Source organism: Oceanicaulis sp. LC35 (genome assembly GCF_052055585.1).
GTDB lineage: Bacteria > Pseudomonadota > Alphaproteobacteria > Caulobacterales > Maricaulaceae > Oceanicaulis.
In genome coordinates, this window is the sequence record NZ_CP170485.1 from 1802327 (window position 1) to 1859539 (window position 57213).

Here is a 57213-nt window from a genome sequence, read left to right on the forward strand (position 1 = left end):
GCGCCAGGTCGGAGATCACCAGATCCGCCGGCCCGCCCAGTGCTTGCTTGAGCTTCTCGTCCGCGCCCTCTTCAGTGAAGTCGAGCTGCATCAGGATGGCGCCCGCGATCGGCTCGATCTCAAGAAGGTCGACGCCCGCCACATGGTCCGCGCCGCGCTTGAGTGCAACCTGGGTCCAGCCTCCGGGCGCCGCGCCCAGATCGGCCACGCGCATGCCCGGCTTGATCAGGCCGAACTTGTCATCAAGCTCAGTCAGCTTGTAGGCGGCGCGAGAGCGATAGCCCTCCTGCTTGGCGCGCGCCACATAGGGGTCATTGAGCTGGCGCTCGAGCCAGAGCTTGGAGGAGTATTTTCGGCCGCGCGCCGTCTTCACCCGCGTGCGGAACTGCTTGGCGGACCGGGCGTCGCCCCCCGCCGTGACCGGACCGGAGCGTCGGCGGCGGCGTTCGGGTTCGCCCTCACCGTTATCGTCATCCTTGCTCATGGTCGTCTCTCTTCCCGGATTCAGGTGTTGCAGCATCAGAGCGTTTGCCCGTCCCGCGCCGTCCGCGTCGACGTTTGGGCCGCATCAAGTTCAAAAGCATGCCTTCGCGCAGGCCCCTGTCACCAACCCGGACGCGCTCTGTCGGCCAAGCTTCCATGACCGCTTCATAGATGGCGCAACCCGCCAGCACCAGATCAGCGCGATCATGGCCGATACAGCCTTCCCGCGAACGGCCGGCGCGATCCTGGCTCGCCAGACGCTGACAGGCGATATGCGCCTCCTCCGAGGTCATCCACATGCCATCGACCTTGTCACGCATATAGCGCGTCAGGTTCAGGTGCACACCGGCCACAGAGGTAACGGTCCCGGACGTGCCCACCATGTGTGCGCGGCCCGCCTCGAAGACCGGACGCAAGCGTCGCGCCCCCTTGGGCGGTTTGAGATGCTTGCGCGCGAACGCCTTCATCTTGCCGTACCATTCGGCGCGCGCCTCGTCCCCGCCGCCTTTGGGTTCAGGAAAGCGCTCGGACAGGGTCACCACGCCCAGGGGCATGGAGGACCAGCCCCGCAGAGGCGGGCGCCCGCCGCTGTCATAGCCGCCGCGATTACGCCATTCGGCGAGGTCCACCCAGCACAGCTCGGTCGAGCCGCCGCCGATATCAACCACCACCGCCGCGTCCATGCTTTCATCAAGCAGGTCGAGGCTGCCTTGCACTGCCAGGCGCGCCTCCTCTTCGGGACCGATGATCTCCATGTCGAGACCGGTTTCGGCTTTGACCCGTTCAAGGAAGTGCTCGCCATTCTTGGCCTGACGACAGGCTTCGGTCGCGATGGCGCGCATCTTGGTGACATTGCGCCGCTTGATGCGCTCCGCACACACGCCCAGCGCCTCGACCGCGCGATCCATCGCGGCGTCTGACAGCTCGCCGGACGCCGTGATCCCCTCGCCCAGACGGACTATGCGGGAATAGGCGTCGACCACACGGAATCCACCCCGTGTGCGCCGCGCCAACAGCATGCGGCAGTTATTGGTGCCCAGATCGATAGCCCCATAGATCGGGTCCTGGCGGGCGGATTTCCGGCCTCGATTCGGGCGCTGGCGCGCTGGCTCCGAGCCGGCCGCGTCCTTCGCCATGATTTTTGTCCTCACAGCGCCCGCGGAAACATGCAGCGCGCCGCTTCTGCGGCGCCGGCCGACATGCCGGTGGCGGGCGATCCTTCAGTTTGACGTTAAGGATAGCTCGCCTTTCACGCTTGTGAAAGCGTTGAACCCGGTTCCAACAGTGTCAGGCACTGGAATTGCATGCCCTGACGACTACATATGACGGTCCCGAAATCAGGAGGTCCGCCTTGCGTGAGGCCAAGTTCACAATCGGCGATGTCGTCCGCCACCGGCTCTTTCCGTTCCGGGGCGTGATTTTTGACGTGGACCCGGTGTTCGCCAATACCGAGGAATGGTGGCTGTCCATTCCGGAATCCCTGCGCCCGGAAAAGGACCAGCCCTTCTATCATCTGCTCGCAGAGAATGATGACGGGCATTACGAAGCCTATGTCTCTGAAGGCAACCTTCTGCCGGACGCCGAGAACGGCGCGGTGGGCCACCCTGATACCGTCGAGATCTTTGAAGGGTTTGATGGCAAGCGCTACACGCTGAAGACTGGCGGCTTCTCGACGAATTGATCCCGTCTGCCGGTACAGTCCGCCCCCAGAAGAAAGGGCGCCTGATCTCTCAGGCGCCCCTCTTTATTCCGGTCTCGGCAGACTCTTACTGCCCGACTTCATCCGGCGCCTCTGGCGCAGTAAGCGGGACGGACGGCGCAGTCTGGGACGCCATCATCTGCTCGGTCTCGGCGATCGCGCGTTCAAGCTGGTTGTCGCGTCCGGCATTTGTCGCCACCGGGTCGAGATAAACCTCGATATCCGGCGCCACGCCTTCGTTTTCCACGCGCCACTCCCCGTCCGCCGTGTAGAAGCGGAAGAAGGGCACGACCAGTGAGCCGCCATCCATCAGATCCGGATTGGCCGAAATGCCGATGAGGCCGCCCCAGGTGCGCGTGCCGATCAGCGGCCCGATCTCCCGACGACGGAAGGAATAGGGCAGGAAATCCCCGCCTGAACCTGCGTCCTGGTCAATCATCATCACCTTGGGCCCGTAATGGGCTGCAAAAGGCGTATTGTAGGGCAGCTGGTCGCCCCGGCTGATCCAGCCCGACAGGTGGAAGGGCGAGAGCACATCTGTAATGTAATCCGCCGCCTGCCCGCCGCCATTGGAGCGTTCGTCAAAGATCAGCGCCTGCTTGTTGGCCTGGGCGTAATACATGCGGTTGAAGAAATCATAGCCCGCGCCTGCCGTATTGGGCAGGTAGATATAGCCCACACGGCCATCCGTGGCCTGATCGACCGCGGCGCGGTTCGCCTCGATCCAGCCCCACAGACGCAGCTGGCTTTCACTGCTGATGGGCTCGACCACGATGTCGCGCGGATTGGCGCCTCGCGCCGTGTCCGCAATGGTCAGCGTGGTCTGGGCGTCCACCGTGCCCTGCAAGAGCGCGTGGATATTGTCGGATGCGGTCAGCGGCTGACCATTGATGGCGAGAATGAAATCGCCTTCTGACACATCCAGACCGGGCGCGGCCAGCGGACCGTTCAGGAACGGGTTCCAGGCCTCCCCCGAATAGATGCGGGCGATGCGATAGCGACCGCCCTCAAGCGCAAAGTCCGCGCCCAGAAGACCGCCGGAAACACCCTGCTCGTGATGGACATCGCCGCCGCCAGTGCGGTTATGGCCCACCTGGAACTCGCCGATCATGTCGACCATCAGCGCATTGAGATCTTCGCGCCGGCCCACATGGGCGAGCAGAGGTTCATAGCGATCGCGCACGCCCTGCCAGTCCAGGCCATGCAGGTCAGGATCATAGAAATACGACGCTTCCATGCGCCAGACTTCATCAAAGATATGCGCCCACTCCGCGCGTGGATCGACGCGCAGGCGCATGCCCGACGTATCTAGCGCTTCCAGCTCAAGGCTCTCGCCCGTTTCCGAATGCGCCCAGCCGCCTTCATTGCGTTGCACCAGGATGGTTCCGCCATCTGCGCTCAGCAGGAACTGGTCCACACCGACTGACAGCTCGGAGACGTCCTTTTCTTCAAAATCAAAGCGCATCAGGCGGTTCTGCGCACTCGGGCTCTCGCCCGGCGGCGTGTACTCCGCGCCCGGCTGTGCGTAATCCACGAACAGGAGGCCGCCCTGCTTATCGACGGCGAGATTGCCGTAATTGCGTTCGGAGACCGGCAAGGCGACGATGCGGTCAGACAGACCGGCCGCATCGACACGGGTGACCACGACGGCGTCGGACTCGCCGTCTTCGGGCTCTTCATCAGCGCCGGCCGCGTTCTCATCGCCCGTTCCGGGCAGAAGCGGCGATACGCCATCCGCAGCCAGCACCGCGGCGTAGAGGCCGTAGCGTGACGGCCGCTCACGGGTCTGCATGTTCAGGCCGACCTGTTGCGGGCCCACATTGGTGGAGGCGGTGAAGTACAGATAGGCGCCATCGCGGGAGAAGGCAGGCGCACCCACATCGGCCATGCCGTCGCTAACCGTGATCTGCGTGCCATCCAGCAGATTGTGCAAAACAAGGTCACGCAGGAAATTCGCCTGCTCCAGCGTATAGGCCAGCCACCGGCCATCCGGGCTGACCGCCACCTCATAGCCGGACCGGCGCACTTCGGTTGCGAGACGCACGGAACGACCAGTCTGCACATTCAGGGCGTACAGATTGAGCAGGTTGTCGGAATAGATGATCCGATTGGTTTCAGGCGCCCAGGCTTCCAGCGCATAGAACGCATCCGCCGCGCCGCCCAGCGCCAGCGTCCGCGGCGCCTCAAAGCCGCGCTGATCAACGAGCGTCAACTGTTGCGCGCCACCGGCATCCGTGATGTAGGCGACCTGATCGCCGTCCGGCGACCACAGCGCCGTGTATTCACGCACGCCGGAGGTGTTGGAGACGTTGCGGGTGGAGCCTTCATCAAGCGGCGCCGAGAACACCTCGCCGCGCGCCGTGATCAGCGCGCGCTGGCCGGTCGGGGACAGGGCCGCGTGCGTGATAGTCCGGGCGGCGTTGACCCAGCGCGGCGCCAGCTGCGGCAGGTCTGCGTTCAGCGAGATCCGGATTTCGCTGACCTGACCGGTCGCGACATCATAGCGCTTCAGACGCCCGCCAGCTTCAAAGACCAGAGTCTGACCGTCTGAATCCATCCAACGGATATCCCAGGGCGCTTCGTCATGCAGACGGGTGCGCGCGCCCGTCTCGGGATCATAGCGATAGAGCGCCAGCTGCTCGCCATCCTCATCAGACAGATAATAGACCTGATCGCCGACCCAGATCGGGAAGAACTCGTTGATCCGGTCGCTCTCCAGCAATGCCGAGTCCTGACGGTCCGCAGACAGAATGCTGATCGTGCCTGTGGAACCGCCACGATGGATACGCCAGCCCGAACCGCCATCCGTGAAAAAGGAATGCGCTGTGCGCGTTGGATTGTAGACGATCCGTCCATCGGCGTTCATGTCGCCGACCACGAAACGGGCCTCCATTTCCGTGCGCGGATAGCCCTCGCCCGGCGCGATGGACCAGAGCTGGTCAGAACGGCCATGATTGACTTCGCGATGGGAGGTGAACAGCACGCGCCCGTCCGGCGACCAGCCCGTCACCCGGTCATTGCCCGGATGCCAGGTCAGACGCTGGGGCTGGCCACCCGCGACCGGCATCACATACACATCCTGATTGTCTTCATAGTCCGCCGTGAACGCGACCCAGCGCCCGTCCGGAGAAATGTGCGGCGCGCGCTCGTCAGCGGCGTGCGAGGTGAGCCGCACCGGATTGCGTCCATCAAGCTCCGAACGCCACAGATCCCCGGCATAGACAAAAACCAGCGTGTCGCCATGAACCGCCGGCGTGCGCAGCAGCAAAGTCTGATCGTCCTGAGCCGATGCCGTGGAGGCGAACAGGCCCAGAGCTGCGGCGCAGACGCCGCCCAGAAGGTGTTTCATGATGAGTTCCCCTTGCGCTTCCGTGGAGTGACGCGCGATGTCCATCGCTGAAATGCGATCGTTATACTATTACCTAAGCCTGCACGGGTCGGAGACGCAAGCATCCGACAATGACCATTCAGATAGGTTTCAGGCCGCCGGTCTATCACATTGCAGACTGCAGGCTCTTCAAACAATCGAGAGGCCGTCCGGATGGTCCGTCATGCGCCAGATGCATGCCAATGCAATCTCGCAGTTGACAATCATTCTTAATTACAATTATTCCGCTTCTGATAATCATATTCAGTTGGGCGGACGCATTCATGTCTTTCAAAACGATCCTGGCTGCCGGCACGATTTTGGCCGGCCTTCTGGCGAACGCGCCGGTCCTGGCGCAAGAGACGCCCGTCGCCAGCACCTCTGACACCATGGCGAACGAGCCCGAAGACCGGATCATCATCACCGGACGCGCCCGAACGCTGTATCGCACCCAGATCCTTGAAAGCGGCAAGATGCCGGTCGAGCCGCTGCTTTCCACCCAGACCATCCAGGTCATCAACGAGCAATTGATCGAGGATCAGGGCGCGCGCGACGCCGCCGACCTCTACCGCAACATCTCCGGCGTCAGCCTGTACAGTTATGCGGGCGTGACGGCGCGCGGCTTCCGTCAGGAAGAGAACTTCTTTGATGGCCTGCGCGGCGACCCTTATGCCGGCTTCTCCGTGCCTCAGCTCTTCAACGTGCAGCGCATGGAATACCTCAAGGGGCCGGCCGGCATGCTCTATGGCCCGGGTGCACCGGGCGGGTTGTTCAACTACATCACCAAAACACCCTCACCCGATCAGGATATCGAGACCCGTTTCGTGGTGGGCACGGAAGGCCGGATTGGCGGAGCCATAGAGGCTACGGGCGCCCTGACGGACCGGATTTCGGCGCGTGGCGGCGTCTTCTATGAAGATCGCAACCTGCCGCGTCGCAATGCGGACACCCGCACCCAGATTTATGATTTCGGCTTGAGCTATCAGCTCGAGAGGGGTGAGGTGATCCTGCAGGCGACCCAGTATGATCAGGACCTTGGCGGCAATCGCCTGCGCGGCGTTCCAACGGACGATCTGGGCAATTTCCTGACGGACCGGCGCTGGAACCACAATGAGGCCAGCGACTTCCTTGATCTGCGCTCCACGGTGTTGCAAGCGCGATTTAATTATCAGCTCACCCCGTCCCTGCATGTGGATGCGGGGCTCCGCTGGAATGACGCCGAGGAAACCCAACAATACCACGAGCCGCGCGGCCTGTTTGATTCTGATGGCGATGGCGTGGTGGATACCTCGATCCGCGAATTCCGCGATCAGGTCCGCTCGGGCGAGTCCTGGTCCTTCGGCGCCAACGCGATCTGGGAGCGCCGTTTTGGTCAGATGGATAACCGACTGCTGGTTGGGACCGACTGGTATACCCGCGACGCCAATTTCACCGGCTTCAGCCTGCGTGGCGGACGCACCAACACTCCAGACCTGCCAACGCCTTTGAGCCTGTTTGACCCGCAATACGGCATCACCGACCCATCCACCTACAACCTGCCTGACCGCGCCGATTATCCGGTCACCCTGACCAGGACAGATCGCACGGGCGCCTATGTGCTGGATGAGGTGACGGTCGGGAACCTCATCCTGGTTGGCGGCGCCCGCTTTGACCGCTTCGAGGACGAGGATCCGGGCACGGGCGACAGCTTCAGTGATGAGCGCCTGACCTGGCGCGCGGGAGGCGTCTATCGCGTGCGGAACGACGTCTCGGTGTTCCTGAACTGGGCGGAGAGTTTCGAGCCGCAGGATATCGGCTCGCAGACCGTGCTGGCGGGCGGACCGTTTGATCCCACCGAGGGCGAGATCATTGAGGGCGGCGTCAGGACCGAGCTGTTTGGCGGCCGCTTGCAATCGTCCGCCTCGGTCTACCAGATCGTGCGCACCAATGTGCTGCAGCCTGATCCGGCGGGCGATCCGGGCAATGACGGCGTGGATGACTTCATCGCCTTTGGCGAAGTCACTTCCGAAGGCTTTGAGCTGGATGTCACCGCAGACATCACGCCCAACTGGGTGGCGACCGCCTCCTATGCCTATAACGACACACGGATCACGGCGGACGCCGGCACCTCGACGCTGAACGGCGCCGTGGGCGATCGCTTCTCCAACGCACCCGAGAACACGTTCGGATTCTGGACCCGCTATCAGGTCCCGGCCTGGAATACCGCATTTGCGGTCGGCGGCGACTATGTCGATGTGCGTCTGTCGCGCAGCGGCCAGAAAGTCCGCGACTATCTCGTTTTTGACGCCTCACTGATCTACGAGCTGGATCAATGGCGCGCCATGCTTCGGGTCGACAACCTGTTTGACGAGACCTACGCCGCCAGCGGCTTCATTGACCGCACCGGACACTTCCCCGGCGCGCCGCGCAGCGTCTTTGTCGAACTGACGCGCCATTGGTGATGCGCCGTTTCGGCCTGTCAGCGCTGAAACCCAAGACCGCGCCGGGCAAACCGGCGCGGTCGATCTGGTGGCGGCTGCACCATTGGGCGGGGCTTCAGGTTTCGCTGTTTCTCGCCTTTGTCTGTCTGACCGGCACGCTGGCTGTCTTCTCCTACGAGCTGGACTGGGCGACCCGTCCGGCCATGTGGACCGCACCTGTCCACGCGCAGGACCGGGCAAGCTGGGGCGAGGTTCTGGAAGCGGCGCGAGAGGCTGCGCCCGAGGGTTCGGCCTTCAACATCTACCGACCGCTCCATCCGCTTTCGACCTATGACGCCGTCGGGCGCGCGGGGGGCGAGAACACCCACTACTATATCCACCCCGGCACGGCGGAGCTGACGGGCACGGGCGGCTGGTTCGGGTTTCAGCGCTTCCTGCGCAACACGCACCGGCATCTGATGCTGCCGGTTCCGATCGGAGTCAGCATTGTCAGCCTCGCCGCGATCTTGCTGGGCGTGACGCTAGTGACCTCCTTCTGGGTCTACAAGCGCTGGTGGCGCGGCTTTCTGCGCTGGCCCAAGGGGCGCACACTGCGCGCCCTGATCGGCGACATCCATAGGCTGGCGGGATTGTGGTCGCTCTGGTTCGTGGCCCTGATCTGCCTGACCGGCTACTGGTATCTCGCCGAGCAATGGGGGCTCGACGCCCCGTCCGCCAATACGCGCCCCGCGCTGATCGAGGCGACGCCAGTACCGGCACAAACCCTGCCCTCTCCCGCTCATGCGCTCGATGCCGGCCTCAAGCGCCTTGAACAGGCCCAGCCCGGCTATCAGGTCAGTCTTGTGCGCTGGACGCCAGGCCAGCCGGACCGGCTTGAAGTACATGGGCAAAACGGGCGCGCCCTGCTGGTACGCCCCCGCGCCAACGCCATCTGGATCGATGCGAGCACCGGCGCGCTTGTGGGGGAAGCCGATGCACGCGCGCTCAGCGCCCATCAGCGTATCGCGGAAATGGCGGACCCGCTGCATTTCGGCACGTTCGGCGGCTATTGGACGAAGACGCTCTGGTTCCTTTTTGGCGCGATCCTGACCGGGCTCTCCGCCACCGGCGCAATGATCTACGTGCTGCGCATCGCCAAGACCGAACGCGAGGAGCCGGGCTGGATCAGCGGGCTCGCAAGGCTCTGGAACAAGATGGGCCGCGCGCGATGGCTCGCGGCGGCCCTGATCGTGTTGCCGTTCGGGCTTGCGCCCTTCGTGCTCTAGCCCTCGTAGCGGACGGCTTTCTGCTCAATGGCGCCGAGTGTCTACTTAATTAACTTCAGACACCTGATCAGGCCAAATGGGCACCTGGCTTCCGTTCAGGCGAAACGGCACTTGCCCAGAAGACAGGTTAAAAGGGTCACCTTGTCGGGCCTCAATTAAGCTTACGCCGCCCAGTATAATCTCAGGCTGGATGCACTCCCTGGGATTGTATTGAGCCGTCACCGGATTGCGGGCTCCACTATAGGCATAGCAAACGACATAGGGAGACAGTCTAGCAAGGTCACTACTCAACCTTCTTACGCTCCAAACGCCACGAACGACTGATCCATTATGTGGATACCACATGAACACTTGGCCATCAGCGCTAAGGTACTCAACATAAACGCCGTGCCCACGCTGATTCATAATGGTTGTTCTATCAGTAACTTCGGCAATTAAAGCGTCGCGAACTTCCCCACCAGACAAACCATACAGGATTGCCACGCCTACCCCTTCGCGGCGTTGGTTCTCAGTCGAATAAGAACTGCCGATTTCTGTCCATGTCGAATTGCTGGAGACATCCAGCGAAGGCCCACTGCTGGCTACACATCCCGTCAACCAGCACGCGGCAGCAAAAACCAAACACAATCGCATTTTCCCCTCCCCGATTGCCGAGGAGGGGGAGATACCAACATCTCAAAAGCAAGTCACCAAAGCCGAGGTTGGAACAACAAGCAGCAACAACCCTGAGCTGCAATCCCCTAACCCTCGTAGCGGACAACTTTCTGCTCGATAGCGCCGAAAATGGACTTGCCGTCCTTGTCCAGCATCTCGATGCGCACGGTGTCGCCCGGCGTCATGAACGGGGTCTTCGCGGCGCCGTCATAGATGGTCTCTATCATGCGGATCTCGGCGATGCACGAATAGCCCTTGCCGCCTTCCGCGACCGGCTTGCCGGGGCCATCATCGAGCTTGTTGGAGATGGTGCCGGACCCCACGATGGAGCCTGCTGACAGCGGACGGGTTTTCGCAGCGTGGGCGACCAGCTGGGCGAAATCGAACGTCATGTCGACGGCGCATTCAGGCTCACCGAACTTGTTCCCGTTCAGCCAGGACTGTAGCGGCAGATGCACCTTACGGCCATCCCAGGCGTCCCCGAGCTCGTCCGGCGTCACAGCGACCGGGGAGAACGCGGTCGGCGGCTTGGACTGGAAGAAGCCAAAGCCCTTGGCCAGCTCGCCCGGAATGAGACCGCGCAGAGAGACGTCATTGACCAGCATGATCAGGCGGATTTCCTTGGCGGCGTCATCCGCGCTGAGGCCCGCCGGGCCGTCACCGGTGATCACGGCGACTTCCGCTTCAAAGTCACAGCCCCAGCTGTCATCGCCCAGCGGAATGTCCTGACGCGGCGCCAGGAACTTGTCCGAACCGCCCTGATACATCAGCGGATCTGTCCAGAAGCTGTCCGGCAGCTCGGCGCCGCGCGCCTTGCGCACCAGTTCGACGTGATTGACGTAGGCCGAGCCGTCCGCCCACTGGAAGGCGCGGGGCAGCGGGGACAGGGCTTCGCGCTCATGGAAGCGCTCGCGCGGGATGGATTCGCGTTCCAGCTCTTCGGCCAGCGAGCGCAGCGCCGGCTCCTTGGTCTCCCACTCATCAAGTGCAGCCTGCAGGGTCGGCGCGATATGGCTGGCGTCCGTGCACCAGGCGAGATCCTTGGAGACGACCACCAGGCGGCCGTCGCGTTTTCCATTGTTCAGCGTGGCGAGTTTCATGAGGGGAGCACTCCGCTAGTGTTGCCGGCGGCGCCACAGCGCCACCGGGTGCAGTCATTCAGGTCAGGCCAAAGCGCGAAGCTTACTTCGCCTTCGGCTTCCAGCTGTTCACATAATCCAGATTCTCGACGCGGGAGGCGCCCTCGCCCACATCGAGCGGGTCGCGGGTGTCGATCATCACGGCGTATTCGTCGGTCGCCGGTTTCTTCTGTTCGAGCATGTTGGCCAGCGCCTTGGGGTGCGGACCGTGGGTGAAGCCCGCCGGGTGGAAGGTCATCATGCCCGCATCGATATTGTCGCGACTGAAGAAGTCGCCGGCATGGTAGAACAGCACTTCATCATAATCGTCATTATTGTGGAAGAACGGCACTTTCAGCGCGCCCGGATCGGTCTCGAAGGGACGCGGCGCAAAGGTGCAGATCACGAAACGATCCGACAGGAAGGTGGTGTGCGCACTCGGCGGCAAATGATAGCGATGGCTCATCAGCGGCCGGATATGACGCACGTTCAGGCGCACCGGATGCAGCTCGCCATGCCAGCCCACCGCATCCAGCGGGTTGAAGGGATAGGTGATGGTGGAGACCTGACCGCGCTTCTTGATCAGCACTTTCCACTCATGATCCTCGTCCGCCTGCTGCGCCTTGAAGGCCTCATCCATGGCGGGCACGTCGAACATGGCCGGGTCGAACACGGCGTGCGGGCCAACAAGGCCCTTGTCCGGCAGGGTGTAGTGGGTGTTCGTGGCTTCCACCATCAGCACCAGCGTCGGCGCAGACGGGGACAAGCGCCAGATCGTGCCGCGCGGCAGGACGATATAGTCGCCCGCCTCATACTCAAGATGGCCAAAGTCGCAGAACAGCGAACCGGCGCCGCGATGGATGAACAGGAGCTGATCGCCATCGGCGTTGCGCACCAGAGCCGTCATCGGTTCAGACAGTGACCAGAACCGGATGTCGGTGGCGTTGTTGAACAGGACGGAGTCAGATTGCCAGGGCGAATTCTGGGCCGCGCCCAGCTTGTTCAGATCAAAGGCGCGCGGCTGAAGCGGGCCTTCAAAATCGACCCAGCCCGTAGGCGGGCGCTTGTGGTGCAGGAAGGCGGCGGGGCCGAAGAACCCCTCCTTGCTCATCTCCCGCTCATAGGTGCCTTCGGGCATGTCCGCGTGAGCCTGGCGCGAGGCGTTGCCTTCCACACGGGATGCGTAAATCCATTTGCGAGCCATGAGGCGCTCCCTGACTGGCGAAAACTCTTATCCCGACAAGTTAGTTACATTTGAAACTAAATGGAAGGCGTTCGACGGCGCTGAATCCATGGAAACAGTGCAAAACCGATCTGACCGAACAGTCCCAGAGCGCCTGCTGGCGTTCCCCAGCGCAGAACCTGCTCCAGCAGTCCGCGCTCGAACGCCAGGGCGCCCAGCGTAAACTCGGCCAGCATGAGGCAGGTGAAGGCGACGCCGCCCATGACGATCGCCGCGCGCGCCGGATTGTGCGCGGCAAGCCGCGCCGTCAGCGCGCCAGAGACCAGCCAGCACGCCCCCAGCATGACCGGCAATTCCAGCAGCACCGCGCCCAGCTCGCCCAGACAGGGCGAGACCAGCAGAACGCGAATGCTGCCCAGAACAAACCCGATAGCGAAAACAATCGCGAAATAGACGAGCCCCGCAAACGCAGCCCGTCCCATCGCGTCTAGTCCTCATCCCCGTAAATCGAGACCACGGGCTCGCCGCCCGGCGTCCAGCTGGCGCGATACATGCCCGCCGTGTTGAAGGCCCAGTGCGGGCCGTCCGCCGCCAGAATCACAACGCCGCCATCCCCACCCATGGCGGTCAGGTCACGGCTGATCACGGCTTCCAGCGCATCGTCAGGGGTCTGACCGGCCTCGATATAGGTACAGATGCGCGCCGCCACATTCAGGCGGATGAAATACTCGCCCGTCCCCGTCGCGGAAACGCCGCACTCGGAGGTGGCGTAGGTGCCGGCGCCAATGATCGGGCTGTCCCCGACCCGGCCCCAGCGCTTGGCGGTGGTGCCGCCGGTGGACGTGCCTGCAACGATCTCACCCGACCGGTCACGCGCGACAACGCCGACCGTGCCGAATGCGTGCTCGCGTTCCATCAGGTCAAGCGCGCCCTCGCGAATGGGTTCGGGCTCGGGCGCGCCTTCCGGGCGCGGCGGTATCGGAAGGCCCAGCTCACGCACCTTGCGCACCATCGACGCCCAGCGCCGTTCGGTGAAGAAATAGGAATTGTCCACGAGCTCAAGCTCCAGGCTCGCTGCAAACTCTTCGGCGCCCTCGCTCTGCAGCATCACGTGCGGGCTGCGTTCCATGACCGCGCGCGCCAGCGAGATCGGGTGGCGCACAGTGGTGACCCCTGCGACTGCGCCCGCCTGCATGTCAGAGCCGCGCATGATCGAGGAATCCAGCTCGTTGCGACCGCCGGAGGTGAAGACCGCGCCGCGACCGGCGTTGAATTTGGGATCATCCTCAAGATAGCGGATGACGGCTTCCACCGCGTCTATGGCCGCAACGCCATCATCCAGCAATTCGCCCCCCATCCGGATTGCAACGTCCAGCGCCTCGCGATAGGCGGCCTCGGTGTCCGCATCCATGTCGCCGCGCTCGATCACGCCGGCGCCGCCATGCAGGACAATCGCCCAGCCCTCAGTCTCGTCCTGCGCCATCGCCGCTCCGCTCGCCAGAACCCCTGCACATACGCTCATCAAAAGACGCCGCATTTCTCTCTCCCCGAATGCTGTTGAGAGGAGAGGATCAGCTTGGCGATCTGATGGCAAGCGCCCAGCGCGGAGTCCCGACCCGAAAAAAGAAAGGCGAGGTCCCCCGACCTCGCCTTTCAACGCACGAAGAGCTGTCTGCAGGTCAGCTCAGCCGTGGCTGGGTCAGCATATTGATGCGGCCGAGCGCATACTGGGATTTCTCCCCAAAGAGCGCGCTGCGGGAAACGAGACGATTGAGCTTGCCCGCCGTGTCCATGCACAGGGCGCGCGCATGATCGGCGGACCATTCGCCCACTTCGGCAGAGCCCACCGCTTCCTCGATCAGATTGAGCGGGTGCATGCGCTCTTCCGCATCATAGAGCGTCGCGGTCAGTGAAGTCGGGGCGGAAAAGCCCATCAGATAGGCCGGCGCGCCCATGGCGCCTTCCAGAATGCCGGACAGATCCGGGTGCGCGTAAGCTGAGACGCCGGCGCGACGCAGCAGGATTTCACCCGGGCGGGGTTCGCAGCCCGGCGCGGGCTGATGCAGGCCGTTATCCGCCATGATCGGTCCGCCGGGATGAAGCTGGACGTGAACAATCGACCAGTTCGCCGCGCGGGCTTCCGAGAGAATGGAGGCGCTCACCTGTGCAATGCGTTGGCCCTGCGGGTCCGTCCAGGGACGGCCTTCAGCGACGAACTCCATTTGCAGATCCAGGCAGACCAGTACGGGAACACCCAGGCTCATTTTGCTTTCTCCGTCTCCTTGAGCGCAGCCGCGGCTTTTGCTCCGCGTCCTGGCTCCCTCCCCTGAAGCGGCGACGCGCCGCGTTTCACCGATTTGTCGAGCGGTCCCGGTCGGTCCCACTCACCTTCCGGCCGATCCAGAATAAGCGGATCGGTATCTATGTGCAGCGCATGGGGGTGAGGCGCAGGACGCCCCTCCATTTCCGCATACGCCCTATCTGAGAATACGAAGACCCCGCGGTGTTCGCGGTGAATGAAGCCATACCGCTTCCAGTACGGGATCAGATGTTCCTGAACGTGCCCGACGAATTTGCGGTAGCCCTTGCGACGGATCAGCTCCATCGCATCGGTCATCATCTGGCGCGCAACGCGTCCTGAACGATGGCCCTTGCGCACACAGACGCGTTCGATCTTGGCGAAGTCGGCGAACCAGCGGATGCGCAGGCAACCCAGCGGCTCGCCACCCGCTTCGCCCAGCAAATGGGTGGCGCCGGCGAGATCATTGCCGTCGAACTCCTCGTCATACGGGCAGTCCTGCTCGGCCATGTAGACCAGCGCGCGCACCACGGCGATGCGCTGCATGTCTTCCAGATTGCGCGCCACGCGAATGATCACGGGCGGTTCGAATTCCTCAACACGCGTTCCGTCCATAGCCCCCTCCGACCCTAAGACTTGTTGCTGTCAGCAGCCTGGGGCACCCACCCCAGCCAGGCTGCGCCCGCCGACGGCGCATCCAGCGCCGCGGTCATCATGCGTCCCTCGCGGCTCATGGGCCGGGCGAACAACGCCACATGCGGAAAGGCCCGACGACGCGCTTCGGTCACCGCACGCACCACGGCGCGCTTGTCCGCTTCGCTGACGCCCGCAAGGCACCACACGTAAATCGCCGACGCCCGCTCATCGTGGGCGGTCAGCTGGTCGAGATCAGGATTGTCAGGCGACAGGCGCCCGTACATCAGCGCCTCAAAGCCCAGCGGGTTGAGGAACAACAGGGCGATGAAGCCGCTAGCTTCGCCCGATTCATTGCGGCGGATAAAGAAGCAACGTCCCGTACGCGCCTGGCACGCCAGCACGATTTCGGCAGAGGCCAGCTCTCCGCCCAGCGCAGTCACCGCAACTGTGGAGGCGTCTGCAACATCTGAAGGCTCTTCAGAAGATGTAAAGCCATGACGGGCGAAGATGCGCATAAGTTCAGCGGTCGCTGGCGCATCTGGCCCTTCAAGCCGGTGTTGCTTATCCTGATCGCGCATGAAGCCCCTCATCCAATGCCTGGAATGTTACCGGTTCCCCTCCTCCCTGCGCTTCAGCGAAGACGACATGCCCCCTATTCATCCGCAAAGCGGTTCCGTTCATGAGCACTAAGCCGCAACTGTTTGACTGGGACGATCTGCGGATTTTCCATGCGCTGGTGTCCTCGGGCTCCATGAGCAGCGCTGCGCGCAAGCTCGGCATCGGACAGCCAACCGTGAGTCGGCGTCTGGAGCAGCTTGAAACCCGGATCGGCGCCCGCCTGGTGACGCGGGGCGCGGAAGGCGTGGAGCTGACCGATATCGGCGAGCGCATCTGGGCCCAGGTCCAGATCATGCAATCCACCGCTGGCGATATTGAGCGGATCGCCCATCAGGCCGACCGCGCCGACGCCGGCACGGTGCACCTTGCTGCGCCCGAAGGCGTTGCGGGCTACTGGATCGCGCGCCAGCTGCCGAGCTTTGTGGAAGCCAACCCGCTGATCAATCTGGAGATCAATACGCGGGTGGATGGCGAGCAGGCGCTCGACCAGAGCGATATCTGCCTGCAGATGACCGAATCCAAACGTATGAGCCATGTGGCGACCGAGCTGGGCACATTGCACTATGTGCCGTTCGCAGCCCGGGCCTATCTGGACACTTATGGCGCGCCCAAGAGCGTGGCGGATGTGCTCAACCACCGCATCGCGGACCTTGTCAGCTACAGCGCCCAGCAGACCCACTGGCCCAAGGAGGCCAGCGCCATCAAGCAGATGATGAATCCGTCCCTGACGACGGACAATTCACTGGCGCTGGTGGAGGCGGTGCGCGCGGGTACGGCGATCTCGATGATCCCGACCTATGCCGCCAAGGTGCAGCCCGAGCTGGTGCATGTGGATCTCGGGCTCGAGGTGCCGATCACGCTGTGGATGGTCTACCATCCCGATCAGCGCCGTGTGACCCGCGTGCGCAAGGTGCTCGACTGGCTGCGCGAGATCTTCGACGGCACGCGCTATCCCTGGTTCCGCAAGGACTATTTGCCGCCCAGCACCTTCTCGGATGTGGATGTGGTGCATGTGCGCGGTGAGCGCCCTCGTCCCAAACCGCTCGATTAGGCCCGCTTGCCCGAATAGGCGAGGCCCAATCGGATGAGCGCCCAGACCGCGCTTGAAATGACGCAGGCGTAGAGCAGCACCACCATGTCAGGCTGGTAGAGCCCCAGACTGCCCAGCGTCGTGCCGAACAGGCGCGGCACAAGGCCCAGAAGGACGACCGCCAGGACGACGGACATCACCAGCGGCAGCCACAGGCTGATCGCCCCGGCGACACCCGATTTCGCCCGCAAGCCATCGCGCAGGATGAACGCGGCGAGGCTGGCCGCGCCATACACAAACGGCATGATCAGCACCAGCAGATAGAGCGACTTTGGCCCCCAGTCCCCGCCCGCCGCAAACGGCTCGCCCAACGCCAGATTGGTGACGCCATAGAGCAGCGGATACACCTCGCTGAACCCCATGCCGCCTGACGCATTGACCATCACCACCGCGCCGCGCTGTTTCGCCGGTTCCAGAACCGCGATCGCCTCAAAGCCCGGGGTCAATCCGGTGTGCAGCGCATAGCCGCCTTCAGGATCCAGCGCCCAGCCCAGACCGTAATAGGGCGAAGTCTCGCTCGCCGGGCGCAGCATCTGCGCCTTGCCGGCCGCCGAGATCACATCATCCCGGCCGTTGATCATCACTGACAGGTAGCGCGTCATGTCGGCGGCGCTTGAAATCATCCCGCCCGAAGGCGCTGTCACCTCAGCCCCCCAGCCCGTCCCGACGGGACGGCGCCCGAAGAACCAGGGCTGATGCCCCGTCGCCAGGCCGTCGACAGAAGCGCCTGTCAGCACATGACTGTGATCCATGCCGAGCGGCGTCAGGATGTTCGCTTGTATATAGTCCGGGTAGGCTTCACCGCTCACCGCTTCGATCACCGCGCCGAGGATCTGGTAATTGGCGTTCGAATAGGCCCAGCCGCTCCCGGGCGCCTGCGCCGGGCCGTCAGCGGCCAGCTGGGCGGCGCGCTCCGCCAGCGTCAGGCCGGAGGCCGCCATATTGCCCTGAACGGTGGAATAGCCGCTGGTATGGCTCAACAGCTGTCGCAGCGTGATCGGCGCCGGGGCCTCAAACGCGGGCAGATGCTGTGACACCGCATCCTCAAGGCCCAGAGCACCGCGCTCTTCAAGCTGCACGATGGCAAGGGCGGTAAAGCTTTTGGAGATCGAGCCGATACGAAACAGGGTTTCGGAGGTGACGGGAACGTCAGTTCTGACATCCGCAATCCCTACGCCTTCAGCCGTGACGCCATCGCCTGAGACCACCGCATAGGCGAGCCCCGGCGCATTCGAGCGCTCCAGCTGTTGCGCAATGAAGCTGTCCAGCGTCTCGACCGTTTGTGCGTGCGCTGTCATCGCCAGCGCCATGACCGCCAGAAACGCCGTCAGAATGTGATGCATATCGTCCCCCTGTGAGGGGGCATACTGCACCGCGCCGTCTCGATGGCCAACACGCAGGCGCCGGACATGAAAAAGCTCCCGGACGTCATCACGCCCGGGAGCTCGATCATGTCACCACCATAAGAGACTTACGGCGTCAGGACGACCTTGCCCTTCACCCGACGCTCGAGAAGGTCCTCGAACGCCTTGGCGTAGTCTTCAAGCTTATAGCTGGCGGAGACTTGCGGCTTGATCTTGCCAGCCTCATAGAAATCAAAGATTTCCTTGAGGTTCTGCGCATTGGCGCGCGGGTTCTGCCCCGCCCAGGCGCCCCAGAAGACGCCCTGGATGTTGCGGCTGTTCAACAGCGCCAGGTTCAGCGGGATTTTCGGGATCGGACCGGAGGCGAAACCGATCACCAGATAGCGGCCATCCCAGCCCGTCGCGCGCAGCGCGGGTTCGGCGAAATCACCGCCCACCGGGTCATAGACCACGTCCACACCCTTGCCGCCAGTCAGTTCCTTGACCTTCGCCTTGAGGTCTTCGGTCGTGTAGTTGATCGTCTCGTCCGCGCCATTGTCGCGGCAGAATTGCAGCTTCTCTTCCGAGCTGGCCGCCGCGATCACCTTGGCGCCCATGGCCTTGGCCAGTTGCACCGTGGCGATGCCCACGCCGCCCGCAGCGCCCAGAACCAGAACCGTCTCGCCTTCCTTCAGGCGGGCGCGGTCTTTGAGCGCGTGATAGCTGGTGCCGTAAATGGTGGTCAGCGCCGCGCCTTCCTCAAAGCTCATGCTTTCAGGCATGGGCACGACCTGGCTGAAATGCACCGGCACCTTCTCGGCGAATGCGCCCAGCATGGTCGCGGCGATCACGCGATCACCCTCGCTGACGCCCTGCACCTTGTCGCCCAGACCGGAGATCACGCCAGCCGCTTCCATGCCCGGCACGAAAGGCGTCGGCGGCTTCATCTGGTACTTGCCCTCAACAAGCAGAATGTCGGGGAAGTTCACCCCCGCCGCCTTCACGTCGAGCATCACCATGCCCTCGCCCAGAGGCGGCTCCGGCGCCTCCTCGACCGTGAGGTTCTGATACGGTGCGAAATCCTTGCAGATCAAAGCGCGCATGAAGTGGGCCTCCCTGACTCGTCCTTATGTTTGTGGGCACGATAGAGCAGCAAACGCGAGGCGCAAGCAACTCCTTAACCGCTAAAGCGCCTGCGCTTTGCGAATCTCTACGTATGGCGCAGTCTGGCGTTGAGAGGCAGCATTCCCACCTGACGCCACACCAGAAAGACCGCCCCATGAGCCCCAGAGACATCCAGGCGCCCGACATCTTCGCTCCGTCGGTCCAGCTCAATCTCAACATTCGGGGGCTGGGCCTGTCTGCGACGCTGGCGATCAATGAGCGTTCAGCAGCGCTAATGAAACAGGGCCGCAAGGTCTCAAAGCTGGGGCTGGGACAATCGCCCTTCCCCGTGCCGGATATCATGCAGAAAGCGCTGCGCGACAACGCCTTCCAGAAGGACTATCTGCCGGTTCAGGGGCTTTATGGCCTGCGTGAAAAGATCTGCGGCTATCTACAACGCACACAAGGGCTCGATTTTGATCCTGAAGACATCCTGATCGGTCCGGGGTCCAAGGAACTGATGTTCCTGTTGCAGCTGGTATATTACGGCGATCTTCTGATCCCCACCCCGTCCTGGGTCAGCTATGCGCCCCAGGCCCAGATCATCGGGCGCCCCATTCGCTGGCTGCCCACGGCGCCCGAAAACGGGCTGGGGGTAACGCCGCAAGTGCTGCATGACGCCTGTCAGAACGATCCGGACCGTCCCCGCCTTCTGATCCTGAACTCTCCCGGCAATCCCACCGGCACGGCGTATACGCCGGACCAGATGCTGGCCATCGCCGAAGCCGCGCGCGAGCATCGCCTTCTGCTGCTCTCTGACGAGATTTATGGCGGGGTGCAGTTTGATGGCCGACACCAGTCCGCCGCCCGCTACTACCGGGGCGGCACGATCATATCAGACGGCATTTCCAAATGGGCGGGCGCCGGGGGCTGGCGTCTGGGCTTCTTTGCCTTCCCCAAATCCCTGAGCTGGCTCAAGGACGCGATGGCCGCAGCCGCCAGCGAGACCTACACCTCTGTCTCTGCGCCCATCCAGCATGCCGCCAAGGTCGCATTCGAGGGCGGTCCTGAGATGGAGCTGTACCTGCACCGCTCCCGTCAGGTCCTCGAAGCGCTGGCGAGTTTCGTTACCGATCAGCTGACCGATGCGGGCGCACGCGTCAATCCGATCCGGGGCGGCTTCTACGCCTTCCCCAATTTCGATCCGGTCAGCGAAAAACTCCACGCGCGCGGCATCGTCACCTCTGAACAGCTCTGCGAGCGGCTTCTGGAAGAGACCGGCGTCGCCACCCTGCCCGGCTCCGCCTTCGGCCGCCCGGACACCGAACTCTCCCTGCGGCTCGCCTTTGTCGACTTTGACGGCGAGCTGGCCCTGCGCGCCCTGTCGAACGGTGAAACGCTCGACGAAGCCTTCCTGAACCGGCATTGTCCGCGGGTGATGGAGGGGATCAGGGCCATGGCGCAATGGGCGCGCGGCTGACCTTCAGGCTGGGCGCGCAATGGATCTAGACTGGAATGCGGTGATGGCCGCCGAAGGGTTTTCCACCTGGATCCGCATCATGATCTGGGTCGGGGTGGCGTGTTTCTTCTGGGTTTTCGCCATGCTGTTGCGTGGCGGCTTTGATGACATGCTCGACGTGATCCGCTCACCCTACGCCACAGTGGGGGAGCGCTCGCGCATGATGATGCGTCTGCCGACGCGCTTTCTCCTCCTGCTGATCGCAGCCCTGTTCGGCGCCGCCAGCTTCGCCATTCCGCTCTTCCTGCAAGGCGCGGTCGTCTTGTTCCTCTGGCGTCAGGCGACGGGCGGATAGACAAAACCCCGCCTCATCGAGACGGGGTTTGATCAGCCTGATTGAACCCAACGCCTAGGCGGCGCCGGCATTTCGCTTGGGCAGCACCCAGTCGGGACGCGGGAAATGACAGGTGTAGCCATTGGGATAACGCTCGAGATAATCCTGATGGAACTCCTCGGCGCTCCAGAACGCACCCGCCGGCGTCACCTCGGTGACCACCTTGCCCGGCCACAGGCCCGACGCATCCACATCCTTGATGGTGTCTTCAGCGACCGCTTTCTGGCTCTCATCCAGATAGAAGATCGCCGAGCGGTATTGCGTGCCGATATCATTGCCCTGACGGTCCACGGTCGTGGGATCGTGAATCTGGAAGAACAGCTCCAGCATCTCGCGATAGCTGGTCACGGACGGATCAAACTCGATCTCGATGGATTCCGCATGTCCGGTCTCGCCGGTCTTGACCTGCTCATAGGTCGGGTTCTCGAGCGCGCCGCCGCTATAGCCGACACGCGTGGAGAGGACGCCGGGGCGGCGCCGGATCAGGTCCTGCATGCCCCAGAAACAGCCGCCCGCCAGTAGGGCGCGTTCAGTCGTCTCGCTCATTGGGAGGCCTCCTTGCGGCCCGCTTTCACAAAATCGATGTAGTCGCCATAGCCTTCCGCCTGCATCTCTTCCAGCGGAATGAACCGTAGCGCGGCGGAGTTGATGCAGTAGCGCAGACCGCCCGCCTCTTGTGGCCCGTCGGGAAAGACATGACCGAGATGGCTGTCGGCATGGGACGAGCGCACCTCGGTGCGGATCATGCCATGGCTGTCATCACGCACTTCTTCCAGCGCCTCTTTCGTGATGGGGCGGGTGAAGCTGGGCCAGCCGCAGCCGGATTCATACTTGTCCGCGGACGCAAACAACGGCTCGCCCGAGACCACATCCACGAAAATGCCGTCGCGCTTTTCATCCAGCAGCGCGCCGGTGAAGGGCCGTTCGGTGCCGCTCTCTTGAGTGACATAGCGCTCTTCCGGGCTGAGCCGGGCCAGCGCTTCGGGCGTGCGCGCCCATTTGGGATCAGAGCTCATCTCGCTCTCCTTGCCTGTCACATTCATATGGAGCAGCGCGCGTGGCGCGCCAGTCCGCTCTCTTCAATGTGAGGCGGTCAACGTGTGAGACAAGGGGCAAGCCGGATCAGAGCGCGCCAATGGCTTCCCAGGGAAACTCCACCCATTCACCGGCAGGCGTTTGACGACCGGCAATGACGCCTGAGGCGCCATCCGTCTTGTCGATCAGCGCGGCGACAATGGCGTCGGGATAGCGCGCGCGCACTTCTTCCAGCGTGCGCCCGGAATCGATGATGTCATCAATGACGATCGCAGCAGCGTCCGGCGCAGCGCCATAGGCCTGCATCCGCCCCTGCGCGCCCTCCACCCCGTCGGCATAGGACATCAGCCCCAGCGAGGTCATCTTCCGAAGGCCCAACCGGTGCGCCACCAGCGCCGCCGGGATCAACCCGCCTCGCGCCACGCCCACCAGAACAGTGTCCGGATCAATCGGCCCATGCTGCGCCGCGATCTGGTCCGCAATCGAGGCGGACAGGGTTTCGATATCCGTCCAGCTGAGCTTGAGCATGAAGGCCTCCGTTCTGAGCGCATCCAGTCTAGTTCAAGCGTTCCAGTCCTGCACGGGCATTGGCGCACCAATGGCAGGTGTCGTGTGACCGCCCCAGATCCAGGGCGCGCTGATAGTGCTGGCGGGCCAATTCGGGATGGCCGGTGATCTCGTATCCGGACGCCAGACTGTCTTGCAGATTGCCATCTTCCGGATAGAGCGCCGCATTCAGGGTCAGGAGCGCCAGCCCCCAGTCTGATTGACCGGCTTCAAGCTGATACAGGCCCACCCGGTTCAGCACCCAGGGCGCGGGCAGCTCACCCAGATGCGCTTCGAGATAGGCTGGCAGCGCGTCCGCTTCTTCAACCGAGCGCCCGGTCATGAAACGGGAGACCAGGGGCACAGCTCCGCCATGCGCCGGGCGCGGGGCATAGGTCGGATCATCCATCATCCGCGCCACTTCATAGCCCATGCCGCCGACGCGCCCTCGCGCAGCGTTCGTCATGTGTACGATCAACGTATCGGAACGCGGGCCATACTGAACGCTGGTGAAAAAGAGGCCGTTGCTGCCGGCATGGCTGATCCATGCCTCGCCCGACGGACGCGCGCCCACGCCCCAGCCATAGCTGTAATGGGTGAAGGTTGGCGGATACGGATCATCGAGCGGCATGAGCGGCTGATACAGGCGGGCCAGCATGTCAGGCCCCAGCACTTCCCCCCCGCTCAACGCCTCCATCCAGCGCACCATGTCCTGCGGGGTGGAATAGAGCCCGCCATTGCCCAGAAGCCGATAGGACACCGGCTCATCCCGCCAGCGCTCAAGATAGAACAGGCCCTGATCGGCGCGATCGGGCGCGATCTGCCGGTCGTCGTAGCCATGCGCCGCCTGCGCATAGGACCAGTCCATCAGGCGATAGCCCGTAGACTGAAGCCCCGCTGGCATGAGCACCAGACGACGCAACGCAGCCTCGAACGGTTCTCCGCTCACCCGCTCGACAATGATGGCGAGCACCGAATAGCCCGCATTGGAATACTCATACCCGCTGCCCGGCTGACGGTTGAGCGGGCTGGCCCACAAGGGCGCCAGAAAGGCGTCTTCGGAGAGGTAGGGATCCGCATCACGCCCCTCAAAGCCGCCAGTCTCATCGGAAAGGCCGGAGCTGTGGGTCAACAGCTGCTCGACTGTGATGTCCATCTTGTCTTCAGGAATGTCCGGGAAGAAGCGCACAAGCCGGTCATCCAGTCTCAGCGCGCCCTCCTCCACCAGACGCAGAACGGTCGCGGCGGTGAATTGTTTTGTCACCGAGCCCAGATCAAACAGGGTCTGTGCATCTAACGGGCGCCCAGAACTTCGGTCCGCCGCCCCCCAATACCCTTCATACACAAGGACCCCGCTCTGAAGGACGATCAGGGCGCCGGGCGTGGCGCCGACATCCCGGGAGGCCTGGGCATAGGTCTCAATCCGTGCGGGCAAAGGCGGTGGGGCATAGCTGACAGACTGGGCGGCGGGCGCAAACACGAGCGCGCACGCCATCACGAGCCATTTCCACAGGAACATGGCGATCTCCATGAATTTGCAATGTCAGAGAATCTGTGAGGCTACTTCCAGCGGAAGCTGATGAAGAAGCAGCCCAGACCGCCCAGCAGGAACATCACCGCCGGAGCGAGGAACCAGCGCAAGGGAGAACGCACCCTCACCCGCTCTGCATCCACAGGCTCGAAATACCGTCGTCCGCCGTCGGCCTCTTCAAGGAAGCCGGTCGCGTGCATGTCCCGCGTGACCCGGGTCTGAGGGTCGGCGCGCTCCATCATTGCAACCTGAAGCGCTCGCGCCGCCGCCTCATCTGGGCGGTCATCGCCCAGATCCGGGCGCAGGCTGCGCTGCAGGATGTCATAGGCATTCAGGTCCTCCCCGGGCGCCAGGACGCCGGGCGAGCTATAGTGATAGACCTCGTAGTCCTCATCCTCGGCCAGTGCGAACAGGCCCAGTGAAGCCCCGCCCAGAAACACGCACCCAAGACCGGCCACCAGCCAGCTGCGCGTCAGTCGAGTGGATTGCGCCTGAAGACTCAACACGGCCGTCCGCACCTGCCCGATCTCGCGCAGGGCGTTCAGATCCTCGCCGCTGACAGAGCGAGCGACCGCTTCCGCGTCAAAATCATAGGCCTGCGCCAGCCGCTTGAAGACCTCTTCAGAGGGAAAGGACTTCCCGGTTTCGAGCTTGGACAGATAGGACTGTTCGATCCGGGCCTTCGCCGCCGCCTCGGGCTGGGTCCAGCCCAGCGCTTCGCGCCGGGCTTTCAGGAAAACGCCAAAACTCATCTGCTCTCTCCGCCTTCACCGCACGCCAATGTGCGATCCGGCGCCCAGTCTTTGAAAGTCGGGCGGCGACTGACAGATGAATATCAAGGACTGGGTCAGGAATAACAGCCCAACAGCGCATGATGTGTCTCATCTGGCTTGCCGCCCCCATCTCCCAGACCGGGGCGGCGCCCTCTCACAGGCGCGACCAAGCCTTGCACGCACTCAGCACAAGCCGGCGCACAGATGGCCTCCAGGGAATTCCACAAACTTCCCAGCGTTCGCTTAATTGAAGCCAATAACCCGCACGATCACTTCATTGTCGAAGGTAAAATCGGTCAACCCTCCCGCCAAGGTCACGGCGAAGCGGCGCATCAGCATGGTTTGGCTCATGGTTCCGGCAGCCGCCTCAAGCCTGAAATGCAGGTCAGCCCTCCCGAAAGCTCCACACTCAGACAGGTCTGCAGGCAAGATCAGATACTCTCCTCCAATGGAGCGCTCTGGCTTTACCGTCAGCTCGCAATCGCTGAAGGCGTCACTGTAAGGCTGGGTGCTGGAGGCCTCGTTTGCGATCCTGATCTGAATGCGGGTTGGAAGCTCGCCCCCCAGGCCGGTTATGCGAAAGACGCCTTGCGTCCCCGCGTCTGCATCGCCCACCCATTCAAAGGGGCCGAAATCAACGCGATCCACCGAGCCGACGCGGGAAGGCGCAATTCCCTTGTCGACTTCCTCATCGAAGCTGAAGTTCGTGATATCCCCGTTGGCGCCCAGACCGATCCGGTTGGCGGTAACAATTCTTCCAAAGGCCTCTTCAGGACCATTGAGCCTGAAACGAAGATCGGCACGGACATAATCACCGCAAACGGCAAGATCTGACGAAGTCAGGACGTAATCGCCCAGACCTGATCGGGCCGGATCAATTTCGATGGTGCAATCATCAAAATCATTCGCGTAGCTGCCGCTCGCAGCATTGTTGATAGCGACGTCGATGGACCTCATCTGCCCGACAATCGGGGCAAACCGAATCAAGTTTTGAGTTGGTGATTGCGCATCGCCGACCCATTCAAAACTCTTATGAACGGTCACCGAGGCGTCACCCGCGTCATTGGCGCGAGGCGCGTCAAAAAAGTCGCGGCGATCCCAGGTGATGTCCGTGACCGAGCCCTCAGCCCCATAAACATATCGGCTGACATGAGCCAAAGGGGAAGTCCCGGTACCGGCCTCAATGAAAATGGACAAATCCATATCCGAGCGCCCAAAATCGCCACACACAGCGTAATCTTCGGGAAGCACCAGATAACTGTCCCAACTCCTTCGCGCATCCAGAGCATGAATGGTGCAAGTATAGGAGATTTCGGAATAATCAGTGGGTGTTAGCTGACTCACATCTCCGGTCGGGTAGCTGATGTAGAGAACAATGTGAGAAAGACGAGCGCCATTCAATCGCTCAATGACAAAGCTAGACCTCATGAGATCGGCATGATCTCCCACCCAGGTTGTGGAGGTGTATAGCAGCTGCTGCGTCCCCGGGACCAAGGCCTCAGACTGATCAGATTGCGTTCGCATCAACCCGGCTGCCTCTTCGGGAGTCAAATCAGAGTCCAAGGCACGCGCATTATGACTCTGTGGCCAATAGTCGACCAAAGCGGTGCTGATGTTCTGATTGGGGTCCGCGGAAAAGTCCGTAAGGCTTCCATTGCCCCCCAGGACAAAGCGGCGGACCTTTATGTGCTCATAATCAGAAGCACTCCGAGGTGTGAGGTACAGATAGGCTTGAGCGTTCTCCACCCCGGCACAATCCGCCATGTCCCGGTTCAAAAGGAGGTATTCTGTTCCCGAGAACCGCTCGTTTCGGACAGGCAGTGAACACTCTCTGTAGAAGTTCTCAGCCTCGTCTCCGGATTCATCCTTGAACACGATCGAGAGGCTTTCAGGAGGCCCGCTATACAAACCTGAAATTCTGAAAATGCTCGTTGGACCCGCGCCGGTTTCTGCGAACGCAGGAAAGGGGCCGTACTGCCCATCCGCTTCAATCACGCCAAAGGCCGAGAGCGATACGGGCAGTTCAAACCGCTCTGCCCCTGCTCCCAGGACGAGAGCGCCCATCGTGATCCTAGGAAAGGGCGAATCCGGACTAACAAGCACATCCGGCAGCAAATGCAGCCGCTTGCGGAAGCCCAGTCGAAGCTCCGAGGTTGCACCCGGAGCAATCGTCAGGCTGTCGCTGCTGACTTCGAGCCAGCCTGGCGCTTCGATGACGGAGATAGAAACAGGAGTATTCCGTGAATTTGTAAGTCGATAGACCGAGTCAGAATATGAACTGATATTGACTGTAGAATTTGTCGCCCGGTATGCGACCTCAGGCTCAATGGAAACGCCTGGTAAAATTGTTCGGTTACTGCGCAAATACTCAAAAGCTTGCCCTGCATTGACTGAAGCAAACCCCCTTCCGATCCCAAGATCGCTTGCAGGATTTCCAGTCAACTGAACCGCAGCCAACAGCTCCGCCATGCTGGTCTCTGGTGAAGACTGTCTGAGAAGCGCGAAAGCGCCAGCTGCGGTCGGGCTCGCCATAGAGGTCCCTGTCAAGTACCGGAAATAATGGCATTCTCCCTCAAGGATTGGGCCGCCGAACCAGTTTCCATCACTGTTTTTGTTCAGACACCGCCCCTCGGCCGTCACCGGCGCCACATCAAACGCAGACATCAGGTTGACCCCTGACGCAGCCATATCAAGAAAAGGCGCCTTGTTCGAGGAATACAGAATTTGTTCGTTTGCGCTACCGCTTACTATAGCGGAATTTGCGACCGAAATAACTTCTGGAATACATGCGGGTGCAGACAAGGCATTCCGGTAGCCTTCATTTCCGGAAGACGCCAGAACCCCAACGCCTTCCGCCGCCAGCAACTGAATGATTGGTCTCAGAGGTGCGTCCAGGCAGGGTTCAAAATGCTCTTCCCCACCAAAGCTCATATTGATCAGATCCACGCCAAGCTCTGAATTGTTCTGATACAGCCATTCCAGAGCCGCGATCTGATCCGTGGTCCAGGACAAGATGCACCCCGCCCCACCTTGACGCGTACAATCTTCACCCTCAAAGCGGCTGAAAACGTTGATCGGGACCAGATCGGCATCCGGGGCCACGCCTGAAAATACATGGTTATAAAAGGCGACAGGCCGCCCTGCAGCGAGCGCCGCCACATGGGTGCCGTGTCCACAGCCATAAAGCCCTGCTTCAGGATCCACATCGAGGGTGACACAATCTTCAGCGGGAGCCCCACTCGACAACGAGGTCACCTGCTGGGCGCCCCCCTCGCACAGGGACTGGCTTTGCCCAGTCTCGGTGGAGCTGAAGCAGGCTCCAGCTATGATTGCGCCCTCAAAGGCGACATGGTTCAGCGCAATACCGCTATCCAGTATGGCCAGGGTTTGTCCCTGACCCGTAAAGCCAGCGTTCCAGACTGTTTGTACGTCCATGACAGCCAGTGAAACAGGTTGCGTTGGCGCTTGAGCTGATGCTTGCCGCCACGCCAGATGACTTGGGGCGGCAGGCACATCCTCGAAAACGGCCGCCACATCCGGGTGGGCTGAAAGAGCGTTGATTTCCAGTGCATTGGCGGTCAGCGCAAACCCGCCGCTGATTGGAAAGTCAGCGTAGACCTCTGCTGCGTCCTCTAGGGTCGCGTCCGGTCGATACAATCCGATACCCAGCGCCTCGCGCAATATAGATGCACGGCGCCCCCCGAACTGCGCCCGCGCTGCGCTCCCACGCACATCCGGCAAGCTGCGCATCGCTCGCTGCTGATTTTGGTCGTGCATCATGACAATCACGCGCACTCTTTCGCCGCCCTGCAGTCTCGTCTGGCTCCGCTCGGAGACCGGACCGCTCAGCACTGACAGGGCGGGTGATGGGTCGGCCTCATCCGCATACGCCACACCGCCAATATGTGACAGCGTCAGACACAAGCCTGAGATAGCCAAAATCGTCGCGCGCATGCCGTCCCCCCGTACGTACGCAATATCGCCCTCGAGGAGCATGACCTGGCGCACTTTACCCGCCACGGGGGAAAAGCGAAGGGTAAATAAGTTATTTCAACACAAAAGCGCCCTTCGCATTTCTGCGAAGGGCGCTCATGTCGTCGGTGGATCAGGCGATCCTATTCGTTGTCGAAACCGAAATCGGTTAGACCGCCCGCCGTGGTCACCGCAAAGCGGCGCATCCGCACGGTGCTGTCCAGCACCGCTGCGTTCGCACGAATGCGGAAGCTGAGATCACCGCGTCCGAAGCTCCCGCAATCGGAGAAGTCCGAAGCGCCAATCACATACTCGTTCCGACCGGCCTTGGCGGGGCGCAGCGTGATCGAGCAATCGGAGAAGTCACCGATATACTGACCGTTGCCGCCGGTCGCGTTGGCGATGGCCACCTCGATGGAATCAGGCAGACCGCCATCGATGCCGGTGATCCGGAAGACGCCCTGCGTGCCGGCCTGGGCGTCGCCCACCCATTCAAACGGGCCGAACACCACTTCCTCCCGACCGCCTGAGATCGCGGTCGGCGTCTTGCCAGCGCCGTCTTCGGCGTCAAAGCCGAAATCGGTGATATCACCCAGAGCGCCAAACGCCAGACGGCGCACCTTCACTTCCGAGGCGAAGCCATTGTTCGGAACCCGGATTCGGAAGGTCAGATCGCCGCGACCAAAGGCGCCGCAATCTGCGAGGTCTTCGCGCAGGATCAGGAAGTCATTCGCCCCGGCCCGTTGCGGACGGATGGTGAGCGAACAGTCATTGAAGCCGCCTGCATAGCCGCTAGCCGTCGCATTGGCGATCATCACATCGATGCTGCTCACCGCCCCGTTCACCACGCCCGCAATGCGGAACTGGTTGGAGGTCGGCGCGGTGCTGTCCCCGGTCCATTCAAACGGGCCCACGATCACCTGCTCGGAACCATTGCTGAGATTGGCCGGAATCGCTCCGCTCGACGGCGCGCTGTCCAGATGGAAGTCGGTCAGCGAACCGGTCGTCTGCCGGATGAAGCGCTGCATGCGCATATTGTGGATATCGCCTTGCGAATAGTTGATCCGCGAGGAATCCGCCGTAACGCGGAACGTCAGATCCGCACGTCCGAAGGCGCCGCAATCGGCAAGGTCTTCGGGCAGGATCTGGTAGTCGTTCTCGCCCCGACGCACCGAGCGGATGGTCAGACTGCAATCATTGAAATTGCCCGCATAGCCAGACGCGGACGCGTTGGCGATCGCCACATCCACGCTGAAGCTGTCGCCTGTCAGAATCGGCGACAGACGGAACTCGCTGCGCAGCGCGCCATTGGCGTCGTAGGTCCACTCGAACGGGCCGAACTGGGTTTGGGCGGTCGCTTGCGGCGCCGATGTTTCGCGGGGCGACGCCACGTCTTCGGCCATCAGAACCGGCAGGGTGTGATCCTCACCGCCCAGAGCGCCGCTCCGAGCAGACAGCGGTTCCGAGACCGCTGCACCGCCGGACGGGTCAAAGGCTGCATCCGTGATCCCGCCCGAGCCATTGAACAGGAAGCGGCGCACACGCACGCTGGTGGCGTCCGCCTCGTCCACGCGCACATCCAGATACACGTCGCCCCGATCAAAGCGGGGACAATCTGCAAAGTCCGCCGCGCCAATCAGATACTCATTGCCTGAATACCGGTTCGCCCGGATGGTGAAGTCACAACGGATGGACGCATCCGTCACTGTCTGACCATCGCGCGCGCCCCAGCGCTCGATATCGGCGCTGATGCTGGCCGGTATGGCCGTGTTCAGTCCGACCAGGCGGAAGATGCTGCCCACGCTCTGATCCACATCCCCGACCCATTCAAACGGACCGAACCGTACGGTTTCAAAACCGGCGACGATGGGGGTGGTGACAAGCGCGGTCACCTTCACGCGGATCTGGGTGGAGGAACCGTCAACAGACAGGACAAGCTCGCCGGAGTTGAAACCATTGTTCAACCCGACCTCGCCCACGCCCAGCCGCAGCTGACCGGCGGAACCCATGGTCAGCGATGTCACTGAAACGGGCGAACCGCTCGGCGCCCCGGAACCGCTGAAGAACTCTGTCGTCAGCCAGCTGGGCTTGCTGACCACGCGAATGGTGCGCGACTGACCGCTGGTGTTCTGGATCAGACGGCTGGTGGTGTTGAACGAGGACACAGAACTGTTGGTGTTGCGCGCGTCATACCGGCTTTGATCCGCCAGTGAGACGTTGCGGACAACGCCCTGGCCGCTGGCCAGGAAGTCATAGGCTGCATCCACCTGGATGCGCGCATGAATGCGTTGGGTGCGCGGGTTCATGACCGGCACGCCCGTAATCTTGAACGCAGCCAGCATCTCGTCCACGCTGGCCGAGGGGAAGGAGCTACGCAGCAAGGCGAATGCGCCTGCCACGTGCGGCGTCGCCATGGAGGTGCCGCTGAGCTGGGAGAACCAGTGACAGACACCGTCCGAGTTCGGCTCGGTGTCCGGGACCACCTGACAGTTCTGTCCCGGTTCAGGGCGCTCGGTGATAATGCCGGCCAGGATGCGAGAGCCCGGAGCCAGAAGGTCCAGGATGGGCGCATCGTTGGAGAAGGACGTCACTTCGTCATTGTCATCCACGGCGCCGACCGAGATCGCGTTGGCGACACAGGCCGGGGCGCCGATGCCGTCAGTATAGTTGTCACTGTTTGCGTCATTGCCCGAAGCGACAACCACAGCGACACCGGCATTTCTCAGGATTCCCATGGAATTGTTGATGGAAGTCCGGGTGCAGACGTCCACATTATTACCAAATCCGCCCAGGCTCATATTCACCGAGGCCAGATTGAGCTGGGTGCGGTTCTGATACAGCCAGTCCAGGGCGCGAATCTGATCGGATGAATACGACAGAACGCAGGCGTGCTCTTCAGGCGGCTCGCCATCATCTGCGCATGCCGCCTCATCAAACCGGCTGAACACATTGACCGCCACGATGGATGCACTCGGCGCGGCGCCGGACACCCGGCTGCCGCCGCTGAGATTGAGGGCGCGGCCGGCCGCGATGGAAGCCACATGGGTGCCGTGGGCGCAACCGTCTGCGGCATTGGGATCATTGGGGAAGAAGTCAGTATCGGGACAGGCCGTGGCCGCAGCCGCTGAGCTGAGCTCGGTCTGGGTTTCCAGCCCGTTCGGACACAGGGACGTCACCGCGCCATTATTGTCGCCAGTCCCGATCGTGTTGAAACAGGCGCTGGCGATGATGGCGTCTTCCACCATCGGATGCTCGGCCTCGATGCCGGTATCCAGAATCGCCACACTGGTTCCGGCCCCGCGTACGCCGCGGCTCCACAGCACATCCGCGCCAATCTGGCCCATGGACACATCCGTGGCCGGACGCATCGGCAGGTTATCATACACCGCCTGAACAGCCGGATGGGCGCGTAGCCGGGCGATTTCCTCGGCGTTCGCGTTCACCACAAAGCCCGGCGTTACGTCAAAAGCCGTGTAACCGCTCGCCGGCTCTTCAAAGCTGCGCTCGGCGGAGCGGAAACCGGAAAAGGCCTCGCCCATCACCGCGCTGCGGGTTTGCGCGATCCGGTCGCGCAAATAATCGCCTTCGGGATCATCTTCGGCCGCCGCAATGACTTCATCCATCGGCACGTCCAGTATGACGATCACCGAAGTACGCCCGCCAGATGCGAGGCGCGACAGGGTATTGTCAGAAACCGGCCCTTCCAGGACGCCGGACAGATCAGCGTCAGCCTCCTGCGCATAAACAGCGCCCGCGGACGCCAGAACCGAACTTGCGCCCAGCAGGGCGGCCAAAACAGTATTCAACGTATTCATTCTGGAAACACCCTAACCTTCAGCGCCTGCGCCCGTGGGGCGGTGGGTTTGGTCGGCCTCGACCTGTACGACGTCCGGATGGCGCATCAGGTTTTGCGCCTCCTCTGGGGTCAAACGGATTTCAAAGGCGTGGATGGAGACGAAGCTGCCGCCATAAGGGGGAGTCTCGCCTCCGAAAACCGCTGCGAGAACGCGGTCCCGGTCCGCCTCCAGCTGAGCGCGCATCTGCTCGGCGCCCTGCTCAGACGCTGCAGCGTCCTCTGAACGGCTCAAAGAGACGATATAGTTGCTGCGATCCGCCTGAACCGGACCTGAATGATCCCCGGTCGCCGGCGGACCAGAGGGCGCGCATGCGCTCGCCGCGCCGACAACAAGGCCAAGGACCAGGGCAGTTCGCCCCAGCGTCCCCGATATGCGTTGGAACATGCGCTGTCTCCCCTTATGCAGCGTCCCCTTTTCGGGGCGGATTATCCCTGCATCAGGTAGAGTATTTCTTAAATTAGCAAAGAAAGCGAGACATCGGACGTGCGCGACGCCTCGCCGGAATACGCGCTGAACGCGAATTTTCGGGCGCAATCAACACGAAGACGATGCCGTAAATGCACGCGCAAAGTTTTTGAAATGGAAAGAAGGATGGTGCCCGGGGGCGGATTCGAACCACCGACACGCGGATTTTCAATCCGCTGCTCTACCAACTGAGCTACCCGGGCGAGCGGAGCGAACTGTGTGTTCGCCGCGCTGAGGACGCGGTTTATAGGCAAGCGCGCGGAGGCTGTCCATGCCCTCAAATCAGTCTTGTGCAGTCCAAATGTAATTTGTCCGGTCTGCCTTCGCACTTGCCCGGATATACACAGGCCTGCTAACCGCTCTTGCGTTATATTCTCAAAACCTCCCCAACCCCGAGGACCGCAATGAACCCCAAAGTCTGCGTCAGCGCCCTGGCTCTTCTGGCCATGCTGGGTGAAAGCGGTCTGGCGATCGCCCAGACCGTTCAGGATGATGTCATCACCATCACCGCAGGCCGCGCGCCCGGCGCGCAATGGGGCGACCGCCCTGTGGTCACGCTGGACGCCGAAGCGCTCAAGAAGAGCGGTCTGTCCGATCTCGGCGATGCGCTGGCCTTCAGCCCGGCTATTGTCGGCTCGGAATTCAATGACGATCCGGGCACCCAAAACGACACCTCGGGCACGTCCAGCGTCAATCTGCGCGGCCTTGGCCTTGGCGCCACGCTTGTGCTGGTGAACGGCGTGCGTCAGGCGCCGTCCTCGGTGGCGTCTGATGATGGCGCGAGCTTTGTGGACATGAACGCGCTTGTCCCCGACATCGCCATCGGCCGGGTGGAGATTCTCAAGGACGGCGCCTCGCCGCTCCATGGCTCGGACGCAGTGGCCGGCGTGGTCAACGTCATCACCGACGATCTGTTTGAAGGCGTTGAAGTCCGGCTCGAAGCGCGCGGCCCCGACGCCTTTGACGGCGCAGGCTTCACCTCGATCCTCTCGGCACGCGCGGGCGAGAACCTTGGCGCATGGACTATCATGGGCGCGATCAGCTATCGCGACACCGATGGCGTGGAAGGGTTTGAGACCGACTTCATTCCCGGCACCGGCCTGTCCGCTCTGGGCCAGCCGGGCGCGTATTACATCCAGGCGCCGGGCGGCGGGTTTGAAGTGACGACGCCGTCAGGCGGCCCTCAGGTCATCATCGACCGCGATTGCGCCGCTGCAGGCGGTCAGCCGCTGGTTCTGGGCGCAGACACGGCCTTTGGCACGCCGGGCTATTGCCGGCTCGATTACGGCCAGTTCTTCTCGCTGATCCCTGATGAGAGCCGACTCAATGTCTATGGCGCCCTGACGGGTGATTTTGGCGATACGCGCCTGACCCTGCGCGCGGCCTGGGCCAATACCCAGCTGACGCGCGGCAACTCCCCCTCCCTGCCCGCGCTGAGCTTTCCCACCATTCCGATCACCAATCCGGGCAATTACTTCAACCGCGACGTCACCTGGAATGGTCGTCCGCGCGGGGTGAATTCCGGCGCCGCACGGCGCAGCTTTGATCATAACACGCTGCGGCTCGAGGCCGGGCTGGAGCATGACTTTGACGCGCTTGGTCGCGACTGGACCGCCGAAGCGAGCCTCGCCTTCTCCCGCAATGAGCTGGAAGCCACCATCACCGACCATATCGGCGACCGCCTCGACGCCGCGCTCAACGGGTTTGGCGGCGCGAACTGCCAGACCGGCGCCAGCGCAGGCGATCAGAGCGCGGGCTGTTACTGGTTCAACCCGTTCGGCTCGGGCGCCCTCGTCACTGATCCCAATGATCCGCGCTATAACGATCCTGATCTGCTCGCCTGGATGCTGGGCGAGGATGTGCGCACCTCGACGTCTGAACTCACCAGCCTCGACGCGAGCGTGACCACGGCGCACTTTTTCGCTGTCCCGGCGGGCCATGTCTCGCTGACCGTCGGCGCCCAGCTGCGCAATGAGAGCCTTGAGGTCAATCACGGCCAGACCTTCAACGACGACGCTTTCCTGTTCATTGTGGGCGGGCCTGACTATGCGGGCGAGCGCGATGTGGCGAGCCTTTATGCCGAGAGCGTCATTCCGCTGCATGAGCGCGCCCGTCTGACCCTGGCGGCCCGCTATGAGGATCTGGAGGACTTCTCCTCCACCGATCCCAAGGTCGCGCTTGCCGTGGACGTGACCGACGCGCTGACCCTGTCGGCGAGCTGGGCTCAATCCTTCCGCGCGCCGTCCCTGCATCAGCAGATCAGCGCCACCACGACACTGCAATCACTCACCATCGGCAATCAGAGCCTGTTCCGCCCGGTGCGCACGGTCGGCTCTCAGGATCTCGATCCGGAAACCTCTGACAGCTATTCGCTGGGGCTGAGCTGGCGTCAGGGCGCCTGGACCGCCCGCGTGGACGCCTGGCGACTGGACGTCGAAGATCTGATCATCGAGGAGAGCGCCAACGCCATCCTCGCCGCCGACTTCGCTGATGATGGCGTCTACAATGATCCGCGCGTCGAGCTGTCCCAGACCGGCGATGTGGTGCTGGTGCGCGCCAATTTCGTCAACGCTCCCAGTGTCGAGGCGCAGGGCGTGGACTTCGCCCTTGCTCATGACGGGGTTGATCTGGGGCGCTTTGGCACGGTGAATGCGGGTCTGGAGGCCGTCTATATTGACGAGTTCACCCTGCTTGATCCGGTTCTGAACACCGAGATCGACGCGGCGGGCAATCGCAACTTCACCAATTTCGCGCGCTCCCTGCCACAATGGCGCACGAGCGTCCGCGCAGGCTGGATGAACGGTCCGTGGAGTGTGAATGCGCAGGCGCGCTATATCTCCTCTTATGACGATGACGAGAATGGCGGCGCGAAGATCGACAGCTGGACGGCGTATGACCTGCAGGCGGGATGGGCGTCCAATGTGCGCGGTCATGCCCTGACCGCCAGTGTTGGCGCACTCAACCTGTTTGATGAAGAGGCGCCCTTTGTAAACACGCCTCTGGGCTATGACACCAAGGTGCATGACGCCCGTGGCCGGGTGCTTTACGCCCGGATCAGCGTGCAGCGCTAGACACAAGCCCCGCAGCCTGGCTGCGGGGCTTTTTCGTTCCGGTCAGAAGCTGAACTTAGTCTGGATATAGCCGTAAACGGTGTCGCCATTGTCTGGCGTATTCGGAGCACGCTCAGCGAATTCGCCCTGAAACAGAACCGCACCGCCCAGCTCCAGCTGCAAGCGGTCTTCCACCAGCCAGTGGCGCACCCGGCCTGACACATGGGTCCCGATATAGTCGCCGGACTGGCCCGTGCGATCGACCACGCCACTACCGGCCCAGGCGTCCGTGTCAGACGCCAGGAACGCGCCCTTTACCAGAAAAAGGGCGTCCGTAGGCCCCTCCTTCACGCTCAGCCGGACGCCCGGTGCGGAGATGTTTTGCCGCCGCAACGGTCCGTGAATGCTGGTATGGCCGAAATCGCCACGCCGCCCGCCATAAAGCGGGTCAAAGCGCGACCAGTCGCCATCACCCAGCTCTTCGCCCGAGGCGTATTCATACTCAAGCGAAAGTCTCGGGCGCCACGGCGCGTCAAAGGTGTAGCCCAGCGCGGCATGATGGGTCTGGGCGGAGACATCCAGACTTTGGGCGCCCGCGGCGCTCGACACGCTGCGTTCGCCGAACTGAAAGGCATGCTCGATCTCGAAATCCCAGCGCCTGCGCGCCGGCTCACGCAACAGGCGCAGGCCCGGGGTATAAAGCGCCCGGTCCGCCGTCGGGCGCCTGGCGGCGTCCTGCTCGCTCAGTCCATAGAGATAGACCTCGGCGCTCAGATCGGACGCCTCGAACTGGCGCGTCAGGCTGATCGCCCAGAACTGCTGGTCCCAGTTTTCCTCGTCAAAGGCGTGATCGTTCTCGAGAAGACGCGCCGCGTCCGACGGGCGCCGCTCTACCGGCACGGTCCAGAAGGCGACCAGCTCGGCCCCCTCGCCGATCTCCGCGATCAGTCGGGCGCCGGTAAAGGCGTTGCGAGTGTTGCGAAAGCTGTTGCGATCAACCAGGCGCTCGCCGCCCAGATCAATCGTCATGCGCCCCATCGTCAGCTCCGCCGGGCGCTCCAACCCCATCAGAGACTGCAGGTCTGCACGCACATGCGCCTGCAGCACTTCAAGTGTGTTCACATGAGAGGTGGACAGAGATGACCCGCTGTCATTGCCATAGACACGGCTGTCGGCAAGCTCGACCGCCAGGGTCCAGCCCGGACGCGTCGCCTCGCCTGACAGGAAGGTGCGCAGGGCCAGCGACTGATCCCCGCCTGATCCGCCTTCCCGGAACTGGTTGCTCAGCGTCTCATAGCGCGCCCGGAACGAGCCGGAGGCAGACAGTCGCCATCCCGCTTCTGCGGGAAGCGGCTCTGCCGCCGTCATCGCCAGACTGCTCGCCGCCAGACGCACCAGATCCATTCGGGCCCCTCCAAAAACTGTCACGAAAGTGTAACATAGGAGGGATTTCCACCCGTTCAATTCAAACGGGCGTCAGGTCGGCGTGAAGCTCAGTTTTCGTCGTCGCCGCCCTCGCCGCGCGCTTCCGGCGGCAAGGCTTCAGGCGGGACAGGCTCACCCGGAACGGCATAGGCGCCCGAGAACCAGCGCCCCAGATCGGCGTCTGCGCAGCGGGCCGAGCAGAAGGGCCTGTATTTGGGATCCATGGGCTTTTTGCAGATCGGGCAGCCGGGCTTGGATTTGCTCATAGCGGACGCACCTCGAAGTCACGCGCGCCCCGGGCCTCTTCCAGCACCAGTTCAAAGCGGTCTCCGAGACGCGATTTCATCGCCTTGGTCCAGCCGATGGGATCATTTTCAAGCCAGGCATAAACCTCGGCGCCAGCCAGCAGCGCCAGACGCCCGCCGCGCTTGGCCTTGCCTTCCGCTTCCAGACGACGCAACGCCGCAAGGGCGCGGGTCTCCACGCTCTCCACGCCAAAGCGCTCCCAGCAGATTTCATGCAAGGCGCGACCCAGACGCTGGCGGGACAGTTCGACAATCGCAAAGCGGCTTGCCGGCGCCACATCAATCTTCGCAGGATCGCGCTTGAAGGCGCCCTTCAGGGTCTGATCAAGCTGGCTCTGGTCCTGCTTTTTCTTCAGCGGCAGAAAATCGATGGCGACGACGCCGCCAATACCGCGCAGACGGATCTGGCGCGCCGCTTCACGCGCGGCGGTCTTGTTCAGATCGAGCGCCATTTTGGGCGACCCGCCCTGGGTGTGACGTCCGGCTGAGTCCACATCAATCGCCGTCATCGCGGTGACCGGTTCGATCACCAGGCGTCCGCCGCCCGATAGCGGAACAACCGCTTCCAGCGCTTCGTCAAAGAGCTGATCGAGTTCGACTTCCGCCTCTTTCGGCGTGCGCACGGGCGCGTCGTACATCATCGACAGGCGCTCGGCGATCGGCGGTGCAGACACCACGATTTCAGGCGCCTCGCCCGGCTCGACATCAAACAGGACCAGCGTCGGGCCCTTTTCCTGAAATTGTTCGCGCGCAATCTGAACGCCAATGGCCGCGCCTTCATGCAAGCCGTCCGGACGCCCGGCCTTGCCGAACGGCAGGAAGCCCGCCGGACCGCGGCCAATGTCACAGAAGGCGCCATTGATCGATGCATCGATCTTGGTCACCCGGGCGCGATAGACTTCGCCGCGCCAGGCGCGTTTGCCGCGCTCGGACCAGCGTTCCACATGCAGCTCGATAGCGCGGTCGCCATCAATAACGGCCGCGCGGGTTTCACCCACATGATCAGCAGCGACGATTCTCAAAACACGTATCCCAATCCGACCAGCAATTGCCGCGCCTCATAGACCGGCAACCCCATCACGCCGGTATACGATCCGATCAGCTTGCTGATGTAAGCGCCGGCCCGGCCCTGAATGCCATAGCCGCCCGCCTTGCCATTCCATTCACCGCTCTCAAGATAGGCGGTGATTTCATCTTCGCTCAGACGCTTGAAGGCCAGACGGGTCTCCACGACCCGGCTCGCCTCACGCCCGTCCGGCGCCCGGACGGCCACCCCGGTATAGACCCGGTGATTGCGTCCGCTCAGAAGCCGCAGACAGGCGTCGGCGGTCTCCCGGTCTTCCGATTTGGGCAGAATGCGGCGTCCCACGCCGACCACCGTATCACTCGCCAGCACGAAACAGCCGGGATGATCGGCGGCGGCGAGCTTTTCGACCGCCAGACGCAGCGCCAGATCACGCGGCAATTCGCCGGGGCGCTCGGTCTCGTCGATATCGGTCGGGGCGATCTGGTCGGGCGGCGCGCCGATGCCGGTCAGCAAGTCGCGGCGGCGCGGCGACGCGCTCGCCAGCACAAAGGGCGCGCGCGCGGCGTTCGGCGTCACGCTCACCTTACTTGAAGCGATAGGTGATGCGACCCTTGGTCAGGTCATAGGGCGTCATCTCGACCAGAACCTTGTCGCCCGCCAGCACGCGGATGCGGTTCTTGCGCATCTTGCCAGCCGTGTGAGCGATGATTTCGTGATCATTTTCCAGTTTGACCTTGAAGGTCGCGTTGGGCAGCAGTTCCACGACTTCGCCGGGAAACTCCAGCAGTTCTTCCTTCGCCATGCAGCTCCTCTTGATCAATGGCGTAAATTCAGACGCATAGGCGTCAAAACGCAAAAACCCCGAACGCTTCGCGCATGAGGACTCATGCCAGCGTCGGGCAGTGTTGGGGCGCTATATAAGCGTCATCGCCCCAATCGTCGAGCGTGGTTGTAAGGGCTAATCCTGATTATAAGCCGAAATGCGTGCTTTTATCGCGTCACGCGCAGTCCGATAGGCGTCCAGACGGGCCTCTCGCGTGCCTTCCGCCTCCGCCGGATCGGGAATCGCCCACAGCTGGTATTCGGCATCCCGCGCCTCGGCGAAGGCGCTGGCGGACGGGTCAGCGTCTTCGGCCAGACAGACCACCAGCTCGACGGGATCATCGGCGGTGTCCGCCAGATCGCGGCATTCGAAATTCGACAGATCGATGCCGGCCTCGTTCATCACCGAGATCATGAAGCCGTCCGGCCAGGGCGCGGGCTCCACCCCGCATGAGCGCGCCAGACAGTCCGCGCCGAAGCGATGCTTCCAGAAGGCTTCCGCCATGGGAGAGCGCACCGCATTGCGGCCGCAGACAAAGACGACGGAGGGCGCGGCCATGATCAGGCGCCCCGTCGGTGCAGCGCGCAGATCAGGGTGAACAGGCGTCGCGCCGTGTCGAAATCCACCTCAATCTTGCCGTGAAGCCGCTCGCGCAGCAGTTCAGAGCCTTCATTGTGTACCCCGCGCCGGCCCATATCGATCGCCTCGATCTGACCGAGCGGCGCATTGCGCACCGCCGCGTAATAGCTTTCGCACATCAGGAAATAGTCCTTGATGATGCGGCGCAGCGGGCCCAGTGAAAACACGAACATGCGCACCGGGTCACCGTTCTCGCGCTTGATGTCGAACACCAGACGCTGGTCCTCGATGGCAAGGCGCAGGGCATAGGGACCGGATTCGGAATCGGCGGGTACGAACGTGTTGGAATCCAGAAGATCAGCAATAGCCACGCGGCGCTCATGCTCCACGGCCTCATCGGCCTTGCCGATGGTCAGTTGGTCAAGCTCGACCGCGACCAGTCGCTGATCGGTCATCTGCTACTCCAGTCAACCCGGTTCCGGGTCATGCCTCGTCGTCATCAGGATGGCTCGGTCGCGCCGCTGCCCGCCAGGGCTGGGACACATCCGCAAGCGCCATATCAATGCATTCCACCTCAAGACGGAGTTCCCCGCCACCGGAAAAGGTGAAGCTGAGCACGCCGCCCGGCGCCTCGCCCGGTTCAAACGCCATGGACAACAGGCTGATCACCCCGTCTTCGTGGCCCTGCTTGAGGCGTTTGGACTGGGCCTTGAGCACAGAGCCCACCTGCAAGGCGGCGCGCACGCGCTCGCCATGCCCCCGGCTGGGCCCTTCCCAGCGGAACCGGTTCAGCGCCAGGGTGAATTGCTGCGCTTTGGGTTCGAACTGGAAGTCTCCCAGCAGCCCCACAGCGTCCTGCAAGGCCGCAGACAGAACCGCCAGATCCTCAGGCGAGTGCGCCAACAGGCGCATGGGCGAGTAGTCGGCCATTCAGCCCTCCGCTTGTTCCGGCACGCGGCGAATATCAGCGCCACAGGCGGACAGCTTGTCCTCCAGGCGCTCGAAACCGCGATCAAGATGGTAGATTCGGCTTACGCGCGTCTCACCTTCAGCAGCGAGACCGGCAATGACAAGACTGACCGATGCGCGCAGGTCGGTCGCCATCACCGGCGCGCCCCTCAGCGCACACGGGCCGCGCACCACCGCCTCATTGCCGCGCACATCAATGCGCGCGCCCAGACGCGACAATTCAGGCGCGTGCATGAAACGGTTCTCGAAAATCGTCTCGCGGATCACCGAAGCGCCCTCCGCCAGGCTCATCAGCGCCATGAATTGCGCCTGCAGATCGGTCGGGAAGCCCGGAAACGGCGCGGTCTGCATATCGACGGCCCTGAGCGCGCCGGGGCGTTTGACGCGCACGCCGCCCGCTTCCGCCTCGACCTCCAGCCCCGCCTTGCGCAAGAGCGCCCACATGGCGCCGTTATGATCAAAGATCGCATCCTTGAGCAGCACGTCACCGCCCACGACCGCCGCAGCGGCCATGGCGTAAGTGCCGGTCTCGATCCGGTCAGGCACGACCGACCAGTCCGCGCCATGCAGCTTGTCCACGCCTTCAATGGTGATGGTGGCGGTTCCCGCCCCTTCCACCTTCGCGCCCATGGCGTTCAGGCAGCCGGCGAGGTCGGCGATCTCGGGCTCGCGGGCGCAGTTTTCCAGCACGGTTTGCCCCTTGGCCAGAACGGCCGCCAGCATGGCGTGCTCGGTCGCGCCCACGGACACCATCGGGAAGGTGATGCGCGCGCCTTTCAGGCCGCCTGCAGGCGCCTTGGCGTTCACATAGCCCTCGGACAGCTCGATCTCGGCGCCCAGCGCTTCAAGCGCCTGAAGGTGCAGATCCACCGGGCGCGCGCCGATGGCGCAGCCGCCGGGCAAAGAGACACGGGCATGGCCGACGCGGGCGATCAGCGGGCCGAGCACGTTGAAGCTCGCGCGCATCTTGCGCACCAGATCATAGGGCGCGAAGGGCTCGCCCAGCTTGTCCGCCTGCATGAAGAGTTTGGCGCCGGCGCGCTCTTCCACCACCACGCCCAGCCGCGCCAGCAAATGGCCCAGAAAGCGCGTATCGGCGAGGCGCGGCATGCGCGACAGCTCCAGAGGACCATCGGTCAGCAGGGAGGCGGCCATCAATTTGAGCGCGGAGTTCTTCGCGCCTGAAATCTCGATCTCGCCGACAAGAGGCGATCCGCCGCGAATTAGAATGCTGTCCATACTGCCCTCATGGTCCTGATTGGCGTGCGCCGACGCCCAGCGCCCCACCCTTTGACGCCCACATGTAAGGGCATTCGCACAATGACGAAACGAGGGCGTCACAGAGGCCATGATTTGTGTGCAGAGACGGCCCGGCGCAAGACGGGCTCAATCGCGGGACTCACCGCCCTCGCCGCCTGCGTCTTCCTTGCGGGCCGCCGCCTTGCGACGCCGCAGATTGGCGCGCAAGGCCTGCGCCAGGCGCTGCTCACGGTCTGATTGGGGGCTCTTGGCCTTTGCAGGCTTGCGATCTTCGGTGCTCATGCGCCTTCAACTGCCTTATATCTGCAAAAGAGGTCAAGCCCGGTCTTGGCGCGAGAAGAATCAGACGCTATAAGCCCGGCTCCGACGACGCGAGAGCAACCTCTCGCACACCGGACGCCGCTATAGCTCAGGGGTAGAGCGTTCCCTTGGTAAGGGAGAGGTCGAGTGTTCAATTCACTCTAGCGGCACCACTTACCCACTTTCGAAATTTCTATATTCACGCGCCTCCGGACACACGTCTTGAGCGTGTGCGTCTTTAGCCTACACTCCATACAGGAGTCGCAGGGGCTATGGACCGCCTGACAGCGCTTGCGGCATGGCGTCTGGGGGAAGCATGCACCGCAAGAAGGTCTTCGCAACCGCTCTGGCGAGTTTGATCGCGATCACGGCCGTCGATATCTGGCTCAGCAACCAGATTCGCCAGGAGCAATCAGCGCTTCTCGAGACCGTCTCCACCGCCCGCCATGAAACCTCGCAGCTGCACGACGATATGGGTTTTGGCGGCCTAATTCATAACTTCAAGAACTACGTGATCCGGGGCGATGCGGTCTATTTCGACACATCGCGCGAGCGCGCCCACGCCCTGCAGATTCGCATTGAACGTCTGCAGTCGCTAAGCGCCGAACTGGGTCTGCAAGCGGATCTGAGCGCTGTTCGCGATACCATCACCGCCTATTCGGACCGGCTGGATACCGTTCGGCGCGGTTGGCTCGCCGATCAGCCGATCGCCGAAATCGATGCGCTTGTCCGTGTGGATGACCAGCCAGCGCTCGATCAGATCGCCACGCTGGAAAGCCAGATTGATGTCGTGACCCGGGACGGCATGAACCGGCTGAATCGACTGAGCACCATCCAGAGCGTGATGGCCCCCATGCTTCAGGCGTTGATGCTGGCCCTTATCATCCTCATGTGGACCCGGGTCTACCGCACGCGGGCGAAAGCGGCGCAGGAAGCCCAGGCGCAAGTCGCCAATCTGGACGCATCGCTGAGAGCTCAGTCACTGACCCTTGAGCGCATGCGTGAGAGCAATACGGCGCTTGAGAACTTCACCTCCATGGTGGCGCATGACCTCAAGGCCCCATTGCGTCAGGCGACCATGCTGCTCCATCTCGCCCGTCGCGCCGCCTCCGATGAGGACAAGGATGCGACTCTCACGCAGGTCCGTGACCGGATAGAACACGCAAACTCACTCGTTGAGAGCTTCCTCAATCTCGCGCAACTCAATGACCAACCGCCAGAAACCTCACTGGAAGACATGACGGCGATCTTCCATGAAGCGGTGGACGAGCTCGCCATCCTTTATCGCAAGGCGCCGCGCCATATCCAGATCGACCCTCTGGGCATGGCATTTTGTGATCGCGAACTGATCCGGCAGGTCGCAATCAACCTGCTGACCAACGCGCTGAAATACGCCAAGGCCGGCACGACGTTACAGATTCGCGTCTACGCCCTCCGCGACGAGAGCATGCTCACCGTGTATGTGGAGGATAACGGGGTCGGCATTCCGCCCGAGCTTGCAGAGCATGTGTTCAGCCCGATGGTGCAAGGCAAGAATGCAGGCGCGACAAAGAACAAGGGACGAGGTTTGGGGCTGGCGCTCTGCCAGACCATCATCGCGGCGCATGGCGGCGATATCCGGGTCTCCCCCGTCAAAGGGGCGGGAACACGGATCCGGTTCACCCTGCCGCTGGCGCAACCGGAACCAAGCGTGATTTAGCTGCTGCGTTCAGCCACAGTGAACCAGAAGTGCGAGATCTCATTGAGAACCCGCTCATACCCTTCCGGTGAGTCCGGTTTGCGAATGTAGGCGTTCCCGGCTTTCCCATAGAACCGGCGAACATCGGACTTGTTGTTCGATGTCGACAGCATCAGAATCGGAATGCCGCTGAGCGCATCATCAGACTTCAGGGTCTGGGTCAGCTCCACCCCGTCCATGCCAGGCATGGACAGGTCCGTGACAATCAGGTCCGGCGCCTTGTGAGAGCGTAGGAATTCGAGCGCCTTGTTGCCGTCCTCGCAATAGGTCGCATCAACATCGAGATTGCTATCGTCAAGGCTGAGCTTGAGAAACATCCGGTCCGTCGCGTCGTCTTCCACGAACAAAATAGATTGCGTCATGTTGGTCTTACCTATGCGCCACGCATTTGTTTGTACATAATATTTGTACGAACCTAAAACCCTATGCCAGAGCCTGCATCCTTACGACAGCAATTATAGGATGTGGTTAACGATCAATCCCGCACCCTCTTGTCGAGCCACCGACCACCATCCTCCTTCGATTCTTGGTGATCCGCGCAATCCGGCCTAGGGTCATGTGAACAAACAAGAACCTCTTCCGACATTGCCTGCTTTCCTCTCTGCCTGGTTTGGCCGAATGCCTTTGATGACCCCTCTGTTTCCGGCCCTTGAGCCATACGCCAGCGCGACCTTTTTCACGGCAGAGGGGCACAGCCTCTTCTATGAGTGCTCAGGCAATGAAGCGTGCCCGACGGTGCTGTTCATCCACGGCGGTCCCGGCTCGGGCGCCAGTGCGCGACACCGGCGCTATTTCAATCCGAACAAATGGAACATTGTGCTGTTTGATCAGCGCGGCTGCGGGCGATCCGAGCCCTTGTTCGAGCTTGAGACCAACACCCTCGCCGCACAGATCGATGACATCGAGCGCCTCAGGCAGACGCTGGGGCTCGAGCGCTGGACCCTGTTCGGCCCGTCCTGGGGATCGACCCTGGCGCTTGCCTACGCTCAGGCCCACCCGGAACGCGTGGACACACTCGTCGTGGAAGGCGTGCTGCTGGGCGAGCGCGAGGAAATGGACTGGTTTCATGACTGCGCCGGCGCAGGCGGGATATGGCCCGACGCTCAGGAGCGGCTGATGGCTGGCGTCCCTGACGCGAACCGTCGCCCGCCCGCCTTTCGCCAATGGGCGCTTGAGCGCATGCAGGAGGAGCTGGCGCAAGGCCGTCAGGATCTGGCGGGACTGGAAAATCCTGACACGCCGATCGAAACCCTGCGCCGCTCCATGATCTACCGCTGGAGCGAGTACGAGGAGACCATCGCCTGGCTCGACAAGTCTCCCGATGAAATCCGGGGTGATTTCGCCGAGAAAGGCGCAGACTGGCTGACCGGGCATTCCCTGCTGGAAGCCTGGTATTTTCACAATGACTGTTTTCTCGAACCCGGCCAGCTACTCGCCAACGCTCACAAGCTGACCATGCCCGTGCACATCATCCAGAGCCGGTATGATCTGGTTTGCCCCGGACGCGCCGCGCACCGCCTGGCCCAGGCCGCCCCGGATGCCCGCCTGCACTGGGTCGAGCGTTCCGGTCATATCATGACCGCCCCCGTCCATCGTGAAGTGCGCACTTTGTTTGAAGCGCTCGCGAGCACTCAGCGCTAGGCGTCCTCACCAAAGGCTCAAGGCCGCGCGGCGCCACTGATCCTGCGCGACGCAAACATAAAGATGCCCGCCATCCCAGCAGATCCGTCCCGCCTCTCCCGGGGATGTCGAACTTGCAGGTGAAAAGCTTTGCTCGACACACACATGATCTGACTGAACGCTCAACTCCGACACGCTGATACGGGCGTCCTGAGCCCTGACCCTGAACGCTTCACGCCAGCTCGCGCCGTCGTCTGAAACCTTCATCGTCAGAGCGTCATCGCCCGCCAGTCCGATCTCGGCGCGCCCTGACCAGCCTGACTGGAACAGGAGACTGGACGTCGCAGCAGGTGCAGACTTGTTCAGCGCCAACCGGATATCACCTGAGCCTGCGTCCTCGGCTGACATCAACACGCCCGAAGATTTGATCGCGACACGATTATGCCCGTCCGCCACCGCGCCGACGCCAAGCCCCTCCTGATTGTCGAGTTTGCGAATCTGCGCGTGCATGGGCCGCCAGTCCGTCCCGTCGTGAACGAGGCTCACGGCCTCATCCCGGACGTAAATAGTCATCCCGGCCCAAGGCGGGATCGCGGTCCAGACGCCTTCATGAAACACCATCAGCATCCCGGCGTTCTGTCCGCTCCAGTCCGTCCCGGTCGCCCCGTCAGGCAGGATATACCCCTCACCCTCCACGGGCTCCGCTGGCTGGGCATTCAGGGACCGGCTCATCACCGCCGCCTGCACCAGAATATCAAGCCGGGCGAGCGCTTGGTTCACAGTCACATGCTTCTGGGCCTGAGCCGGCATCAGCCAGGGCAGTTCAAGACGGGGGGTACGCTGGGACATGGGATTTCCTTGCGGTTCAAGAGCCATGTCTCAAAGCTTGAGGCGCCAGGTTGCAGGATCGGATAGCGCAACCGGATTTCCGCAGTGGCGAAACCGACGAAAGGGCGGGTTTTCTAATCCGCAAAGCCGGTGTAGGCACTGCGCATGACAGACTCTATCCGCTCCCTGGCCGAGGGATTTGAGGCCATCGATGACGCGCAATGGCGCGCGATGGCTGAAGACGCCCTCAAAGGCGCTCCGCTGGACCGGCTGGTGCGCAAGACGCTTGATGGCGTCGCGCGCGGTCCCCTCTTCACCCGCTCGGACCTCGATCAGGTCGGTGAGCTGCCTGCACCGGGCGCTGCGCCCTATTTGCGCGGACTGACCGCCGAGCGCGATCCCTACCTGCCCTGGGGCATTCGCCAGATCATTGATGATCCGGACCCCAGGGTCGCCAATGAAGCCCTGCGCACCGATCTGGCGGGCGGGGTCAGCGAAGTGGCGCTGAGCCTTGATCCGACGGGCGCCAATGGCGTCGCCGTACGCACGCTGGACGAACTGAAGACCGTGCTGGACGGGGTCATGCTCGATCTCGCGCCGGTCTATCTGCAGCCCTCGCGCATGGCGCCCCAATACGCCGCCCTCGCGCTGAGCTACATGCAGAGCCAGGGCCTGGACCTCAAATCGCTCAAGGGCGGACTCGGCCTGTCTCCGATCGGTCAGAAATCCATGGCGGGCGGCGGCGCAGCCAACCTGCCCGAACGCCTGCAACGCACCGCAGAAGCCGCCGCCTGGTGCTCCGAGCATGCGCCGGGCATCAAGGTCGTCTCCATCACCGCCAACGCCCCCCATGAAGCTGGCGGCTCGGCGGTGCATGAGCTGGCGTTCGCCTGCGCGGGCGGGACGAGCTATATGCGCGCCTTCATCGATCACGGCTTGACGCCGGATCAGGCCGCCAACGCGCTGGAGTTCAGCTTCGCCGCGGATGCAGACGTCCACCTGACCATCGCCAAGCTGCGCGCCGCAAGGCGCGTCTGGGCGCGGGTGGCGGACGCCTTTGGCTGTTCACCTGAATTTCAGGGCATGCGCATTTGCGCCATCACCTCGGCGCGCATGTTGACCGCGCGCGATGCGTGGAACAACCTCATCCGCAATGCTTGCGCGGGTCTCGGCGCAGCGGCGGGCGGAGCGGATTCCATCACCGTGCGCCCGTTCAACGAACCGCTGGGCGCAGCGACTCCCTTCGCCCGGCGCCTTGGTCGCAATCTGCAGATCATGCTGATGGAAGAGAGCCATCTGGGCGTGACGGCGGATCCGGCGGGCGGCAGCTATCTGCACGAAACGCTCGGCCATCGCCTCGCCAAGGCCGGCTGGGAGCTGTTCCAGCAGATCGAACGCCGCGGCGGCCTGTTTGAAACCGTCAAGGCGGGCTGGCTGCAGAACGAAGTGGGCAAGACGCGGGACGCCTATGTGGCGCAATACGCCGAAGGCCGTGAAGCCCTGATCGGGGTGACCCAGTTCGCCAATCTCGACGAGCGCCCCGTCGAAGCGGGCAAGCGTGACTACACGCCGCCCAGTCTCAACGCCCCGAGCCTGGAGCCCCAGCCCTTCACCGGCAAGCTCGAAGCGGCGAAAGCCGGGCACGCGATCCGCCTTCTGGACCTGCCCCGGCAGGACTGGACGCCGCTGCGCTATATGCGCCTCGCCCAGCCGTTTGAAGCCTTGCGAGACGCCGCAGACGCCTATGCCGGCAAGACCGGCGCGGCGCCCAAAGCCTTCCTCGCAACGCTGGGCGCCCTGGCGGACTTCAACGCCCGCGCCAGCTTTGCGTCCAACCGTCTGGCTGTCTCGGGCGTCGAAACCGATCCGGCGAACGAATACGCTGATATCGACGCCTGCGCTGACGACTTCGCCAAGTCCGGCTCGAAACTCGCCGTGATTTGCGGCACTGACGACGCCTATTCGGACATGGCCGAAGAGCTGGCCGAAGCGCTCAAGCAGGCCGGCGCCAGCGAGGTCTGGATTGCGGGCAAGCCGGGCCTCATCACCGGCGTGGACCACTTCATCCATATGCGCAGCCACAGTCTCGAAGATGGCGAACGCGCCCACAAGGTTCTGGGAGTGAGCGCATGAGCAAGCATCCTGATTTCACCCAGATCGGTCTCGGCCAGCCCGACATCCAGCCCGGCTCCAAGCCCCAGCGCGCGCCCTTCATGACGGCGGAAGAGCTGCCCATCAAAGCCGCCTACACGGCGGACGATGTGGCCGGGCTCGACTTTACCGACGGCTATCCCGGCGCCGCGCCCTATCATCGCGGCCCCTACCCCACCATGTTCGTCCAGCGCCCCTGGACGATCCGGCAATATGCGGGTTTCTCCACAGCCGCCGAATCCAACGCCTTCTACCGCCGCAATCTCAAGGCCGGCCAGAAAGGCCTGTCGGTAGCCTTCGATCTGGCCACTCACCGCGGCTATGACAGCGATAATCCGCGCGTGATCGGCGATGTGGGCATGGCGGGCGTCGCCATCGATTCCATTCTGGACATGCGCCAGCTCTTTGACGGCATTCCGCTCGATCAGATGAGCGTGTCCATGACCATGAACGGCGCCGTGCTGCCGGTTCTGGCGCTCTATATCGTTGCCGCCGAGGAACAGGGCGTCTCGCACAAACAGCTTTCAGGAACGATCCAGAACGACATCCTGAAAGAGTTCATGGTGCGCAACACCTATATCTATCCGCCGCGCCCCTCCATGCGGATCATCTCCGACATCTTCGCCTTTACCGCCAGAGAGATGCCGCGCTTCAACTCGATCTCGATCTCCGGCTATCACATGCAGGAGGCGGGCGCCCCCGCCGATCTCGAGCTCGCCTACACCATCGCCGATGGCCTCGAATACATCCGCTCGGGCGTCGAGGCGGGGCTCGATGTGGACGCCTTCGCGCCTCGTCTGAGCTTCTTCTGGGGCGTGTCCATGAATTACTTCATGGAAGTGGCCAAGATGCGCGCCGCGCGCCTGATCTGGGCGAGCCTTGTGAAGGCCCGGTTCAATCCGAAAAACGCCAAATCTCTCGCCCTGCGCACGCACAGCCAGACCTCGGGCTGGTCGCTGACCGCCCAGGACGTGTTCAACAATGTGGGGCGCACGGCGGTCGAGGCGATGGCGGCCGTGGATGGCCATACCCAGTCGCTGCACACCAACTCCCTTGATGAAGCGCTGGCCCTGCCGACGGACTTCTCCGCCCGTATCGCGCGCAACACCCAGCTGGTGCTGGAGACCGAGGCGCACCTCACCGATGCGATCGATCCCTGGGGCGGCAGCTATTATGTCGAACGCCTGACCCATGATCTGGCGGCTCGCGCGCTCGATCACATCGCCGAGGTGGATGAGCTGGGCGGCATGGCGAAAGCCATCGAAGAGGGCCTGCCCAAACTGCGCATCGAGGAAGCCGCCGCCAAGACCCAGGCCAAGATCGATTCCGGCCTGCAGACGATTGTCGGCGTCAACAAATTCCGCCTCAACGAGCCCGAAGACATTCCGGTGCTGAAGGTGGACAACTCAAAAGTCCGCGCCGAGCAGCTCGCCAAGCTCGAAACCCTGCGCAAGAACCGTGATCCCAAAGCGGTGGAAAGCGCACTGACCGCGCTGACCAACGCCGCAGCGGGCGGCGGCAATCTGCTCGAACTGTCTGTCGCAGCCGCACGCGCGCAGGCGACGGTCGGGGAAATCTCGGACGCCATGGAAAAGGTGTTCGGCCGCCACAAGGCGGAAATCAAATCGGTTCAGGGGGTGTTCTTGAAAGCCTCAGGGGATGACGCAAAGGTCAAGAAGGCGCTTCAAGCCTCTGATACCTTTGCTGAAAACGAAGGGCGCCGTCCGCGCATCCTGATCGCGAAAATGGGCCAGGACGGCCATGATCGCGGCCAGAAGGTCGTCGCCTCCGCCTTCGCGGATCTGGGGTGGGACGTGGATATCGGCCCGCTCTTCCAGACACCCGAAGAGGCCGCGCGTCAGGCGGTGGAGAACGATGTTCATGTCGTCGCCGCCTCCTCGCTGGCCGCCGGTCACCTCACTTTGGTGCCTGAGCTGAAAAAACAGCTCGCCGAAATGGGCCGCCCCGACATCACCATCATTGTCGGCGGCGTCATCCCGCCCGAAGACGTCCCGATCCTCAAGGATATGGGCGCCGCTGCGGTCTACCCGCCCGGCACCGTGATCGCGGATTCGGCGGTGGAGCTGATCGGAATCGTCGAGAAGGCAAGCGCGGCCTGACAGGACCGTAAGGTGACATCCATGGAGTGAGGCTCCACGCTTGGTCTCAAAGATAACAAGCAAAGGAGCCTCCCCATGATCGTCACCACCACTCCGACCGTCGAAGGCCGCCATATCCACGACTACAAGGGCGTCGTCACGGGCGAAGCCATTCTGGGCGCGCACGTCTTCCGCGACCTCTTCGCCGGCATTCGTGACATTGTCGGCGGTCGATCGGGCTCTTACGAGAAATCCCTGCGCGAAGCGCGCCAGATCGCCCTGTCCGAGCTGGAAGATGAAGCACGCAAGCTGGGCGCGAACGCCGTTGTGGGCGTTGATCTCGATTATGAAGTGATCGGCCAGCAAGGCTCGATGCTGATGGTGTCCGCGTCGGGTACAGCGGTGGTGCTGGGTTAGCCTTCCTTATTCTGAAGCGCGGTGCAGGCTGCACCCGACCGGCATGGGGTCGCCGGACAAGCCGTCGAATGACACTCTTGAATGTATAAGACATGTCATCCCCCGCTTTATGCGGGGGACCCATGCCGGTCGGCTTCAGAGCGATAGACGGTTCCAGAGGTCTGCCCAGTCCGGGTTATCCGCTTCGATCAGATTGATCTTCCACTGACGCGGATACCGCTTGATGCGCTTCTCCCGCTGAATGGCTTTCTCAACACTGTCATGAGGCTCGAACCAGACGAGCCGTTTTGCGCCATAAGTGTCGGTGAACCCCTGAACCAGCCCTTCCCGGTGCTCATAGACACGACGCAGCAGATCGTTGGTGACGCCGCAATAGAGCGTTCCCTGCTTCTGACTGGCCATAAGGTAGACGAAGTACATTCAGCCAGCACGGAGGCCGATGGGCCGAGCGGCAATGTCCCGGCATGGGTTCGCCGGACAAGCCGTCGAATGACGTTGCGTTTGAGTGCTAAGCCCTTCGCCCAACCCCCTATGATTAACGTGAAATTTTCGCTGATTGCCGGACATGCTCACCCTGGGTTCATGTTTGAGCGCCCATGGTGCGCGGGCTTGGCGCATCCCCAATTCTAGGGATGTTCACGCAAACAGAACCGTTCTACTGAACGGTCTGCAACATCTTTTGGGGGACACCATGATCCGCACCATTCTTACCGCTTCCGCAATCGCTGCAATCGCCAGCACCGCCTCGTTCGCTCAGGATTACTCCCTGAACCCGACCTACGGCACCTATTCCCTGAACGCCGGCTTCCTGCCGGATCCGTCTCAGATCCAGATCACCGCTGGCGGTTCGCTCAACGCGTCCAGCGTCGGCTGCGCCGGCTCCATCGCCAACGCGCCGGACGCCCGCCTGCATTGGGGCGGCGGTCGCATGACCATCGGCGCCACCTCCAACTCCGACACCACCCTGGTAGTGAATGGTCCGGACGGCCAATGGTACTGCTCTGACGACGTGAACGGCCTGAACCCGGCCCTCGTCTTCACCCAGTCCGGCCAGTACGACATCTGGGTCGGCGTCTATTCGGGCAGCACTGCTCCGGCGACCCTGTACGTCACCGAATACTAAGGTCCGGCCCCTCGCCAGACACACAAGGGCGGCGCCAGTCAGGCGCCGCCCTTTCTTTTTACGCCTGCCCCTGTTTCGCCATCGCTTTCAGGTTAGTCTGGGGCAAACCCGCTATCGGAGGCCTTCTCATGCGACGCGCCCTACTTCTCAGCCTGACCGCTTTCAGCCTGGCCGCCTGCGCCTCCAGCCCCGGCCCGGTCTATGGCCCGGCCAGCAGCTATTCCAACGGGACAGGCTATTCCGATTACCGCATCGAGAATGACCGCTGGCGCGTGCGCTATACCGGCGCGAACGGGCAGGATGAGGATGATGTGGAGCGGCTGGCCCTGCGCCGGGCCGGCGAGATCGCCCTGACCAACGGGTATGAGTGGTTCACCGTCGTCCATCGTCGGGAAGACACCGAGGGCGATGAGAACGAACGCCCGGTGCGTGTTGGCGGCTCGCTGGGCCAGACCTTCGGCTCGGGCGGCTTCCACGGCTCCAGCGTGGGGATTGGCATTTCCATCAATCCCGGCGCGGGCAAGACCCAGACCGAAATCAGCCTCGAGATCATCGCAGGACGCGGCGAGCCCCGCCCGGACGGCGCCTATGACGCCGCCCGCATGGCGAACCCTGCAGGCCCCTACGCGGCGAACACCCTCTAGTCCGGCTTGCAGCGCAGCGCGAACGGGGCGAGTCTCTGCGCCCTGGTTTACAGCAATGAGGCGGGCATGCGCGCGCACCTACTCACCGGATCCATGGCGCTCCTGCTTGTTGCAGGCTGCGGCGTCTCCACAACGACCTCATTCGTCAGCCCGCCGCTCAGCGCCTATGGCCCGGCCAGCGCCAGCATGTCGGGCATGGGCTATGACGCGCTCCAGCTCGGGCCCCAGCAATGGCGCGTCTGGTATACCGGACACGCCAGCGCCAGCGAGGCGCTGGTCGAGCAATACGCCTTGCGCCATGCCGCTGAAGTGGCTGCTGGAGCCGGGTATGACTGGTTCCGCATTTCCTATGACGACAATGCCCGTCACGCCGACGGCTACCGGCCGGTGAACCGGTCTGGCGAGATCACCCCGGCCTATGTGGAAGAGGTCGAACGTCCCGGCCCGATGGGCATTGTGCGCAACTGGGTGTTCCGCGAAGGCCCGCAAGGCCAGCTCACCGCCATTCTCGACATCGAGGCCGGTCGCGGATCCCGCCCCGGCGGCGCCTATGATCCGGTCGCAATCCTCAGCTCCTATCCCTGATCAGACCACTGGAGACAAATACGCTTGCCCTGCATCCCGGCTCGCGTTTGAACACTCCCATGACAGACGCGCTCGCAGACAAGCTGATCGACGGAGACCGCGCCGCGCTCGCCCGCGGCATCACACTTGTGGAATCCACCCGCCCCGACCACCAGGCCCGGGCGCGAGACCTTCTGACCCGGGTCATGGACCGTACAGGCAACGCCTGGCGTATCGGGCTGACGGGCGTTCCGGGCGTGGGCAAGTCCACCCTGATCGAACGATTGGGCGGCCATCTGACCGGGCAAGGCCGCAAGGTCGCCGTGCTGGCGGTGGACCCGTCCTCGTCCCGCACCAAGGGCTCTATCCTCGGCGACAAGACCCGCATGGGCGCGCTGGCGGTGGACCGCAACGCCTTTATCCGCCCCTCCCCCAGCGCCGGTTCGCTGGGCGGCGTCGCCCGCAAGACCCGCGAATCCATGCTGCTGTGTGAAGCGGCGGGCTATGACGTGGTGATTGTGGAGACCGTGGGCGTCGGCCAGTCCGAAACCGTGGTGGCGGACATGGTGGACGTCTTCGTCGCCCTGATGTTGCCCGGCGCCGGGGACGAGCTGCAGGGCATCAAGAAAGGCCTTCTGGAGCTTGCTGAAATCCTGTTCGTGAACAAGGCGGATGGCGAGAACGAAACCCGCGCCCGTCGCGCCCAGCGCGATCTCGAAGCCGCGCTGCACCTGTTCGCGCCCGTCAGCCCGCACTGGAATCCGGCTGTCCTGCGCGGGTCCGGCCTGACAGGGGATGGCATCGAGACGCTATGGGAAACGGTGAGGCAGCACCGCAAGGCGCTGGAGGGTGCTGGCGCGCTTAAGCAGAAACGATCCGGTCAGCAGGTGCGCTGGCTGTGGTCCATGGTGGAAGAGCGCGTCCTGCAAAGCTTCCATGCCGATCCGGACATCCAGACACTGGCGCCCGAGCTGGAACGCGCTGTGTCCGATGGCCGACTGCCCGCCAGCGAAGCCGCAGAGCGGCTGTGGCGGGCCAATCGTCCTGACACCGAAAACTGATCAGTTCGACAGGGCTTTCGCCTGTTTCACCCATTCATCGCGGGCGATCCGACCGCGGCCATTAATGGCCTCGTCCATGCGCGCGACATCGTCATCTGTCCAGTTGGCGATCTGGGCCAGAGACGTCACGCCCAGCTCAGCCAGCGCGGCGGCGGCTTTCGGGCCCAGCCCCTTGATCTTCGTCAGGTCGTCGCTGACCGGCGCGGTTTCGGTTTCCGGCACCGCGATCGGCTCCTGAACCGTCTTGGCAGGCTTGGGCCTGGGCGCCGCCTTGGTCTCGGACTTGGCGGGCGCCTGAGGGGTCACCAGCTCGGGCGCAGCTTCCTGCAGCAGGTCTGCGGCACGCTTCTTCGGCGCGGCAGGCTCAGCCTTGGGCATCGGCTCCGCTTCAACATCCAGCGTGGTCGTGGCGTGAGAATGGGGCCCTTGCGCAGGCTCCAGCAGACCTTTCGGCGCCGCCTTGGGCGCCTCATCGGATTTGCCGTGCAGAATCCAGCCCGTCACCACGCCGCCAATGAAGGCCAGCAGCAACAGGATCCACATATTCCAGATCAGCCACATCATCAGCCTTGTTCCTCTTCAAGTTCGGGCGTCGCAAGGTCCGGGACAGAGACCGGCGTCAGGGTGAATTGAATGGCTTCCGGCGCGCCCAGCGGCGCGGCCTGAGCCAGAAAATGAGACCGCTCCACGCCGGCTTCCGCCATGGCGGTCGCAGCGGCTTCGCCCCGCATCAGCGCCAGGCTGGCGCCTTCATCGCCCGGCTCATCGGCACGGACCGCAATGATCAGCTCGCCAGCCTCAAGACAGGCGGCATAGACCTCGCCCGCCCGGCGCAGGGCGGCGCGGCTCTCACCGGTCAGAATGCTGCGCCCCGGCGCAAACGCGATCGGGCGTCGTCCCAGCGCGCCCTTGATCAGAAGCTCGCACACTTGCGGATCAGACAGGCGGGTCTCATAGCTTTCGCCATCCGCCCGCACCAGCGCGGCTGCGGAAAACCCGGCAGGCGTCGTTTCGAACATGCGCCGCACATCCCGCGCCGCCGCCGCGCTGGGCGCCAGACCGGTCACCGCCGCACGGTCGCGGGTCACCAGACCCGCGCCCGCGTCCAGCTCGCCGAGCGCGCGGATCGTATCGGTGACCATCGTCTCCCAGCCCGCAGGCGCAGCGCCCGGCGCAAGGCGGAACTCCACATCCACCCGGCCCGCGCTGACATCGCGCGCCAGCTCTTCCAGCCGCTCACCGGTTTCGGCATCAGGGATCAGGCCCGCCAGACGCAGGCGTCCGCCGGTCAGGTCCAGTCGCAGGGCGAAGCTTTCCGCCTCGCCGGGCAGACGGGTCTGGTCGATCACCTGTGTGACCCCGCCCGCCACCACGCCGCCCGCCCAGCTGGCGGTGGAAACCGCCTGCAGCGCGGCCTGACGCGCCTGACGCGAGGGCGCGAGGCCGCTCAGCGTTGCGGTCTGGCCATTCATCTCAACGCGCGCCCATTCATCCGCGCGCAGGGCATAGAGCGCATCCTCGGCGGCGCCTTGCAGACGGTCTTCCAGCACGCTGGCGGACATGGGGCTCGCATGAATCGCGACGCCCCCCAGCACCAGGAAGACGGCGCCCGCTATGAGTGCGGCTTTACGGCGTGCAGACAGCATGACCCTGATCCCGTGAATCGGCGACTTCATCCGCCCCATCATACGCAATCACATGAGGCGGTCGAACTGGAAACTGCGCACGTGCACAATCAGTTCCATAGCCGTCCATGATCATGGCGGTTTCAAGTCCGGCGCTAGTCATCCCCGAAGCTGAACGGCGCCGCGCCCCGCAAGTGCGGATCCACCCGCAAGCTGCGCTGCATGGGCGGGAAAGCCCGCACCGGGCAGTCATTGCGATCACACAGGCGGCAGGACAGGCCGATGGGGGTAAAC

At 63.0% G+C, this 57213-nt stretch carries 52 protein-coding genes and 2 tRNA genes (2 of these 54 only partly in view); 17 read left to right on the plus strand and 37 right to left on the minus strand.

Annotated features, from left to right (window positions below):
* Together ACFELO_RS08590 and ACFELO_RS08595 are read right to left on the minus strand one after the other, a co-directional pair.
* On the minus strand, positions 1-484 hold the 5' portion of the coding sequence (locus ACFELO_RS08590; RefSeq protein ID WP_440957362.1) for an RlmE family RNA methyltransferase. It extends 260 nt beyond the left edge of the window; the window shows 484 of its 744 coding nt (coding positions 1-484); it begins with the start codon at positions 482-484; its stop codon lies beyond the left edge, outside the window.
* Positions 471-1619 carry a Ppx/GppA phosphatase family protein gene (locus ACFELO_RS08595; RefSeq protein WP_440957363.1) on the minus strand — a complete coding sequence of 383 codons (1149 nt, stop codon included), beginning with the start codon at positions 1617-1619 and terminating at the stop codon, positions 471-473. The genes ACFELO_RS08590 and ACFELO_RS08595 overlap by 14 nt, the downstream gene beginning before the upstream one ends.
* Positions 1620-1834: 215 nt before the next feature.
* On the opposite strand from ACFELO_RS08595, the gene hspQ reads away from it, so the two are divergent.
* The gene (gene hspQ, locus ACFELO_RS08600) at positions 1835-2164 is read left to right on the plus strand and encodes a heat shock protein HspQ (RefSeq protein ID WP_440957364.1); all 330 of its coding nucleotides are present in this window, start codon (positions 1835-1837) and stop codon (positions 2162-2164) included.
* 85 nt (positions 2165-2249) lie between these two features.
* On the opposite strand, the gene ACFELO_RS08605 is transcribed toward hspQ, so the two are convergent.
* On the minus strand, positions 2250-5531 hold the full coding sequence (locus ACFELO_RS08605) for a S41 family peptidase (protein ID WP_440957365.1): 3282 nt from the start codon (positions 5529-5531) through the stop codon (positions 2250-2252).
* Positions 5532-5833: 302 nt separating this feature from the next.
* On the opposite strand from ACFELO_RS08605, the gene ACFELO_RS08610 reads away from it, so the two are divergent.
* Together ACFELO_RS08610 and ACFELO_RS08615 are read left to right on the plus strand one after the other, a co-directional pair.
* Positions 5834-7990 carry a TonB-dependent siderophore receptor gene (locus ACFELO_RS08610; protein WP_440957366.1) on the plus strand — a complete coding sequence of 719 codons (2157 nt, stop codon included), beginning with the start codon at positions 5834-5836 and terminating at the stop codon, positions 7988-7990.
* Positions 7990-9234 (plus strand): PepSY-associated TM helix domain-containing protein, encoded by a 1245-nt coding sequence (locus tag ACFELO_RS08615; protein ID WP_440957367.1) that lies wholly within the window; start codon positions 7990-7992, stop codon positions 9232-9234. Before ACFELO_RS08610 ends, ACFELO_RS08615 begins: the two co-directional genes overlap by 1 nt.
* 740 nt (positions 9235-9974) lie before the next feature.
* Here ACFELO_RS08615 and ACFELO_RS08620 read toward each other — a convergent pair.
* The 7 genes from ACFELO_RS08620 to ACFELO_RS08650 form a co-directional block, all read right to left on the minus strand.
* Positions 9975-10988, minus strand: coding sequence for a fumarylacetoacetate hydrolase family protein (locus ACFELO_RS08620; protein WP_440957368.1), 1014 nt, complete (start codon positions 10986-10988; stop codon positions 9975-9977).
* Between the two features lie 82 nt (positions 10989-11070).
* A complete protein-coding gene (locus ACFELO_RS08625; protein WP_440957369.1) occupies positions 11071-12210 on the minus strand; it encodes a homogentisate 1,2-dioxygenase in 1140 nt (379 codons plus the stop codon).
* A 56-nt stretch (positions 12211-12266) separates the two neighbouring features.
* A complete protein-coding gene (locus tag ACFELO_RS08630; RefSeq protein WP_440957370.1) occupies positions 12267-12671 on the minus strand; it encodes a hypothetical protein in 405 nt (134 codons plus the stop codon).
* Positions 12672-12676: 5 nt separating this feature from the next.
* On the minus strand, positions 12677-13726 hold the full coding sequence (locus ACFELO_RS08635) for an isoaspartyl peptidase/L-asparaginase family protein (RefSeq protein ID WP_440957371.1): 1050 nt from the start codon (positions 13724-13726) through the stop codon (positions 12677-12679).
* Between the two features lie 142 nt (positions 13727-13868).
* The gene (locus ACFELO_RS08640; protein ID WP_440957372.1) at positions 13869-14453 is read right to left on the minus strand and encodes a cysteine hydrolase family protein; all 585 of its coding nucleotides are present in this window, start codon (positions 14451-14453) and stop codon (positions 13869-13871) included.
* Complete coding sequence (locus ACFELO_RS08645) at positions 14450-15103, minus strand: GNAT family N-acetyltransferase (RefSeq protein WP_440957373.1); 654 nt, start codon at positions 15101-15103, stop codon at positions 14450-14452. Before ACFELO_RS08645 ends, ACFELO_RS08640 begins: the two co-directional genes overlap by 4 nt.
* Before the next feature lie 14 nt (positions 15104-15117).
* Positions 15118-15702 (minus strand): hypothetical protein, encoded by a 585-nt coding sequence (locus ACFELO_RS08650; RefSeq protein ID WP_440957374.1) that lies wholly within the window; start codon positions 15700-15702, stop codon positions 15118-15120.
* Positions 15703-15803: 101 nt separating this feature from the next.
* On the opposite strand from ACFELO_RS08650, the gene ACFELO_RS08655 reads away from it, so the two are divergent.
* The gene (locus tag ACFELO_RS08655) at positions 15804-16793 is read left to right on the plus strand and encodes a LysR family transcriptional regulator (RefSeq protein WP_440957375.1); all 990 of its coding nucleotides are present in this window, start codon (positions 15804-15806) and stop codon (positions 16791-16793) included.
* Here ACFELO_RS08655 and ACFELO_RS08660 read toward each other — a convergent pair.
* Together ACFELO_RS08660 and ACFELO_RS08665 are read right to left on the minus strand one after the other, a co-directional pair.
* Complete coding sequence (locus tag ACFELO_RS08660; RefSeq protein WP_440957376.1) at positions 16790-18175, minus strand: serine hydrolase domain-containing protein; 1386 nt, start codon at positions 18173-18175, stop codon at positions 16790-16792. The genes ACFELO_RS08655 and ACFELO_RS08660 overlap by 4 nt on opposite strands.
* A 128-nt stretch (positions 18176-18303) precedes the next feature.
* The gene (locus ACFELO_RS08665; protein WP_440957377.1) at positions 18304-19278 is read right to left on the minus strand and encodes an NADPH:quinone oxidoreductase family protein; all 975 of its coding nucleotides are present in this window, start codon (positions 19276-19278) and stop codon (positions 18304-18306) included.
* Between the two features lie 176 nt (positions 19279-19454).
* On the opposite strand from ACFELO_RS08665, the gene ACFELO_RS08670 reads away from it, so the two are divergent.
* Positions 19455-20759, plus strand: coding sequence for a pyridoxal phosphate-dependent aminotransferase (locus ACFELO_RS08670; RefSeq protein ID WP_440957378.1), 1305 nt, complete (start codon positions 19455-19457; stop codon positions 20757-20759).
* Positions 20760-20778: 19 nt separating this feature from the next.
* Positions 20779-21093 (plus strand): hypothetical protein, encoded by a 315-nt coding sequence (locus ACFELO_RS08675; protein WP_440957379.1) that lies wholly within the window; start codon positions 20779-20781, stop codon positions 21091-21093.
* Between the two features lie 54 nt (positions 21094-21147).
* On the opposite strand, the gene msrA is transcribed toward ACFELO_RS08675, so the two are convergent.
* The 9 genes from msrA to ACFELO_RS08720 form a co-directional block, all read right to left on the minus strand.
* Complete coding sequence (msrA, locus tag ACFELO_RS08680; protein ID WP_440957380.1) at positions 21148-21678, minus strand: peptide-methionine (S)-S-oxide reductase MsrA; 531 nt, start codon at positions 21676-21678, stop codon at positions 21148-21150.
* Positions 21675-22148, minus strand: a complete 474-nt coding sequence (gene msrB / locus ACFELO_RS08685) for a peptide-methionine (R)-S-oxide reductase MsrB (RefSeq protein ID WP_440957381.1) — start codon at positions 22146-22148, stop codon at positions 21675-21677. The genes msrA and msrB overlap by 4 nt, the downstream gene beginning before the upstream one ends.
* A gap of 106 nt (positions 22149-22254) precedes the next feature.
* Positions 22255-22695: a phosphoribosyltransferase gene (locus ACFELO_RS08690; protein WP_440957382.1), complete on the minus strand. Its 441-nt coding sequence runs from the start codon at positions 22693-22695 to the stop codon at positions 22255-22257.
* Positions 22696-22723: 28 nt separating this feature from the next.
* Entirely contained in the window at positions 22724-24232 is a 1509-nt protein-coding gene (locus ACFELO_RS08695) for a serine hydrolase domain-containing protein (protein ID WP_440957383.1), read from the minus strand.
* Between the two features lie 41 nt (positions 24233-24273).
* A complete protein-coding gene (locus ACFELO_RS08700) occupies positions 24274-24996 on the minus strand; it encodes a helix-turn-helix domain-containing protein (RefSeq protein ID WP_440957384.1) in 723 nt (240 codons plus the stop codon).
* Between the two features lie 264 nt (positions 24997-25260).
* Positions 25261-28971 (minus strand): S8 family peptidase, encoded by a 3711-nt coding sequence (locus ACFELO_RS08705; protein WP_440957385.1) that lies wholly within the window; start codon positions 28969-28971, stop codon positions 25261-25263.
* 161 nt (positions 28972-29132) lie between these two features.
* A complete protein-coding gene (locus tag ACFELO_RS08710) occupies positions 29133-32804 on the minus strand; it encodes a S8 family serine peptidase (protein ID WP_440957386.1) in 3672 nt (1223 codons plus the stop codon).
* A 12-nt stretch (positions 32805-32816) separates the two neighbouring features.
* A complete protein-coding gene (locus tag ACFELO_RS08715) occupies positions 32817-33230 on the minus strand; it encodes a protease inhibitor I9 family protein (RefSeq protein ID WP_440957387.1) in 414 nt (137 codons plus the stop codon).
* A 208-nt stretch (positions 33231-33438) separates the two neighbouring features.
* A tRNA-Phe gene (locus tag ACFELO_RS08720) sits at positions 33439-33514 on the minus strand.
* A gap of 201 nt (positions 33515-33715) precedes the next feature.
* Between ACFELO_RS08720 and ACFELO_RS08725 the strand changes: the two genes are divergently transcribed.
* Positions 33716-36382 carry a TonB-dependent receptor gene (locus tag ACFELO_RS08725; RefSeq protein WP_440957388.1) on the plus strand — a complete coding sequence of 889 codons (2667 nt, stop codon included), beginning with the start codon at positions 33716-33718 and terminating at the stop codon, positions 36380-36382.
* A gap of 42 nt (positions 36383-36424) precedes the next feature.
* On the opposite strand, the gene ACFELO_RS08730 is transcribed toward ACFELO_RS08725, so the two are convergent.
* The 10 genes from ACFELO_RS08730 to ACFELO_RS08775 all read right to left on the minus strand — a co-directional run bounded on the left by ACFELO_RS08730 (position 36425) and on the right by ACFELO_RS08775 (position 43031).
* Positions 36425-37765, minus strand: coding sequence for an alginate export family protein (locus ACFELO_RS08730; RefSeq protein ID WP_440957389.1), 1341 nt, complete (start codon positions 37763-37765; stop codon positions 36425-36427).
* An 89-nt stretch (positions 37766-37854) separates the two neighbouring features.
* On the minus strand, positions 37855-38052 hold the full coding sequence (locus ACFELO_RS08735) for a DNA gyrase inhibitor YacG (RefSeq protein ID WP_440957390.1): 198 nt from the start codon (positions 38050-38052) through the stop codon (positions 37855-37857).
* Positions 38049-39113 carry a ribonuclease E/G gene (locus tag ACFELO_RS08740; protein WP_440957391.1) on the minus strand — a complete coding sequence of 355 codons (1065 nt, stop codon included), beginning with the start codon at positions 39111-39113 and terminating at the stop codon, positions 38049-38051. The genes ACFELO_RS08735 and ACFELO_RS08740 overlap by 4 nt, the downstream gene beginning before the upstream one ends.
* Complete coding sequence (locus ACFELO_RS08745; protein WP_440957392.1) at positions 39110-39694, minus strand: Maf family protein; 585 nt, start codon at positions 39692-39694, stop codon at positions 39110-39112. The genes ACFELO_RS08740 and ACFELO_RS08745 overlap by 4 nt, the downstream gene beginning before the upstream one ends.
* Positions 39695-39701: 7 nt before the next feature.
* A complete protein-coding gene (infA, locus tag ACFELO_RS08750; RefSeq protein WP_009800516.1) occupies positions 39702-39920 on the minus strand; it encodes a translation initiation factor IF-1 in 219 nt (72 codons plus the stop codon).
* 156 nt (positions 39921-40076) lie between these two features.
* Positions 40077-40499, minus strand: coding sequence for an arsenate reductase/protein-tyrosine-phosphatase family protein (locus tag ACFELO_RS08755; protein WP_440957393.1), 423 nt, complete (start codon positions 40497-40499; stop codon positions 40077-40079).
* 2 nt (positions 40500-40501) lie between these two features.
* Positions 40502-40975, minus strand: coding sequence for a UPF0262 family protein (locus ACFELO_RS08760; RefSeq protein ID WP_440957394.1), 474 nt, complete (start codon positions 40973-40975; stop codon positions 40502-40504).
* A 28-nt stretch (positions 40976-41003) separates the two neighbouring features.
* Positions 41004-41450, minus strand: coding sequence for a DUF2948 family protein (locus ACFELO_RS08765; RefSeq protein WP_440957395.1), 447 nt, complete (start codon positions 41448-41450; stop codon positions 41004-41006).
* The gene (murA, locus tag ACFELO_RS08770) at positions 41451-42728 is read right to left on the minus strand and encodes a UDP-N-acetylglucosamine 1-carboxyvinyltransferase (RefSeq protein ID WP_440957396.1); all 1278 of its coding nucleotides are present in this window, start codon (positions 42726-42728) and stop codon (positions 41451-41453) included.
* Between the two features lie 147 nt (positions 42729-42875).
* The gene (locus ACFELO_RS08775) at positions 42876-43031 is read right to left on the minus strand and encodes a hypothetical protein (protein ID WP_440957397.1); all 156 of its coding nucleotides are present in this window, start codon (positions 43029-43031) and stop codon (positions 42876-42878) included.
* A 116-nt stretch (positions 43032-43147) separates the two neighbouring features.
* On the opposite strand from ACFELO_RS08775, the gene ACFELO_RS08780 reads away from it, so the two are divergent.
* A tRNA-Thr gene (locus tag ACFELO_RS08780) sits at positions 43148-43222 on the plus strand.
* A gap of 143 nt (positions 43223-43365) precedes the next feature.
* Entirely contained in the window at positions 43366-44748 is a 1383-nt protein-coding gene (locus ACFELO_RS08785; RefSeq protein WP_440957398.1) for a sensor histidine kinase, read from the plus strand.
* Here the strand turns inward: ACFELO_RS08785 and ACFELO_RS08790 are convergent.
* Positions 44745-45149, minus strand: a complete 405-nt coding sequence (locus tag ACFELO_RS08790; protein WP_440957399.1) for a response regulator — start codon at positions 45147-45149, stop codon at positions 44745-44747. The two genes, ACFELO_RS08785 and ACFELO_RS08790, sit on opposite strands and share 4 nt — an antisense overlap.
* A gap of 265 nt (positions 45150-45414) precedes the next feature.
* Here ACFELO_RS08790 and ACFELO_RS08795 point away from each other — a divergent pair, with 265 nt between their 5' ends.
* Positions 45415-46428, plus strand: a complete 1014-nt coding sequence (locus tag ACFELO_RS08795; RefSeq protein ID WP_440957400.1) for an alpha/beta fold hydrolase — start codon at positions 45415-45417, stop codon at positions 46426-46428.
* A 6-nt stretch (positions 46429-46434) separates the two neighbouring features.
* Here the strand turns inward: ACFELO_RS08795 and ACFELO_RS08800 are convergent, their stop codons facing one another.
* Complete coding sequence (locus ACFELO_RS08800) at positions 46435-47256, minus strand: DUF2793 domain-containing protein (protein ID WP_440957401.1); 822 nt, start codon at positions 47254-47256, stop codon at positions 46435-46437.
* Positions 47257-47400: 144 nt separating this feature from the next.
* Between ACFELO_RS08800 and ACFELO_RS08805 the strand changes: the two genes are divergently transcribed.
* The 3 genes from ACFELO_RS08805 (at position 47401) to ACFELO_RS08815 (ending at position 51902) form a co-directional block, all read left to right on the plus strand.
* On the plus strand, positions 47401-49368 hold the full coding sequence (locus ACFELO_RS08805) for a methylmalonyl-CoA mutase family protein (protein WP_440957402.1): 1968 nt from the start codon (positions 47401-47403) through the stop codon (positions 49366-49368).
* Entirely contained in the window at positions 49365-51506 is a 2142-nt protein-coding gene (gene scpA, locus ACFELO_RS08810; protein ID WP_440957403.1) for a methylmalonyl-CoA mutase, read from the plus strand. The genes ACFELO_RS08805 and scpA overlap by 4 nt, the downstream gene beginning before the upstream one ends.
* Positions 51507-51581: 75 nt before the next feature.
* Positions 51582-51902, plus strand: coding sequence for a heavy metal-binding domain-containing protein (locus ACFELO_RS08815; protein ID WP_440957404.1), 321 nt, complete (start codon positions 51582-51584; stop codon positions 51900-51902).
* A 135-nt stretch (positions 51903-52037) separates the two neighbouring features.
* On the opposite strand, the gene ACFELO_RS08820 is transcribed toward ACFELO_RS08815, so the two are convergent.
* Positions 52038-52322 (minus strand): GIY-YIG nuclease family protein, encoded by a 285-nt coding sequence (locus ACFELO_RS08820; protein WP_440957405.1) that lies wholly within the window; start codon positions 52320-52322, stop codon positions 52038-52040.
* Positions 52323-52593: 271 nt separating this feature from the next.
* Between ACFELO_RS08820 and ACFELO_RS08825 the strand changes: the two genes are divergently transcribed.
* The 4 genes from ACFELO_RS08825 to meaB all read left to right on the plus strand — a co-directional run bounded on the left by ACFELO_RS08825 (position 52594) and on the right by meaB (position 55294).
* Positions 52594-53025, plus strand: coding sequence for a peptidase S1 (locus ACFELO_RS08825; protein ID WP_440957406.1), 432 nt, complete (start codon positions 52594-52596; stop codon positions 53023-53025).
* Between the two features lie 128 nt (positions 53026-53153).
* Positions 53154-53669 (plus strand): CC0125/CC1285 family lipoprotein, encoded by a 516-nt coding sequence (locus ACFELO_RS08830; RefSeq protein ID WP_440957407.1) that lies wholly within the window; start codon positions 53154-53156, stop codon positions 53667-53669.
* Between the two features lie 66 nt (positions 53670-53735).
* Complete coding sequence (locus ACFELO_RS08835; protein WP_440957408.1) at positions 53736-54254, plus strand: CC0125/CC1285 family lipoprotein; 519 nt, start codon at positions 53736-53738, stop codon at positions 54252-54254.
* 59 nt (positions 54255-54313) lie between these two features.
* Positions 54314-55294 (plus strand): methylmalonyl Co-A mutase-associated GTPase MeaB, encoded by a 981-nt coding sequence (gene meaB, locus ACFELO_RS08840; RefSeq protein ID WP_440957409.1) that lies wholly within the window; start codon positions 54314-54316, stop codon positions 55292-55294.
* On the opposite strand, the gene ACFELO_RS08845 is transcribed toward meaB, so the two are convergent.
* The 3 genes from ACFELO_RS08845 to ACFELO_RS08855 all read right to left on the minus strand — a co-directional run.
* Complete coding sequence (locus ACFELO_RS08845; RefSeq protein WP_440957410.1) at positions 55295-55858, minus strand: helix-hairpin-helix domain-containing protein; 564 nt, start codon at positions 55856-55858, stop codon at positions 55295-55297.
* A complete protein-coding gene (locus ACFELO_RS08850) occupies positions 55858-56940 on the minus strand; it encodes a hypothetical protein (RefSeq protein WP_440957411.1) in 1083 nt (360 codons plus the stop codon). The genes ACFELO_RS08845 and ACFELO_RS08850 overlap by 1 nt, the downstream gene beginning before the upstream one ends.
* A 134-nt stretch (positions 56941-57074) precedes the next feature.
* Positions 57075-57213, minus strand: the end of a protein-coding gene (locus ACFELO_RS08855) for a helix-turn-helix domain-containing protein (RefSeq protein ID WP_440957412.1). 1265 nt of this gene lie beyond the right edge of the window; 139 of the gene's 1404 nt are visible here — the last part of the coding sequence; its start codon lies off the right edge, out of view — the gene reads right to left on this strand; the stop codon is at positions 57075-57077.

Coding starts and splice junctions, on each gene's coding strand:
- ACFELO_RS08595 (WP_440957363.1), bottom strand. CDS start 1,619: ATGGCGAAGGACGCGGCCGGCTCGGAGCCAGCGCGCCAGCGCCCGAAT.
- ACFELO_RS08605 (WP_440957365.1), bottom strand. CDS start 5,531: ATGAAACACCTTCTGGGCGGCGTCTGCGCCGCAGCTCTGGGCCTGTTC.
- ACFELO_RS08610 (WP_440957366.1), top strand. CDS start 5,834: ATGTCTTTCAAAACGATCCTGGCTGCCGGCACGATTTTGGCCGGCCTT.
- ACFELO_RS08615 (WP_440957367.1), top strand. CDS start 7,990: ATGCGCCGTTTCGGCCTGTCAGCGCTGAAACCCAAGACCGCGCCGGGC.
- ACFELO_RS08620 (WP_440957368.1), bottom strand. CDS start 10,988: ATGAAACTCGCCACGCTGAACAATGGAAAACGCGACGGCCGCCTGGTG.
- ACFELO_RS08625 (WP_440957369.1), bottom strand. CDS start 12,210: ATGGCTCGCAAATGGATTTACGCATCCCGTGTGGAAGGCAACGCCTCG.
- ACFELO_RS08630 (WP_440957370.1), bottom strand. CDS start 12,671: ATGGGACGGGCTGCGTTTGCGGGGCTCGTCTATTTCGCGATTGTTTTC.
- ACFELO_RS08635 (WP_440957371.1), bottom strand. CDS start 13,726: ATGCGGCGTCTTTTGATGAGCGTATGTGCAGGGGTTCTGGCGAGCGGA.
- ACFELO_RS08640 (WP_440957372.1), bottom strand. CDS start 14,453: ATGAGCCTGGGTGTTCCCGTACTGGTCTGCCTGGATCTGCAAATGGAG.
- ACFELO_RS08645 (WP_440957373.1), bottom strand. CDS start 15,103: ATGGACGGAACGCGTGTTGAGGAATTCGAACCGCCCGTGATCATTCGC.
- ACFELO_RS08650 (WP_440957374.1), bottom strand. CDS start 15,702: ATGCGCGATCAGGATAAGCAACACCGGCTTGAAGGGCCAGATGCGCCA.
- ACFELO_RS08655 (WP_440957375.1), top strand. CDS start 15,804: ATGAGCACTAAGCCGCAACTGTTTGACTGGGACGATCTGCGGATTTTC.
- ACFELO_RS08660 (WP_440957376.1), bottom strand. CDS start 18,175: ATGCATCACATTCTGACGGCGTTTCTGGCGGTCATGGCGCTGGCGATG.
- ACFELO_RS08665 (WP_440957377.1), bottom strand. CDS start 19,278: ATGCGCGCTTTGATCTGCAAGGATTTCGCACCGTATCAGAACCTCACG.
- ACFELO_RS08670 (WP_440957378.1), top strand. CDS start 19,455: ATGAGCCCCAGAGACATCCAGGCGCCCGACATCTTCGCTCCGTCGGTC.
- ACFELO_RS08675 (WP_440957379.1), top strand. CDS start 20,779: ATGGATCTAGACTGGAATGCGGTGATGGCCGCCGAAGGGTTTTCCACC.
- msrA (WP_440957380.1), bottom strand. CDS start 21,678: ATGAGCGAGACGACTGAACGCGCCCTACTGGCGGGCGGCTGTTTCTGG.
- msrB (WP_440957381.1), bottom strand. CDS start 22,148: ATGAGCTCTGATCCCAAATGGGCGCGCACGCCCGAAGCGCTGGCCCGG.
- ACFELO_RS08690 (WP_440957382.1), bottom strand. CDS start 22,695: ATGCTCAAGCTCAGCTGGACGGATATCGAAACCCTGTCCGCCTCGATT.
- ACFELO_RS08695 (WP_440957383.1), bottom strand. CDS start 24,232: ATGTTCCTGTGGAAATGGCTCGTGATGGCGTGCGCGCTCGTGTTTGCG.
- ACFELO_RS08700 (WP_440957384.1), bottom strand. CDS start 24,996: ATGAGTTTTGGCGTTTTCCTGAAAGCCCGGCGCGAAGCGCTGGGCTGG.
- ACFELO_RS08705 (WP_440957385.1), bottom strand. CDS start 28,971: ATGCGCGCGACGATTTTGGCTATCTCAGGCTTGTGTCTGACGCTGTCA.
- ACFELO_RS08710 (WP_440957386.1), bottom strand. CDS start 32,804: ATGAATACGTTGAATACTGTTTTGGCCGCCCTGCTGGGCGCAAGTTCG.
- ACFELO_RS08715 (WP_440957387.1), bottom strand. CDS start 33,230: ATGTTCCAACGCATATCGGGGACGCTGGGGCGAACTGCCCTGGTCCTT.
- ACFELO_RS08725 (WP_440957388.1), top strand. CDS start 33,716: ATGAACCCCAAAGTCTGCGTCAGCGCCCTGGCTCTTCTGGCCATGCTG.
- ACFELO_RS08730 (WP_440957389.1), bottom strand. CDS start 37,765: ATGGATCTGGTGCGTCTGGCGGCGAGCAGTCTGGCGATGACGGCGGCA.
- ACFELO_RS08735 (WP_440957390.1), bottom strand. CDS start 38,052: ATGAGCAAATCCAAGCCCGGCTGCCCGATCTGCAAAAAGCCCATGGAT.
- infA (WP_009800516.1), bottom strand. CDS start 39,920: ATGGCGAAGGAAGAACTGCTGGAGTTTCCCGGCGAAGTCGTGGAACTG.
- ACFELO_RS08755 (WP_440957393.1), bottom strand. CDS start 40,499: ATGGCCGCGCCCTCCGTCGTCTTTGTCTGCGGCCGCAATGCGGTGCGC.
- ACFELO_RS08760 (WP_440957394.1), bottom strand. CDS start 40,975: ATGACCGATCAGCGACTGGTCGCGGTCGAGCTTGACCAACTGACCATC.
- ACFELO_RS08765 (WP_440957395.1), bottom strand. CDS start 41,450: ATGGCCGACTACTCGCCCATGCGCCTGTTGGCGCACTCGCCTGAGGAT.
- murA (WP_440957396.1), bottom strand. CDS start 42,728: ATGGACAGCATTCTAATTCGCGGCGGATCGCCTCTTGTCGGCGAGATC.
- ACFELO_RS08775 (WP_440957397.1), bottom strand. CDS start 43,031: ATGAGCACCGAAGATCGCAAGCCTGCAAAGGCCAAGAGCCCCCAATCA.
- ACFELO_RS08785 (WP_440957398.1), top strand. CDS start 43,366: ATGCACCGCAAGAAGGTCTTCGCAACCGCTCTGGCGAGTTTGATCGCG.
- ACFELO_RS08790 (WP_440957399.1), bottom strand. CDS start 45,149: ATGACGCAATCTATTTTGTTCGTGGAAGACGACGCGACGGACCGGATG.
- ACFELO_RS08795 (WP_440957400.1), top strand. CDS start 45,415: ATGACCCCTCTGTTTCCGGCCCTTGAGCCATACGCCAGCGCGACCTTT.
- ACFELO_RS08800 (WP_440957401.1), bottom strand. CDS start 47,256: ATGTCCCAGCGTACCCCCCGTCTTGAACTGCCCTGGCTGATGCCGGCT.
- ACFELO_RS08805 (WP_440957402.1), top strand. CDS start 47,401: ATGACAGACTCTATCCGCTCCCTGGCCGAGGGATTTGAGGCCATCGAT.
- scpA (WP_440957403.1), top strand. CDS start 49,365: ATGAGCAAGCATCCTGATTTCACCCAGATCGGTCTCGGCCAGCCCGAC.
- ACFELO_RS08815 (WP_440957404.1), top strand. CDS start 51,582: ATGATCGTCACCACCACTCCGACCGTCGAAGGCCGCCATATCCACGAC.
- ACFELO_RS08820 (WP_440957405.1), bottom strand. CDS start 52,322: ATGTACTTCGTCTACCTTATGGCCAGTCAGAAGCAGGGAACGCTCTAT.
- ACFELO_RS08825 (WP_440957406.1), top strand. CDS start 52,594: ATGATCCGCACCATTCTTACCGCTTCCGCAATCGCTGCAATCGCCAGC.
- ACFELO_RS08830 (WP_440957407.1), top strand. CDS start 53,154: ATGCGACGCGCCCTACTTCTCAGCCTGACCGCTTTCAGCCTGGCCGCC.
- ACFELO_RS08835 (WP_440957408.1), top strand. CDS start 53,736: ATGCGCGCGCACCTACTCACCGGATCCATGGCGCTCCTGCTTGTTGCA.
- meaB (WP_440957409.1), top strand. CDS start 54,314: ATGACAGACGCGCTCGCAGACAAGCTGATCGACGGAGACCGCGCCGCG.
- ACFELO_RS08845 (WP_440957410.1), bottom strand. CDS start 55,858: ATGATGTGGCTGATCTGGAATATGTGGATCCTGTTGCTGCTGGCCTTC.
- ACFELO_RS08850 (WP_440957411.1), bottom strand. CDS start 56,940: ATGCTGTCTGCACGCCGTAAAGCCGCACTCATAGCGGGCGCCGTCTTC.